The sequence below is a fragment of the Rosenbergiella gaditana genome, assembly GCF_018494065.1.
In the GTDB taxonomy this organism is placed as follows: Bacteria; Pseudomonadota; Gammaproteobacteria; order Enterobacterales; family Enterobacteriaceae; genus Rosenbergiella; species Rosenbergiella gaditana.
In genome coordinates, this window is sequence record NZ_JABBFR010000008.1 from 57,672 (window position 1) to 115,342 (window position 57,671).

At 46.2% G+C, this 57,671-nt stretch carries 51 protein-coding genes (2 of these 51 cut by a window edge); 28 read left to right on the forward strand and 23 right to left on the reverse strand.

Annotated elements, in window-relative coordinates; genetic code table 11:
* Both secA and mutT read left to right on the forward strand, forming a co-directional pair.
* Positions 1-2,111, forward strand: partial view of a preprotein translocase subunit SecA gene (gene secA / locus HH682_RS07585; RefSeq protein WP_214236981.1) — the 3' portion only. The gene continues 595 nt to the left of window position 1, outside the view; only the last 2,111 of its 2,706 coding nucleotides appear in the window; the start codon falls outside the window, past its left edge; the stop codon is at positions 2,109-2,111.
* A gap of 78 nt (positions 2,112-2,189) precedes the next feature.
* Complete coding sequence (mutT, locus tag HH682_RS07590) at positions 2,190-2,585, forward strand: 8-oxo-dGTP diphosphatase MutT (protein ID WP_214236982.1); 396 nt, start codon at positions 2,190-2,192, stop codon at positions 2,583-2,585.
* A 17-nt stretch (positions 2,586-2,602) separates the two neighbouring features.
* Here the strand turns inward: mutT and yacG are convergent, their stop codons facing one another.
* From yacG to ppdD, 6 genes are all read right to left on the reverse strand, one after another.
* Positions 2,603-2,803: a DNA gyrase inhibitor YacG gene (gene yacG, locus HH682_RS07595; RefSeq protein WP_214236983.1), complete on the reverse strand. Its 201-nt coding sequence runs from the start codon at positions 2,801-2,803 to the stop codon at positions 2,603-2,605.
* Between the two features lie 8 nt (positions 2,804-2,811).
* Positions 2,812-3,555 (reverse strand): cell division protein ZapD, encoded by a 744-nt coding sequence (gene zapD, locus HH682_RS07600; RefSeq protein WP_214236984.1) that lies wholly within the window; start codon positions 3,553-3,555, stop codon positions 2,812-2,814.
* Positions 3,552-4,169, reverse strand: a complete 618-nt coding sequence (coaE, locus tag HH682_RS07605; protein WP_214236985.1) for a dephospho-CoA kinase — start codon at positions 4,167-4,169, stop codon at positions 3,552-3,554. Before coaE ends, zapD begins: the two co-directional genes overlap by 4 nt.
* A gap of 112 nt (positions 4,170-4,281) precedes the next feature.
* Positions 4,282-5,481: a type II secretion system F family protein gene (locus tag HH682_RS07610; protein WP_214236986.1), complete on the reverse strand. Its 1,200-nt coding sequence runs from the start codon at positions 5,479-5,481 to the stop codon at positions 4,282-4,284.
* Positions 5,468-6,865: an ATPase, T2SS/T4P/T4SS family gene (locus HH682_RS07615; RefSeq protein WP_214236987.1), complete on the reverse strand. Its 1,398-nt coding sequence runs from the start codon at positions 6,863-6,865 to the stop codon at positions 5,468-5,470. The genes HH682_RS07610 and HH682_RS07615 overlap by 14 nt, the downstream gene beginning before the upstream one ends.
* Positions 6,862-7,302, reverse strand: coding sequence for a prepilin peptidase-dependent pilin (gene ppdD / locus HH682_RS07620; protein WP_214236988.1), 441 nt, complete (start codon positions 7,300-7,302; stop codon positions 6,862-6,864). Before ppdD ends, HH682_RS07615 begins: the two co-directional genes overlap by 4 nt.
* Positions 7,303-7,539: 237 nt before the next feature.
* On the opposite strand from ppdD, the gene ampD reads away from it, so the two are divergent.
* Positions 7,540-8,088: a 1,6-anhydro-N-acetylmuramyl-L-alanine amidase AmpD gene (gene ampD / locus HH682_RS07625; protein ID WP_420826193.1), complete on the forward strand. Its 549-nt coding sequence runs from the start codon at positions 7,540-7,542 to the stop codon at positions 8,086-8,088.
* A 24-nt stretch (positions 8,089-8,112) separates the two neighbouring features.
* Positions 8,113-8,964 (forward strand): beta-lactamase regulator AmpE, encoded by an 852-nt coding sequence (ampE, locus tag HH682_RS07630; RefSeq protein WP_214236989.1) that lies wholly within the window; start codon positions 8,113-8,115, stop codon positions 8,962-8,964.
* 28 nt (positions 8,965-8,992) lie between these two features.
* On the opposite strand, the gene HH682_RS07635 is transcribed toward ampE, so the two are convergent.
* The gene (locus HH682_RS07635) at positions 8,993-10,345 is read right to left on the reverse strand and encodes an amino acid permease (protein WP_214236990.1); all 1,353 of its coding nucleotides are present in this window, start codon (positions 10,343-10,345) and stop codon (positions 8,993-8,995) included.
* A 472-nt stretch (positions 10,346-10,817) separates the two neighbouring features.
* On the opposite strand from HH682_RS07635, the gene pdhR reads away from it, so the two are divergent.
* The 6 genes from pdhR (at position 10,818) to HH682_RS07665 (ending at position 21,433) form a co-directional block, all read left to right on the forward strand.
* On the forward strand, positions 10,818-11,582 hold the full coding sequence (pdhR, locus tag HH682_RS07640; RefSeq protein WP_214237050.1) for a pyruvate dehydrogenase complex transcriptional repressor PdhR: 765 nt from the start codon (positions 10,818-10,820) through the stop codon (positions 11,580-11,582).
* A gap of 103 nt (positions 11,583-11,685) precedes the next feature.
* The gene (gene aceE, locus HH682_RS07645) at positions 11,686-14,349 is read left to right on the forward strand and encodes a pyruvate dehydrogenase (acetyl-transferring), homodimeric type (protein WP_214236991.1); all 2,664 of its coding nucleotides are present in this window, start codon (positions 11,686-11,688) and stop codon (positions 14,347-14,349) included.
* A 13-nt stretch (positions 14,350-14,362) separates the two neighbouring features.
* On the forward strand, positions 14,363-16,243 hold the full coding sequence (gene aceF, locus HH682_RS07650; RefSeq protein WP_214236992.1) for a pyruvate dehydrogenase complex dihydrolipoyllysine-residue acetyltransferase: 1,881 nt from the start codon (positions 14,363-14,365) through the stop codon (positions 16,241-16,243).
* 219 nt (positions 16,244-16,462) lie between these two features.
* On the forward strand, positions 16,463-17,887 hold the full coding sequence (gene lpdA, locus HH682_RS07655; RefSeq protein WP_214236993.1) for a dihydrolipoyl dehydrogenase: 1,425 nt from the start codon (positions 16,463-16,465) through the stop codon (positions 17,885-17,887).
* Positions 17,888-18,361: 474 nt separating this feature from the next.
* The gene (gene acnB / locus HH682_RS07660; RefSeq protein WP_214236994.1) at positions 18,362-20,959 is read left to right on the forward strand and encodes a bifunctional aconitate hydratase 2/2-methylisocitrate dehydratase; all 2,598 of its coding nucleotides are present in this window, start codon (positions 18,362-18,364) and stop codon (positions 20,957-20,959) included.
* Positions 20,960-21,073: 114 nt separating this feature from the next.
* Positions 21,074-21,433, forward strand: a complete 360-nt coding sequence (locus HH682_RS07665; RefSeq protein ID WP_214236995.1) for a YacL family protein — start codon at positions 21,074-21,076, stop codon at positions 21,431-21,433.
* Here the strand turns inward: HH682_RS07665 and HH682_RS07670 are convergent.
* The gene (locus HH682_RS07670; RefSeq protein WP_214236996.1) at positions 21,427-21,786 is read right to left on the reverse strand and encodes a YacC family pilotin-like protein; all 360 of its coding nucleotides are present in this window, start codon (positions 21,784-21,786) and stop codon (positions 21,427-21,429) included. The two genes, HH682_RS07665 and HH682_RS07670, sit on opposite strands and share 7 nt — an antisense overlap.
* Positions 21,787-21,926: 140 nt before the next feature.
* On the opposite strand from HH682_RS07670, the gene cueO reads away from it, so the two are divergent.
* The 4 genes from cueO (at position 21,927) to HH682_RS07690 (ending at position 26,426) form a co-directional block, all read left to right on the forward strand.
* Positions 21,927-23,531: a multicopper oxidase CueO gene (gene cueO, locus HH682_RS07675; RefSeq protein ID WP_214236997.1), complete on the forward strand. Its 1,605-nt coding sequence runs from the start codon at positions 21,927-21,929 to the stop codon at positions 23,529-23,531.
* A gap of 157 nt (positions 23,532-23,688) precedes the next feature.
* Positions 23,689-24,219, forward strand: coding sequence for a hypoxanthine phosphoribosyltransferase (gene hpt, locus HH682_RS07680; RefSeq protein WP_214236998.1), 531 nt, complete (start codon positions 23,689-23,691; stop codon positions 24,217-24,219).
* Positions 24,220-24,732: 513 nt separating this feature from the next.
* Complete coding sequence (locus tag HH682_RS07685; RefSeq protein WP_214236999.1) at positions 24,733-25,656, forward strand: ABC transporter ATP-binding protein; 924 nt, start codon at positions 24,733-24,735, stop codon at positions 25,654-25,656.
* Positions 25,656-26,426 (forward strand): ABC transporter permease, encoded by a 771-nt coding sequence (locus HH682_RS07690; RefSeq protein ID WP_214237000.1) that lies wholly within the window; start codon positions 25,656-25,658, stop codon positions 26,424-26,426. The genes HH682_RS07685 and HH682_RS07690 overlap by 1 nt, the downstream gene beginning before the upstream one ends.
* Positions 26,427-26,473: 47 nt before the next feature.
* Here HH682_RS07690 and panC read toward each other — a convergent pair whose 3' ends face one another.
* From panC to thpR, 8 genes are all read right to left on the reverse strand, one after another.
* Entirely contained in the window at positions 26,474-27,322 is an 849-nt protein-coding gene (gene panC, locus HH682_RS07695; protein ID WP_214237001.1) for a pantoate--beta-alanine ligase, read from the reverse strand.
* A gap of 10 nt (positions 27,323-27,332) precedes the next feature.
* Positions 27,333-28,130 carry a 3-methyl-2-oxobutanoate hydroxymethyltransferase gene (gene panB / locus HH682_RS07700; protein ID WP_214237002.1) on the reverse strand — a complete coding sequence of 266 codons (798 nt, stop codon included), beginning with the start codon at positions 28,128-28,130 and terminating at the stop codon, positions 27,333-27,335.
* An 84-nt stretch (positions 28,131-28,214) separates the two neighbouring features.
* The gene (gene folK / locus HH682_RS07705) at positions 28,215-28,694 is read right to left on the reverse strand and encodes a 2-amino-4-hydroxy-6-hydroxymethyldihydropteridine diphosphokinase (protein ID WP_214237003.1); all 480 of its coding nucleotides are present in this window, start codon (positions 28,692-28,694) and stop codon (positions 28,215-28,217) included.
* Positions 28,695-28,696: 2 nt separating this feature from the next.
* Positions 28,697-30,109: a polynucleotide adenylyltransferase PcnB gene (gene pcnB, locus HH682_RS07710; protein ID WP_214237051.1), complete on the reverse strand. Its 1,413-nt coding sequence runs from the start codon at positions 30,107-30,109 to the stop codon at positions 28,697-28,699.
* A gap of 70 nt (positions 30,110-30,179) precedes the next feature.
* The gene (gene gluQRS / locus HH682_RS07715) at positions 30,180-31,079 is read right to left on the reverse strand and encodes a tRNA glutamyl-Q(34) synthetase GluQRS (RefSeq protein ID WP_214237004.1); all 900 of its coding nucleotides are present in this window, start codon (positions 31,077-31,079) and stop codon (positions 30,180-30,182) included.
* A gap of 78 nt (positions 31,080-31,157) precedes the next feature.
* The gene (dksA, locus tag HH682_RS07720; protein ID WP_214237005.1) at positions 31,158-31,613 is read right to left on the reverse strand and encodes an RNA polymerase-binding protein DksA; all 456 of its coding nucleotides are present in this window, start codon (positions 31,611-31,613) and stop codon (positions 31,158-31,160) included.
* Positions 31,614-31,794: 181 nt separating this feature from the next.
* Entirely contained in the window at positions 31,795-32,499 is a 705-nt protein-coding gene (gene sfsA / locus HH682_RS07725) for a DNA/RNA nuclease SfsA (protein ID WP_214237006.1), read from the reverse strand.
* Between the two features lie 8 nt (positions 32,500-32,507).
* Positions 32,508-33,056 (reverse strand): RNA 2',3'-cyclic phosphodiesterase, encoded by a 549-nt coding sequence (thpR, locus tag HH682_RS07730; RefSeq protein ID WP_338049321.1) that lies wholly within the window; start codon positions 33,054-33,056, stop codon positions 32,508-32,510.
* 95 nt (positions 33,057-33,151) lie between these two features.
* Here thpR and hrpB point away from each other — a divergent pair, with 95 nt between their 5' ends.
* On the forward strand, positions 33,152-35,590 hold the full coding sequence (hrpB, locus tag HH682_RS07735) for an ATP-dependent helicase HrpB (RefSeq protein WP_214237008.1): 2,439 nt from the start codon (positions 33,152-33,154) through the stop codon (positions 35,588-35,590).
* A gap of 97 nt (positions 35,591-35,687) precedes the next feature.
* Positions 35,688-38,192, forward strand: coding sequence for a bifunctional glycosyl transferase/transpeptidase (mrcB, locus tag HH682_RS07740; protein ID WP_214237009.1), 2,505 nt, complete (start codon positions 35,688-35,690; stop codon positions 38,190-38,192).
* Between the two features lie 60 nt (positions 38,193-38,252).
* Here mrcB and hemL read toward each other — a convergent pair whose 3' ends face one another.
* Positions 38,253-39,536 carry a glutamate-1-semialdehyde 2,1-aminomutase gene (gene hemL, locus HH682_RS07745; RefSeq protein ID WP_214237010.1) on the reverse strand — a complete coding sequence of 428 codons (1,284 nt, stop codon included), beginning with the start codon at positions 39,534-39,536 and terminating at the stop codon, positions 38,253-38,255.
* A gap of 193 nt (positions 39,537-39,729) precedes the next feature.
* Here hemL and erpA point away from each other — a divergent pair, with 193 nt between their 5' ends.
* Positions 39,730-40,077 carry an iron-sulfur cluster insertion protein ErpA gene (gene erpA / locus HH682_RS07750; RefSeq protein WP_048911552.1) on the forward strand — a complete coding sequence of 116 codons (348 nt, stop codon included), beginning with the start codon at positions 39,730-39,732 and terminating at the stop codon, positions 40,075-40,077.
* A 12-nt stretch (positions 40,078-40,089) separates the two neighbouring features.
* Here erpA and HH682_RS07755 read toward each other — a convergent pair whose 3' ends face one another.
* The gene (locus tag HH682_RS07755) at positions 40,090-40,995 is read right to left on the reverse strand and encodes a LysR family transcriptional regulator (RefSeq protein WP_214237011.1); all 906 of its coding nucleotides are present in this window, start codon (positions 40,993-40,995) and stop codon (positions 40,090-40,092) included.
* 98 nt (positions 40,996-41,093) lie between these two features.
* Between HH682_RS07755 and HH682_RS07760 the strand changes: the two genes are divergently transcribed.
* Complete coding sequence (locus HH682_RS07760; RefSeq protein ID WP_214237012.1) at positions 41,094-42,185, forward strand: SDR family oxidoreductase; 1,092 nt, start codon at positions 41,094-41,096, stop codon at positions 42,183-42,185.
* A gap of 83 nt (positions 42,186-42,268) precedes the next feature.
* Here HH682_RS07760 and mtnN read toward each other — a convergent pair whose 3' ends face one another.
* Positions 42,269-42,961, reverse strand: a complete 693-nt coding sequence (mtnN, locus tag HH682_RS07765; protein WP_214237013.1) for a 5'-methylthioadenosine/S-adenosylhomocysteine nucleosidase — start codon at positions 42,959-42,961, stop codon at positions 42,269-42,271.
* Between the two features lie 95 nt (positions 42,962-43,056).
* Between mtnN and dgt the strand changes: the two genes are divergently transcribed.
* From dgt to cspE, 3 genes are all read left to right on the forward strand, one after another.
* The gene (gene dgt, locus HH682_RS07770) at positions 43,057-44,529 is read left to right on the forward strand and encodes a dGTPase (RefSeq protein WP_214237014.1); all 1,473 of its coding nucleotides are present in this window, start codon (positions 43,057-43,059) and stop codon (positions 44,527-44,529) included.
* A 131-nt stretch (positions 44,530-44,660) separates the two neighbouring features.
* The gene (degP, locus tag HH682_RS07775) at positions 44,661-46,088 is read left to right on the forward strand and encodes a serine endoprotease DegP (RefSeq protein ID WP_214237015.1); all 1,428 of its coding nucleotides are present in this window, start codon (positions 44,661-44,663) and stop codon (positions 46,086-46,088) included.
* Positions 46,089-46,409: 321 nt separating this feature from the next.
* Positions 46,410-46,622: a transcription antiterminator/RNA stability regulator CspE gene (cspE, locus tag HH682_RS07780; RefSeq protein WP_214237016.1), complete on the forward strand. Its 213-nt coding sequence runs from the start codon at positions 46,410-46,412 to the stop codon at positions 46,620-46,622.
* Between the two features lie 109 nt (positions 46,623-46,731).
* Here cspE and HH682_RS07785 read toward each other — a convergent pair whose 3' ends face one another.
* The 4 genes from HH682_RS07785 to map form a co-directional block, all read right to left on the reverse strand.
* A complete protein-coding gene (locus tag HH682_RS07785; RefSeq protein ID WP_214237017.1) occupies positions 46,732-47,109 on the reverse strand; it encodes a DUF3461 family protein in 378 nt (125 codons plus the stop codon).
* A 70-nt stretch (positions 47,110-47,179) separates the two neighbouring features.
* Positions 47,180-48,007, reverse strand: a complete 828-nt coding sequence (gene dapD / locus HH682_RS07790) for a 2,3,4,5-tetrahydropyridine-2,6-dicarboxylate N-succinyltransferase (RefSeq protein WP_214237052.1) — start codon at positions 48,005-48,007, stop codon at positions 47,180-47,182.
* Between the two features lie 106 nt (positions 48,008-48,113).
* A complete protein-coding gene (gene glnD / locus HH682_RS07795; RefSeq protein ID WP_214237018.1) occupies positions 48,114-50,765 on the reverse strand; it encodes a bifunctional uridylyltransferase/uridylyl-removing protein GlnD in 2,652 nt (883 codons plus the stop codon).
* Between the two features lie 73 nt (positions 50,766-50,838).
* Positions 50,839-51,627: a type I methionyl aminopeptidase gene (gene map / locus HH682_RS07800; protein ID WP_048911556.1), complete on the reverse strand. Its 789-nt coding sequence runs from the start codon at positions 51,625-51,627 to the stop codon at positions 50,839-50,841.
* Between the two features lie 370 nt (positions 51,628-51,997).
* Between map and rpsB the strand changes: the two genes are divergently transcribed.
* The 7 genes from rpsB to cdsA all read left to right on the forward strand — a co-directional run.
* On the forward strand, positions 51,998-52,723 hold the full coding sequence (gene rpsB / locus HH682_RS07805; protein WP_214237019.1) for a 30S ribosomal protein S2: 726 nt from the start codon (positions 51,998-52,000) through the stop codon (positions 52,721-52,723).
* Between the two features lie 185 nt (positions 52,724-52,908).
* A complete protein-coding gene (gene tsf / locus HH682_RS07810; protein ID WP_214237020.1) occupies positions 52,909-53,760 on the forward strand; it encodes a translation elongation factor Ts in 852 nt (283 codons plus the stop codon).
* A 151-nt stretch (positions 53,761-53,911) separates the two neighbouring features.
* Complete coding sequence (gene pyrH, locus HH682_RS07815; protein WP_214237021.1) at positions 53,912-54,637, forward strand: UMP kinase; 726 nt, start codon at positions 53,912-53,914, stop codon at positions 54,635-54,637.
* 130 nt (positions 54,638-54,767) lie between these two features.
* Positions 54,768-55,325, forward strand: a complete 558-nt coding sequence (frr, locus tag HH682_RS07820; protein WP_062811997.1) for a ribosome recycling factor — start codon at positions 54,768-54,770, stop codon at positions 55,323-55,325.
* Between the two features lie 120 nt (positions 55,326-55,445).
* Entirely contained in the window at positions 55,446-56,639 is a 1,194-nt protein-coding gene (gene ispC / locus HH682_RS07825; protein ID WP_214237022.1) for a 1-deoxy-D-xylulose-5-phosphate reductoisomerase, read from the forward strand.
* Positions 56,640-56,801: 162 nt separating this feature from the next.
* Entirely contained in the window at positions 56,802-57,554 is a 753-nt protein-coding gene (gene ispU, locus HH682_RS07830) for a (2E,6E)-farnesyl-diphosphate-specific ditrans,polycis-undecaprenyl-diphosphate synthase (protein WP_214237023.1), read from the forward strand.
* A gap of 15 nt (positions 57,555-57,569) precedes the next feature.
* Positions 57,570-57,671, forward strand: partial view of a phosphatidate cytidylyltransferase gene (cdsA, locus tag HH682_RS07835; protein ID WP_214237024.1) — the 5' end (the start) only. 756 nt of this gene lie beyond the right edge of the window; only the first 102 of its 858 coding nucleotides appear in the window; its start codon is at positions 57,570-57,572; its stop codon lies off the right edge, out of view.

The following is a 57,671-nucleotide window of genomic DNA, read 5'->3' on the forward strand; positions in this document are numbered from 1 at the left end:
TGCAGCGTAAACTCCACTATGCTTTAGTCGATGAAGTCGACTCCATCTTGATTGACGAAGCGCGTACACCATTAATCATTTCGGGGCCAGCGGAAGACAGTTCTGAACTGTATATTCAAGTCAATAAAATCATCCCGCATTTAGTTCGCCAAGATAAAGAAGACTCCGATACCTTCCAAGGTGAAGGTGACTTCTCTGTGGATGAAAAAGCGCGTCAGGTACATTTAACCGAACGCGGCTTAGTAAAAATTGAGCAGTTACTTGTGGCACAGAACATCATGGAAGAAGGTGAGTCACTTTACTCACCGACTAATATTATGCTGATGCACCATGTGACGGCAGCGCTTCGTGCGCATGCGCTCTTTACTCGCGATGTCGATTACATCGTGAAAGACGGCGAAGTGATCATCGTTGATGAGCATACCGGTCGTACCATGCAAGGCCGTCGCTGGTCTGAGGGGCTACACCAGGCCGTTGAAGCGAAAGAAGGCGTTGAAATCCAGAATGAGAACCAAACACTGGCTTCCATCACTTTCCAAAACTACTTCCGTATTTACGAAAAACTCGCAGGGATGACCGGTACTGCAGATACCGAAGCGTTTGAATTCAGCAGTATTTATAAGCTGGATACTATTGTCGTCCCCACTAACCGCCCAATGGTGCGTAAAGACAACGCTGACTTGGTCTATATGACTGAGAAAGAAAAAATTGATGCAATTATTGAAGATATCAAAGACTGTACTTCTCGCGGACAGCCAGTATTGGTCGGTACCATCTCGATTGAGAAATCAGAAGTTGTTGCGGATGCTTTAGCGCGGGCGGGAATCAAGCATAGCGTATTGAATGCTAAATTCCACTCAAGTGAAGCCGATATCATTGCACAAGCAGGACAGCCTGGCGCGGTAACTATCGCGACCAACATGGCGGGTCGGGGTACTGATATTATGTTAGGCGGAAGTTGGCACGTAGAAGTTGAAGCCTTAACGGATCCAACCGAAGCGGATATTGCGGCGATTAAAGAAGCATGGCAAGTGCGTCACGATGCGGTGCTTGAAGCAGGTGGTCTACATATTATTGGTACTGAGCGTCATGAATCTCGCCGTATTGATAACCAGCTTCGCGGTCGTGCAGGACGTCAGGGTGATAAAGGGTCTTCGCGTTTTTATCTTTCAATGGAAGATGCGCTGATGCGTATTTTTGCCTCTGACCGTGTTTCAGGCATGATGCGTAAGTTGGGGATGAAGCCAGGTGAAGCCATCGAGCACCCATGGGTCACTAAGGCAATTGCTAATGCTCAACGTAAAGTAGAAAGCCGTAACTTCGATATCCGTAAGCAATTACTGGAATACGATGATGTGGCGAATGATCAACGTAAAGCTATCTACTCGCAGCGAAATGAACTGCTGGACGTTTCTGATGTGAGTGAAACGATCAACAGTATTCGTGAAGATGTATTGAGCTCAACGATTAGTCAGTTTATTCCACCACAATCGCTCGAAGAGATGTGGGATGTGCCTGGCTTAGAAGAGCGCCTTCGTACTGATTTCGAGCTCCATCTCCCACTTACCGAATGGTTAGATAAAGAGCCAGAGTTACACGAAGAAGTTTTACGTGAGCGTATTCTACAGAACTCTCTGCAACAGTATGCCGATAAAGAAGCTGCAGTAGGTGTGGACACCATGCGTAGCTTTGAAAAGGGGATAATGTTACAGACGCTGGATACACTGTGGAAAGAGCACCTTGCAGCGATGGACTACCTACGTCAAGGTATCCATTTACGCGGTTACGCACAGAAAGATCCTAAGCAAGAGTATAAGCGTGAATCCTTCGCAATGTTCGCAAGTATGCTTGAAGGGCTGAAATATGAAGTTGTCAGCACCTTAAGTAAAGTCCAAGTTCGTATGCCTGAAGAGGTTGAGGCCATGGAGCAGCAGTTCCGTGACGAAGCTGAGCGTTTAGCAGAACAGCAACAGCTTAGCCACGTCGACGACGAAACTGCGGCAGCCAATGAAATGGCTAACCAAGCAGCGGAGCGTAAAGTTGGTCGTAACGATTTATGCCCATGTGGTTCGGGTAAAAAATATAAACAATGTCATGGACGTTTAGCTTAATTCGTTCTGGTAAGTAGCTGATATCAGAAAAGGTCCATGGAAACATGGGCCTTTTTACTGTCTAGTGGGGCGTAAATAATGAAAAATCTACAGGTTGCAGTCGGGATCATTCGTAACACTAAGAAAGAAATTTTTCTTACTCAACGAGCCTCGACCTCACACATGGCCAACAAGTGGGAGTTTCCAGGCGGTAAGATCGAAGCGGGTGAAACGGCGTTAGAAGGGTTAATCCGCGAACTGATGGAAGAAACGGGGATCACTGTTACCGAGGCTCAGCCTATTGGTACAGCAAGCCATACTTATCAGGAGGTTAGCGTTACACTCTATTTTTACCTAGTTGAGCAGTGGGCGGGAGAGCCTTGGGGTAAAGAAGGTCAGCCTCAACGCTGGATAGCCCAAACAGACTTAAAAGCTGATGAGTTTCCGCCAGCGAATATTGAGATGGTCAAACGACTAGTGAAAGGCGAGCTGTAGTCGCCAGTCTTTAGGTTTTACTCTGGGTCTTTCTCACTCCATGACTCATGGTCGAAATGCGTAGGCTGACCTGGAATAGATTTCTCTTCCGCCGCCCATTCACCAAGATCAATCATTTGGCAGCGCTTAGAGCAGAATGGGCGCCAAGTACTTAACTCATCCCAGATCACCTCTTTTTGGCACTGAGGACAATTAACGGTGGTGGGTTCGGATTGCATAAGGCCTCTTAGCAGCAAGCGAGTTGGAATAACAAAATTTCAGGGACTCTATCATCGTTTTCTAAAGGAAAAAAGCGAATTGAAAAACGAGCTTTATGTCCGGAAACTTGCGGGTAAATCTCATCATCGCTATTCAACGTGATACGGATGAGATCTTTATCTTCCGCCGAGTGTTGGTAAAAACCTTGATGGGCCTGCACTTCATTAAATCGCCCACTCTGTCTAATCAAATGCAGGATAGCCTGTAAGCTAAGATGAAGTGCCTCTAGACCCGAATACCATTGATTGAGTTGTGCTTGGCGCTTTTCTAACGGTAGATGTAGCCAGAGGTGTAGTGTCGGCGTATCGAAATTACAATAGCCGCCGGGAATCGAGAGTCGCTGACGTAATTGACCAATAAAACGATCTTCTTTGAAAGTCGTACCAAATTTGGGGGCAACATTTACTTTGTGGCTATGTGTGCTTAACTCGCTAATTAATTGGTTGACGGCTTGAACGTCGATATCCGGTACTGTCAGCCACTGGTGTAGTTTTCCCTGCTGTTTTTCTAACTCCTTAAGGAGGTCCGCACGTAATTCGCTACGCTCAAAAATATCGAGTAACTCTGTCAAGGTGCGCAAAAAGAGTAAGCAAGCTTCTGGCGAGCTGCCATTGTTCGAGGCAGCAAGTTGTTGCAGTAGGTGTTCGACGCGTAACCAACTACGCATTTTCTCATTGAGCGGATACTCGAAGGTGATCGGTGACTGCGTCATAGTTTGCGACCCTTATATTCTGATGCGAATTGATTGTAGGTCAAAATAAGCTGAGAGACTCTCTCGGCTAAAGCGCTTTTAGATAAATTATTATCAATAATATCATCAGCGATGGCTAATCTTTGTTGCCGTGTCGCCTGAGATTGAATGATAGCCAAGGCTTGCGAACGTGAGATCCTATCGCGCTCACAGACTCGCTCAATTTGCCGTTCTTCTTCGCTATCTACCACAATAACGCGTTGGGCAAGGTGTTGAAGCTGATTTTCCACTAAAAGTGGTACCACCCAGAGGCACCATTCAGCGGAGCATTGCGCAAATTTTTGTTGAGTTCTTTGCTGGATAAGTGGATGCAATAGGTTGTTTAACCATTGTTTATGTCTTGGATCGGAGAAAATAATGTTACGCAGTTGCTTACGATCAAGCTGACCGTTTTCTAGCAGGATCTTATGACCAAAATAGTCAGCCATCGTGACTAATGCGGGTTGGCCAGGCTCAACGACTTCACGAGCGATGAGATCTGCATCGATTATATCGATCTGCCTTGCCGCAAACAGATCGGCGACAGTTGATTTACCACTCGCAATGCCACCTGTAAGCGCCACAATATATGTCATGTTTATTGTCCCAACGTCAATCTTTAGTGCGGCCATCGAGCACTTTTCTCAGTTATTGGGATAAGTATGAAGGGGATAGGCGAGGGTGTAAACCTTGTGAGTTGAGGAAGAATTACCCTAAGGCTTCTCCTAAGTAGAATATAGGTAAATACATCGCTATTACGACAGTTCCAACGACTCCTCCACTGATAGCGAGCATGATAGGTTCAATGCGTTGTGTGAGACGTCGGCTAAGTGCGGATGCTTGATGTGAATACCAAGTGGCTAATTGGGAAAATGCTTTGTCGAGTTGCCCTGTCTCTTCAGCTGAACGAATAAGGAGTAGTGATAATGAGGGATATTCATCGTAATGTGCCATGGCTTGAGAAAGTTTCTCCCCCGTATGAAGACGTTGGTAAACCTCCTCGATACATTTTTTCCATAATGGGGAGGTAAATATCCCCGCAACGAGATGTAACCCATTAAGGAGAGTGAGCCCCGATTGTTGTGTGCTGGATAGGGTGGAAAAGAGCAATGAGAGGTACCTGCTCTGCCACACTTCACCTAGCAGCGGTATATTGAGTAAAAGTCGATGACGAGCCAGTTTCCAGTTTGGATATCGGCGATCACAGTAGTGGAAAATTGGCAGAATAAGGGCGGCGATTATTAAGCATAGAGGTAGTGAGGCATTTAAATAATGAGAGGCTTGTATCAATAGTTGTGTAAGGGTTGGCAGGGGTGTATTCAGTGATTGGTACATCAGTGCAAATTCTGGAAGAACAAAAACAAGGAGTCCACTGGTCGTGAGGACCAGAAATAAAAGAGTGATAGAAGGGTAGCGTAGTGCAGCAATAAGTTCCTCTCTCATGGCCTGTCGCTGCTGCAATAGATTAACGACCTGTAAGCAACTATTAGGAAGGTGACCCGTAAACTCTCCGGCACTAATCAGAGCCGATATTGTAGGCGGAAAAATTTGAGGCCACTGACTGAGTGCTGTCGATAGCTTTTCTCCAGCCGTAATTTTTTTTATTAATAGTTCGATAACGACTCGCCAAGGCAGTGAAGACTGGTTACTCATTAATAATTCCAGGCTCACTGTTAACGTTAACCCTGCATTAAGCATAGATTCCAGTTGTTGAAAAAAAATGATAAGCGTTTTCAGCTGCCAAGTTTTCATCAAGCGATGGTGTTTCACTTTGAAATGGTAAGGGACGATACCTTCCGCCATCAATTGCTGTTCACCCTCCTGTCGGTGAGTGCAGAGTTGATAACCCGTACAACTTTCCCCGTTGAGAGATATTCCCTGCCAAAAATAGAGATTAAGCTGCTTCATTTTCTCCCCCTACCACTCGGAGCAGTTCTTGGTAGGTGGTGACACCTTGCGTTACAGCATTAAGTCCTGCCTCAAATAAATTTTGTATTTCCCTTTCACGTAATAGTGCACGGATTTTTTGTGGGCAAGTACGTTGAATAATCGCATGCCGTATAGCCGCATCGACAGGGAGTAACTCGAAAAGGGCATGGCGACCCAGATAGCCGGAGACACAAAATCGGCAACCTATAGCGAGCCAATGTTCAAATGATTGTAAAGCTAAGTATGAGGGTAAGGGATCGGGCGATTGTATTCGACACCGTACGCATAACCGCCTCACGAGCCGTTGAGCAATAATAAGTCTTAAAGCGCTAGCCGCTAAGTATTCGATAACTCCCATTTGTGTTAATCGGCTTAAGGTCTCGATTGTTGAGTTGGTATGTAAAGTGCTGAGTACCAAATGGCCGGTTTGAGCCGCTTTAATGGCAATATCCGCCGTTTGATTATCTCTGATTTCACCAATCATCAAGATATCGGGATCTTGCCGCAACAATGCGCGTAAAATCGTTGGAAAATCCAGTCCCGCCTTAAGATTAATTTGTGTTTGATTGATACCAGGGATAACCAGCTCAATGGGATCTTCCACGCTACAGAGATTGCGCTCCGCGCTATTGAGATGGTTAAGAGCACTATAGAGTGTTGCAGTTTTACCACTTCCCGTTGGCCCGGTGACAATAATCAACCCTTGAGGGGAAGCTAGTGCAGCCCTTAGCAAACTTAATTGCGGGGAGGATATTCCTAGATTTTCTAGCGCTAAGTCCCCTCTGAATGTTTCTAATAATCGTAAAACGATTTTTTCGCCAAACCTTGTGGGTAAGGTGGCTAAACGGAATGAGTATTCTATATCTTGATAAGTCAGGCTAAGTTGGCCATCTTGAGGGCGGCGATTTTCCGCAATATCCGCCCCGGCGAGTAATTTAAAACGGCTGCTAATAGCATTGGTTTCGAGGGGAGATAATTCACCATAAATATATAATACACCGTCGACCCTTAAGCGTATTCTTGCCCCCTGTGCATAGGGCTCAATATGAATATCGGAGGCCTTTTTTTGCACGGCATGACACAAAATAGCTTGGCAATATTCGATAGTTGTGGGGCTGTCTTCCCCCTTATATTCCTCATGCAAGGAGAGCGATGGCGTAGCAGGTTGCTGAGAGGTGCAGTACTCTTCTTTAGACACCGTTTTAATAGCAATTTTTTTCTGACAGGTAAACGCGAGTTGATTGATATCCTCGGCCGATGGCGGTGACATGACTATCAAGCACAACGATTCCCTATCTTCATGAGTGACAAGAGCAGGATGATTTTCGCAGAATGCTTTTAGGTGTGTAGTTTTAGCACTCATGGCTTATTCTCCACATCGTCATAGCGTAATTGTCTTTCGCAGTTTTCTTTTAAGGTTTGATTGGCGGCAGTGCAACGGCGTTGCCAACTCAGCGCACCTTGCTCCGGTTGAAGCGTGGGGATAAGTTCAGCGCTCAGTCCAGTTAATGTATTAGTTCCTTGGGCACGTATTATTCCGTTATTAACGGTCAATTCTGTGATATATCGCGTGGTACGCGGAAGGGGAATACCTTCCTGACCGCTATGGCAAGAATTAAGCTGCCCCTTTTCTAGCGCGCACAGTTCTACCGCCGTTTTATAGGGCTGTAATATCTGGAGCAGATCGGTTAGCGCGGCCTTTTGCAGGTAGCCTTGGTAAGCCGGGATGCCCAACGAACTCAAAATAGCAATGATCGCGATAACGATCATCAATTCGATTAACGTAAATCCTTGTTCCATAATGCTCTCCTTAAGCGAATAAAAACATATTACTAAAGAGGTTGAGAGCGTTTAGGAAGAGGCGATAATAGATCTAGGATTCATCTTCACAGCGTGAACGTTTTTTCTAATGGTGTTGCACAAAGCTTGTGAGTTATCGTGAAATACCTATGGTAATCTTGAAGAAAGTCTGGCTTGTTGTTGGACACACTCGTTTAATCAAAAGGGCCGCTTAGATAAGTGGTAAACGACACTGACATGTTGATGATAAAAGATCATTGGTTGACCCTTGCGCGTAGAGTCCCTTCAACTCATTACAATGAACGTCCGGAAGGGGTAACACCGCGTTTATTGGTCATCCATAATATTAGCCTTCCCCCTGGTGAATTTGGTGGTCCTTACATTGATCAACTCTTTACAGGAGCATTATGTGCGGAAGAGCACCCCTATTTTGCGCAAATTGCTGCGTTACGTGTCGCTGCGCATTGTCTAATCCGTCGGGACGGTGAGATAGTGCAATATGTGTCTTTTGATAAGCGAGCTTGGCATGCTGGCCAGTCGAGTTATAACGGTATCGAAAACTGTAATGATTTCTCTATAGGTATCGAGCTTGAAGGAACTGATGAATTACCTTACACCGCGGAGCAATACCGGGCTTTGACGGCAATAACTCAGTCTCTTATTGAGACTTACGCTTTGGAGGAAGAAAATATCACTGGGCATTGCGATATCGCTCCTGGCCGTAAAACAGACCCCGGGCCATCTTTCGATTGGGACTATTTTCATTCACTCATTGCATCACACTGATCATTTAGGGAGTAGAGTTAAGTCATGACGTTATTTACGCTATTGCTTGTTCTTATTTGCGAGCGGCTATTCAAGTGGGGGGAGCATTGGCAACTTGAACATCGGCTTGTTCCTCTGTTTGGTAAACAACAACACTTTTCGTTAATCCGCACTGTCGGATTAGTGGTGCTTGTGATGCTAATTTTCACTTTATTGCTTCATGCGATTGAAGGGCTATTATTCGGTGTATTATCGCTGGTAGTGTGGATTTTAGTGGGGGTTCTATGTATTGGTGCTGGGCAAAGTCGCCAACATTACCGTGCCTACTTGCATTCCGCTAATCTGCAGGATGTTACTGGGCATCAAGCGATGGCGGAAGAGCTCAGTGTGATACACCCAATGTCGAGCCACATCACCGATAAACTCTATTTACGCGAACTGCAAAATGCGTTGCTGTGGATTAATTATCGTTTTTATTTAGCGCCTTTGTTCTGGTTTGTCGTAGGAGCAAGTTATGGTCCGGTTTTATTACTCGGGTACGCATTTTTGCGGGCATGGCAGGGATGGTTAGCTAAGCAAAGTCGACAGCATCGTGAACAGTCGGGTGTCGATGTACTGTTATTTTGGATTGATTGGATCCCGGTCAGGATTGTAGGGTTAGCTTATGCGTTCTTAGGCCATGGAGAGAAAGCATTACCAGCATGGTGGCGCTTTATGACAGATTTTCGACATAAGCCTTATCATGTGCTGTCGGTATTAGCGCAGTTCTCATTGGAACGTGATCCTTGTAAAGACAAGGTAGAAATGCCCCGGATTGCAGTGGCACTCGCAAAACGCATTACTTTAGTCATTGTGCTGATAACGGCAGTACTGACAGTGGCAGGTGTTATTCTATAAAAAATGGGGGAAATTTTCCCCCTTATCTTTAGCGAGTTATTTTATTCTTGAACAGATAACCAATGCCTAAAATGGCCACCCAAACAGGTATTAACCACACTGAAATAGCCATTCCCGGAATGGTGAGCATAATGCCCAAAATTGCTATCATAAACAGTAGGCAAACCCAGTTGCCGAGTGGATAAAATAGCGCAGGAAAACGGGGGGTTACACCTTGTTTGATTTTCGCTTTACGAAAACGCATATGCGCTAGACTGATCATTGCCCAGTTGATCACCAGTGCAGACACTACTAAGGCCATCAATAAGCCGAAAGCCTCTCCTGGCATGAGATAGTTGAGCAGAACGACCAGTGCCGTAGCCAGCGCTGAAAAGCCTAATGCTACGTAAGGAACACCGCGTTTATCGACATTAAGCAAAGCTTTAGGGCCATTACCTTGCTTTGCTAAGCCATATAACATGCGGCTGTTAGAGTACACGCAGCTGTTATAAACAGATAAAGCGGCCGTCAAGATCACGACATTCAGCAGGTTAGCTACTAATTTGTCGCCGATTTCATGGAAAATAAGAACAAATGGGCTGGTACCCTCGATAATGTTTGTCCACGGATAGAGCGACAGTAGGATTGCCAGAGACCCCATATAAAAAATCAAGATACGATAGATGACTTGATTGGTCGCTTTAGGAATGCTTTGCTGAGGATCTGCGGCTTCTGCAGCGGTAATTCCGACCAGTTCGAGCCCCCCAAACGAAAACATAATAATAACCATTGCCGTAATTAATCCTGTCACCCCATGAGGGAAGAACCCGCCCTGTGCCCAGATATTGGTGACAGAGGCTTGCGGGCCACCGTGACCACTCACTAGCAGCCATGTGCCAAAGGCAATCATTCCTATTACGGCAGCGACTTTAATAATTGAGAACCAGAACTCTAATTCACCATAAATTTTAACGTTAGCGAGATTGATGGCGTTAATCAGGACGAAGAATACGGCTGCAGAGACCCAGGTGGGGATCTCGGGCCACCAGTACTGAATGTACAGGCCGACCGCAGAAAGCTCTGCCATCGCCACTAATACATAGAGCACCCAATAGTTCCAACCTGAAGCGAAGCCGGCGAAGCTGCCCCAATATTTGTAGGCAAAGTGGCTAAAAGAACCTGCTACAGGCTCTTCAACAATCATTTCCCCTAACTGGCGCATAATCATAAAGGCGATAAAACCGCCTATGGCATATCCTAGCAGGACGGAAGGACCCGCCATTTTGATGGTTTGCGCTAACCCTAAAAATAGTCCAGTCCCAACGGCTCCTCCTAAGGCTATTAACTGAATATGTCTATTTTTCAGCCCCCGTTTCAACGAACCTGTTTGTTGCTCGCTCATAAATTCCTCTCGCGTAGTGTTCTCGTACCTTATTTTAGGCTGTAAGGAGAATGTGACAGACTGTGTCATTTATTTTACGGGGTTATGGCAGTAAATTACTACGTCGAATGTATGCAATGATCAGATATTTACGGGGTAGACTCAAAAAATCAGAGCGAAACAGGGTTATAATATCCTTCTTTTTAATGACTTAATGTTGATAATATCAGGTTAAACACTCTATTTGTGGTGGGTTATTTTACTTATTTTCACCCATGAACTATTTAATAGTGAAGTGATTATCGCTAACAAAAGTGTTTTTTATTGGGAAACTGACGTGTTGACTGAAGGCAAAACGGTAACTCATTTTTTTGATCTAAAGCGTACTTTGGTGAACGCAATATAGACAGTAGGTAAATGTTTTGTTAGCTTAGCCCATCTTGTGGGAAATTGGTATGACCAATTTATAAGAGCAGCAATGACTACGAGTATGATGGCTTACAGTAAAATCAGGCAGCCCAAGCTATCTGATGTCATAGAGCAGCAGCTGGAGTCCTTAATTATGGAAGGGACACTTCGGCCTGGTGAGAAGCTACCGCCAGAACGTGAGCTTGCTCGACAATTTGATGTCTCTCGTCCTTCGGTACGGGAGGCTATTTTGCGTTTGGAAGCAAAAGGATTATTGTATCGCCGCCATGGTGGAGGCACCTACGTGCAAGACAGCCTATGGCAAAGCGTCAGTGACCCTTTAATTGGGTTATTGGCACAACATGGCGAGTCTCAATTTGATTTACTCGAAATGCGTCATGCACTTGAAGGCATTGCAGCGTATTATGCTGCACTTCGCGGGACGGAAAATGACCTATTAAGAATCAACCACTATCACTTGGCGATTCAGAAGGCGCAAAATAGTGGTGATTTAGACGCAGAGGCGGATGCGGTTATTGATTATCAAATTACCGTTACTGAAGCTGCACACAATGTGGTACTGCTGCATTTGGTCCGAGCAATGGGGCCAATACTCAAGCAAAATGTGCGTTCAAATTTTGAATTACTTTACTCTCGCCGCGATATGCTGGCCAAAGTGAGTGAGCATCGTGCAAGGATCTACGAAGCAATCATTGCCCGACAGCCCGAAAAAGCCCGTGAAGAATCCAACTCGCACTTGGCTTTTCTTGAAGAAATTTTATTGGAGAGAAACCGGGAGCAATCCCGCCGTGAGCGATCATTGCGTCGCTTACAGCAACGAAAAGATTGAGTCACCTAAGTATAAAGAGCGGGGATAGGCATCATGATACGTCATGGTCTTTACTCAGCAACGTTATCAATTTCAATGTACAGACACAGATAAGGAATACCCCATGTCAGAACGTCTACATAATGACGTGGATCCGATTGAAACTCGCGACTGGCTACAGGCGATTGAATCGGTCATCCGTGAAGAAGGTGTCGAACGCGCGCAATATTTGATCGATCAAGTATTGAATGCGGCTCGCAATGGTGGTGTAAAGGTAGCAACTGGATCGGCGATCAAAGACTATATTAACACTATCCCAACGGAAGAAGAGCCTACATATCCAGGTAATACGAGTTTAGAACGTCGTATCCGCTCAGCGATCCGCTGGAATGCGATCATGACCGTACTCCGCGCGTCTAAAAAAGATTTGGAGCTGGGTGGACATATGGCCTCTTTCCAATCTTCCGCCACCATTTATGAAGTCTGCTTCAACCACTTCTTCCGTGCGCGTACCGAAAAAGATGGCGGTGACTTAGTTTACTTCCAAGGCCACATCTCCCCTGGTGTTTATGCTCGTGCCTTCCTCGAAGGTCGTCTGACTGAAGAGCAAATGAATAACTTCCGTCAAGAAGTTGACGGTAAAGGTCTTTCCTCTTATCCACACCCTAAATTAATGCCTGATTTCTGGCAGTTCCCTACCGTATCAATGGGTCTGGGACCGTTAGGCGCTATCTATCAAGCTAAATTCCTAAAATATCTTGAGCACCGTGGCTTAAAAGAGACTTCAGCGCAGACCGTTTATGCCTTCTTAGGTGATGGTGAAATGGATGAGCCTGAATCTAAAGGTGCAATCACCATCGCGACCCGCGAAAAATTAGACAATTTAGTCTTCGTGATTAACTGTAACTTACAACGTCTTGATGGGCCGGTTACAGGTAACGGTAAGATCATTAATGAATTAGAAGGGATCTTTGGCGGTGCTGGCTGGGAAGTGATCAAAGTGATCTGGGGTGGTCGTTGGGATGAGTTACTGCGTAAAGATACCAGCGGTAAGTTGATCCAACTGATGAACGAAACCGTTGATGGCGATTACCAAACCTTCAAATCTCGCGATGGTGCTTATGTGCGCGAGCACTTCTTTGGTCGCTATCCAGAAACTGCTGCATTAGTTGAAGATATGTCGGATGAAGAGATCTGGTCCCTGAACCGTGGTGGTCATGATCCGAAGAAAATCTATGCGGCATTCAAAAAAGCGCAAGAGACCAAAGATAAACCTGTCGTTATCCTTGCTCACACCGTAAAAGGTTATGGCATGGGTGAAACGGCTGAAGGCAAAAACATTGCTCACCAAGTGAAGAAAATGAACATGGAAGGCGTCCGCTATATTCGTGACCGCTTCAATGTTCCTGTCACTGATGAGAACCTTGAAAAACTTCCTTACGTAACGTTCTCTGAAGACTCTGAAGAGTACAAATATCTGCATAAACAGCGTGAAAATTTGGGCGGTTATCTGCCAACGCGTCAAGCAGAGTTTACTGAAGAGCTTGAGATGCCAGCCTTAAGCGAATTCCAATCATTATTGGAAGAGCAGAATAAAGAGATTTCAACCACTATCGCCTTCGTTCGTGCGTTGAATGTGATGTTGAAAAATAAATCGATTAAAGAACGCCTTGTCCCGATCTTAGCAGACGAAGCGCGGACATTTGGTATGGAAGGTCTCTTCCGTCAGATCGGTATTTATAGCCCGAATGGTCAGCAATATACTCCGCAAGACCGTGAACAAGTGGCTTACTACAAAGAAGACGAGAAAGGTCAGATTTTACAAGAAGGTATCAATGAGTTAGGTGCAGGCGCATCGTGGTTAGCGGCCGCGACTTCGTATAGCACCAACAACTTACCAATGATCCCTTTCTATATTTACTACTCGATGTTCGGGTTCCAACGTATCGGCGATCTTTGCTGGGCCGCGGGTGACCAACAAGCACGTGGTTTCTTGATTGGTGGGACATCTGGTCGTACAACCTTGAATGGTGAAGGCTTACAGCATGAAGATGGTCATAGCCATATTCAATCCCTGACTATCCCTAACTGTATCTCTTATGACCCGGCTTATGCTTATGAAGTCGCTGTGATTATGCAAGACGGCTTAGAGCGTATGTATGGTAAAGCACAAGAAAACGTTTACTACTACATCACGACCCTAAACGAAAACTACCACATGCCAGCCATGCCAGAAGGTGTTGAAGACGGTATCCGTAAAGGGATCTATAAGCTTGATACGCTGGAAGGTACTCAAGGCAAAGTTCAGTTACTGGGATCAGGTGCTATCCTTCGCCATGTTCGTGAAGCGGCGAAAATCCTGTCTGAAGAGTACGGTGTAGGTTCTGACGTTTACAGCGTAACCTCTTTCACTGAGTTGGCTCGTGACGGTCAAGATTGTGAACGTTGGAACATGTTACACCCAACTGAAGAGCCTCGGGTGCCGTACATCTCTCAAGTATTGAGCGATGCCCCTGCTGTAGCGTCCACCGACTACATGAAATTGTTTGCTGAACAAGTTCGTACTTATGTTCCTGCAAGTGATTATCGCGTGTTAGGTACCGATGGCTTTGGTCGTTCCGATAGCCGTGAAAACTTGCGTCATCACTTTGAAGTTGATGCCTCCTATGTGGTTGTCGCTGCATTGGGTGAATTAGCTAAACGTGGTGAAGTTGACAAACAAGTGGTTGTTGACGCGATTAAGAAATTCAATATTGACGCAGACAAAGTCAATCCACGTCTGGCGTAAGAGGTAAGAGTAGATGTCAATTGAGATCAAAGTTCCGGATATCGGTTCAGACGAAGTTGAAGTCACCGAGATCTTGGTTAAGGTCGGAGACAAGGTTGAAGTCGAACAGTCCTTACTGACTGTTGAAGGCGATAAGGCCTCAATGGAAGTGCCTTCACCTCAAGCAGGCGTAATTAAAGAGATAAAAATCACGACCGGCGATAAAGTCGAAACTGGCTCGTTAATCATGATCTTTGAAAGCGAAGAGCACTCTGCAGCAGCCCCTGAGGCTGCTCAACCGGTAGCTGAAAATGCACCGGCTGCAGCGACTGCTACGGCGAAAGATGTGATGGTTCCTGATATTGGCGGTGATGAGGTTGAAGTCACCGAAATTCTGGTCAAGATCGGTGATACCGTTGAGGTTGAACAGTCACTATTAACGGTCGAAGGCGATAAAGCCTCAATGGAAGTGCCTGCGCCTTTTGCTGGAAAAGTGAAAGAGATTAAAGTGAGCACCGGCGATAAGGTTAATACCGGATCGTTAATCATGACGTTTGAGGTGGTTGGTGAAGCTTCGGTACCGGCCAGCGCACCTTCAACGGAAAATTCCGCGCCAGCGGCGGCCACCACGGCAACAGCAAATCAAGTGGTTAACGTCCCCGATATCGGTGGCGATGAAGTCGAAGTGACTGAAATCCTGGTTAAAGTCGGCGATAAGGTTTCACACGAACAATCACTGATCACCGTCGAAGGCGATAAAGCGTCGATGGAAGTCCCAGCACCTTTCGCCGGTACGGTCACTGAAATTCAGGTGGCAGTAGGTGATAAAGTGAGTACCGGTTCTGCCATTATGGTCTTTAGTAGTGATGCCCCAGCCGCTAAAAAAGCTCCGGCTGCAGCGCCTGAAAAACAGGCCGCTCCGGCCCCCGCCAAGGCGGCACCGACTGCGGCACCATCCGCTGCGCCTACGGCGAAGGATGAGTTCGCGGAAAACAGCGCTTATGTTCATGCGACTCCGGTTATTCGTCGTCTAGCGCGTGAATTTGGCGTTAATTTAGCGAAAGTCAAAGCAACCGGTCGTAAAGGGCGTATCGTTAAAGAAGACGTTCAGGCATATATCAAAGAGGCATTAAAACGCGCTGATGCAGCACCTGCAGCGGCAAGTGGCCTTCCAGGAATGCTGCCTTGGCCGAAAGTTGATTTCAGTAAGTTTGGTGAAATTGAAGAAGTTGAATTGGGGCGTATCCAGAAAATTTCGGGTGCTAACCTCAGCCGTAACTGGATGGTGATCCCACATGTTACACACTTTGATGAATCGGATATTACAGAGCTTGAAGCTTTCCGTAAGCAACAGAATGTTGAAGCCGACAAACAAAAGCTGGACGTAAAAATCACGCCAGTCGTGTTTATCATGAAAGCGGTAGCTAAGGCGCTCGAAGCCTATCCACGCTTTAATAGCTCTCTGTCCGAAGATGCACAACGCTTAACGTTGAAAAAATATATCAACATTGGTGTTGCAGTCGATACGCCAAACGGTCTGGTTGTGCCTGTATTCCGTGATGTTAACAAGAAAGGTATTATTGAGCTTTCTCGTGAACTGATGGAAATCTCCAAGAAAGCACGTGCGGGTAAATTAACCGCATCAGATATGCAAGGCGGCTGTTTCACTATTTCGAGCTTAGGCGGTTTGGGGACGACCTCTTTCACGCCAATCGTTAATGCTCCTGAGGTAGCGATATTGGGTGTTTCCAAGTCGTCGATGAAACCTGTTTGGAATGGAAAAGAGTTCGCTCCACGTTTAATGCTGCCGCTTTCGCTCTCGTTCGATCACCGAGTGATAGATGGTGCAGAAGGTGCACGCTTTATCTCCTATCTTGGTCAGGTACTTGGCGATATTCGTCGTCTAGTTATGTAATATCTTGAGGTCGGCGATTGCCGGCCTCAATCTTATTAGGGAATAGGGCTGTGTTTTATTGAGAAATAATGCGCTAATCCTCAAAACAACTAACCTTTACGCAATCTCGTTTGCACAATTTTAACAATTATGTAAACTCTTGCATTACATAGGTTCCGGGAAAATAGGTGCATAAAAGTCCTTGCACTATTACCCCGGAGAATCGAATAAGAGGTCATGATGAGTACAGAGATTAAAGCCCAAGTTGTGGTACTTGGAGCCGGTCCTGCAGGTTATTCTGCAGCATTTCGCTGCGCCGATTTAGGCTTAGAAACCGTACTGGTTGAGCGTTACAGCACTCTTGGTGGAGTCTGTTTGAATGTCGGATGTATTCCATCTAAAGCACTGTTACATGTTGCAAAAGTGATTGAAGAAGCGAAAGCGTTGGAAGCTCACGGCATCGTCTTCGGTAAACCTGAAACCGATATTGATAAAGTTCGCGCTTGGAAAGATAAAGTTATTGGTCAATTAACCGGCGGTCTGGCTGGCATGGCGAAAGGCCGTAAAGTGACTGTAGTGAATGGACTTGGTAAATTTACTGGTGCAAATACTCTATCTGTCGAAGGTGAAAATGGTACTACCACCATTAACTTTGATAACGCCATCATCGCGGCAGGTTCGCGTCCAATTACCTTACCGTTTATTCCACATGACGATCCACGTGTATGGGATTCCACTGACGCGTTGGCGCTAACCACCGTGCCTGAGCGTCTATTAGTGATGGGCGGCGGGATCATTGGTCTAGAGATGGGCACGGTTTATCATGCTTTAGGCTCTTCTATCGATGTGGTAGAGATGTTTGACCAAGTTATTCCGGCCGCAGACAAAGACGTGGTGAAGGTCTTTACTAAGCGCATTAGTAAGCAATTTAATTTAATGCTTGAGACCAAAGTGACCGCAGTCGAGGCGAAGGAAGACGGAATCTACGTGACGATGGAAGGTAAAAAAGCCCCATCTGAACCACAGCGTTACGATGCAGTGTTGGTTGCTATTGGTCGTGTTCCGAATGGCAAAAACCTCGATGCTGAAAAAGCCGGGGTAAATGTCGATGAGCGTGGCTTTATCCGTGTCGATAAGCAACTGCGCACCAACGTGCCGCATATCTACGCAATTGGCGATATCGTTGGTCAACCAATGTTGGCTCACAAAGGCGTTCATGAAGGTCATGTCGCGGCAGAAGTCATTGCCGGTAAAAAACATTACTTCGATCCGAAAGTGATCCCATCCATCGCTTATACTGAGCCAGAAGTTGCTTGGGTCGGTCTGACAGAAAAAGAAGCTAAAGAACAAGGTATCAGCTACGAAACGGCGACTTTCCCTTGGGCAGCGTCAGGTCGTGCCATTGCTTCAGATTGTGCCGACGGTATGACTAAGCTGATCTTTGATAAAGAGACGCATCGTGTGATCGGTGGTGCCATCGTTGGGACTAACGGTGGCGAGTTACTGGGCGAAATAGGTCTGGCGATTGAGATGGGCTGCGATGCTGAAGATATCGCGCTGACCATTCATGCTCACCCAACGTTACATGAATCTATTGGTTTAGCGGCGGAAGTGTTTGAAGGGAGCATTACCGATTTGCCTAACCCTAAAGCAAAGAAAAAGTAATTTTTTCATGATGCATAATTATAAACCGCGATAATTTTATCGCGGTTTTTTTATGCCTGCCGTACAGCTAATGACTGAAGAGGTCATCAATTAAAAAGCTCGACAGCGATCGAAAATAAGCGTCTAGTAAGATGATGATTCCGGTTAACAAATGTTAGAAACGTTATTGCTGCCATGGATGATCACTTACTTTACTTTGAGTTAATAAGTGCTAAAACAGAACGTTGTTTGAGGGGTAACTGCGTAAACCCTACAGCATTATTCTCTAACACCTTGGCATGTAGGGTTATTTTTATCGTGGTACTGCTTTTTATTTAGTAGTAATTATGTTGTGTTTTTGTAAACAGATTAACAAAGAATAAAAATACTGCTATTCTCAGTGGGCTAAACCGACCATCAAAAACCTATAAAAAGATGATAATTTATCGGTAGTGAGGGTTGAAAAGCTATAACAATGTGAGCGAGGAGAACGTCGTGCTAGAAGAATACCGTGAGCACGTTGCTGAACGTGCTGCCCAAGGGATCGTACCTAAGCCTTTAGATGCGACCCAAATGGCTGGCCTAGTAGAATTACTCAAAAAACCACCACAAGGTGAAGAAGAGTTTCTGGTCGACTTATTAGTTAATCGAGTTCCGCCGGGTGTTGACGAAGCGGCCTATGTCAAAGCTGGTTTTTTAGCGGCCGTTGCTAAGGGCGAAACCACATCTCCATTAGTGTCTCGCGAGAAAGCCACTGAATTATTAGGAACGATGCAAGGCGGATATAACATCCATCCTTTAATCGAACTTTTAGATGATGACTCTCTAGCGCCCCTTGCGGTGAAAGCCCTATCCCATACACTGCTAATGTTTGATAATTTCTATGATGTTGAGGAAAAAGCGAAAGCAGGTAATCCTTATGCTGAGCAGATCCTTAAGTCTTGGGCTGAAGCTGAATGGTTTAAAGCGCGTCCTGAATTATCAGAAAAAATTACCGTAACCGTCTTTAAAGTGACCGGTGAAACGAATACGGATGATTTATCTCCTGCTCCCGATGCTTGGTCTCGCCCAGATATCCCCTTACACGCTTTAGCCATGTTGAAAAACGAACGTGAAGGGATAGTGCCGGATGAACCGGGTAATATTGGTCCAATTAAGCAAATTGAGCAACTCGCTACCCAAGGTTACCCATTGGCATATGTTGGGGACGTAGTGGGAACCGGTTCTTCACGGAAATCGGCCACTAACTCCGTTTTATGGTTTATGGGTGATGATATCCCGCATGTGCCTAATAAAAAGGGCGGTGGAGTGGTTTTAGGTAGTAAAATCGCACCAATTTTCTTTAATACCATGGAAGATGCAGGGGCATTACCGATTGAGGTTGATGTCAGCGACCTGAATATGGGCGACGTTATTGATATCTATCCTTATAAAGGGGAAATCTGTCGCCATAACACCGATGAAGTTCTCGTTCGTTTTGAACTCAAGACAGAGGTTTTATTGGATGAGGTGCGGGCGGGCGGACGTATTCCACTGATCATTGGACGTGGTCTTACCACTAAAGCGCGTGAATCCCTAGCGCTGCCTGTTAGCGATGTGTTCCGTAGTCCAAAACCGGTTGAGACCAGTACTCGTGGTTACTCTTTAGCGCAAAAAATGGTTGGCCGGGCGTGTGGCGTCGACGGGATCCGTCCAGGAGAATATTGCGAGCCTAAAATGACCTCGGTGGGGTCTCAAGATACCACAGGGCCAATGACTCGTGATGAACTTAAAGATCTGGCTTGCTTAGGCTTCTCTGCTGATTTAGTTATGCAGTCATTCTGTCATACCGCGGCCTATCCAAAACCTGTTGATGTACAAACTCACCACACATTGCCTGATTTCATAATGAATCGTGGTGGCGTTTCACTGCGTCCGGGCGATGGCATTATTCACAGTTGGCTAAATCGTATGTTGTTACCGGATACCGTTGGTACCGGCGGTGATTCACATACTCGTTTCCCTATTGGTATCTCTTTCCCAGCAGGGTCAGGTTTAGTCGCCTTTGCGGCGGCAACCGGTGTAATGCCATTAGATATGCCTGAGTCGGTGCTAGTACGCTTTAAAGGTGAACGTCAACCGGGTATCACGCTGCGTGATCTGGTACATGCCATTCCTCTCTATGCCATTAAACAAGGCTTATTAACCGTTGAGAAGAAAGGGAAAAAGAACGTTTTTTCCGGACGTATTCTCGAAATCGAAGGTTTACCGGACTTAAAAGTCGAGCAAGCCTTTGAGCTTTCCGATGCCTCTGCAGAGCGCTCTGCTGCAGGCTGTACGATCAAATTAGATCAGGCTCCGATAATTGAATACCTTAACTCGAATATCGTGCTACTAAAGTGGATGATCGCGGAAGGCTATGGCGATCGTCGTACGATTGAGCGTCGTATTCAAAATATGGAAAAATGGCTGGCTGAGCCACAACTGCTCGAAGGCGATGCGGATGCCGAGTATGCGGCAATCATTGAGATTGATCTTTCTGAAATCAAAGAACCGATTCTCTGCGCACCTAACGACCCTGACGATGCACGCACGCTCTCTGATGTTCAGGGAGAGAAGATCGATGAAGTCTTTATCGGCTCTTGCATGACTAATATTGGCCATTTCCGTGCGGCAGGTAAACTTCTTGATAAATTCAAGGGGCAACTCCCAACGCGTCTGTGGGTGGCACCACCGACTAAGATGGATGCAGCGCAACTGACGGAAGAGGGCTATTACAGCATCTTTGGTAAGAGTGGGGCACGTATTGAGATCCCAGGCTGTTCACTCTGTATGGGGAATCAGGCTCGCGTAGCGGAGGGTGCAACAGTCGTATCGACCTCGACCCGTAACTTCCCTAACCGTCTTGGTCAAGGGGCTAATGTGTTCTTGGCATCAGCTGAACTCGCTGCTGTTTCTGCATTATTAGGTAAATTACCGACGGCGGACGAGTATCAGGCTTATATGAATGAAGTGGATAAGAGTGCCGATGACACTTATCGTTATCTCAACTTTGACCGCCTTAACCAATATACCTCTAAAGCGGATGAAGTTATTTTCCAAAGCGCGGTGTAATCAGCATCAGCCTATGAAATAATAATCCAACCGAAAGGGGGAGCCAATGGCTCCCCCTTTTTATCGTTGTAGAGGTGGCAGAAATCCCCAGTCCAGACGAAAAGAGGAATCATCATGGATTATCAGTTTGTTAAAGATATTGAGGGCGGCGTCCGTGTACAGATGTCGATGGATCATGAAGTGATCGGGCAATGGTTTAATGAAGAAGTCAATGCTAACCCAGCGTTACTCGACGAGGTCGTCAATGCGGCAACAAGGGTCAAAGGGACAGAACAACAATGGCAACATATCGGACGTGAATACACTATTGCATTAAGTGATGATGAAGTCATGATTCAAGCGAACTTATTGGCGATAAGTGTCGATGAACTGGATGAAGGAATGAGTTACTACGACCAAGAATCCCTCGCGTTTTGTGGTTTTGAGGATTTCTTCGCGTTAGTCGATGCATACCGTCAATTTAGTGGTCAATGAGATTGTCGATTTACAAAGGCCAATAGCCCTAATGATTTCTCCGCTAATAGATGACACTTTTGCTTATTATCGACATGGATACCGCGCAGATCCTCGTAGCTGCTTTCACCACGCTGTTGCATATTGAAGCTATTATAGTTACTCAAGTTCCAGCCATTGTTGCGCGCAAAATAGATTAGCGCATTACGAATTTGTGGATCGGGCAGATCCTGATAACCACAATCATTTTTAAGATAGATAAAGACGGCGGTTAAATCAGCCATATCGTCAGCTTGTGAATCGTCTAATGCGTAGCAATAGCTCGACGACAGAAAAAATAGTGGGAAAAAGAGTATTTTAGCTAAGGTTTTCATGAAAATTCTCATCACTACAAGTATCACCAAACGTTAGCACATAATGGGCAAGAATGACGACAGGTTTACGCACAGAACGCTTGACCTTCCCATAAGGGTATAGCGTAACGTCAAAGACTGAAAAATTAGGGGGGATACGTATGCAACGTCGAGATTTTATAAAGCTTAGCTCATTACTGATTAGTGCGGGGGCTTTGCCTGCATGGAGCCGAGAGGTCATGTCAGGTCAGCGTCCACTTCTTACCACGCCTAGCTTACTTGAACCCGATCTGCATCAACGTATAGAGTTGACTGCAATGGCGGGGAACAGTGTATGGAATAATAAATCGGTCTCGACTTGGGGGTATAATGGTGGCTATTTGGGCCCGACTATTAAACTTCGTCGCAATCAGCCTGTTTCGCTCCGCGTCCATAATCGACTCTCTGTCGATACCACTGTCCATTGGCATGGTCTAGTGGTTGGCGGCGAGGTCGATGGTGGTCCGCAGGTGGTGATTCGTGCGGGTTCGCAGCGAGAAGTAACCTTTACGCCTGATCAGCCTGCCGCTACTTGCTGGTACCATCCTCACCCGCATATGACCTCTGGTTTTCAAGTGGCCAAAGGCCTCGCGGGAATGCTCGTCATTGAAGACGAGCACATCAAAACGCTACGCATCCCCTCGCAATGGGGCGTTGATGATATTCCGCTAGTGTTCCAAGACAAAAAATTGACGGATGCGGGGTCAGATATCGACTATCAACTCGATATTATGCATGCAGCAGTGGGATGGTTTGGTGACATGATGTTAACCAATGGTAACCAATATCCCCAAGTGGCGTTACCAAGTGGCTGGGTACGTTTACGTTTATTGAACGGTTGTAATGCACGCTCGATGAATCTGGCGTTAAGCCATTGTCGTCACATGTATGTCATTGCCAGTGATGGAGGGCTATTAGCTGAACCTGTTAAAGTTGAACAGTTGGCTATGTTACCCGGCGAGCGTTTCGAGGTGATGATTGAGTTAACGGATACCATGCCATTCGACCTTGTCACACTGCCGGTGACTCAAATGGGGATGACGCTTCCGCCTTTTGATCAACCCTTACCGTTATTAAAAGTCTTACCGCTGCGTATTGGTGGCGGAGCAGAATTACCGGACCATTTAGCAACATTGCCTTCGCTTCCCAGTACAGAGGGGCTCACGCGCCGCCGTATAGGGCTATCTATGGATAAGCAGCTTGATACAATCGGTATGCAGCAATTAATGCAACGTTATGGCCATCAAGCGATGGCAGGCATGCCGATGCACCACTCAGCACCGATGGCAGAGAGTTCTGATAAAACGCGTCAGAGCCAAGGGCATGGGATGTCGGCGATGCCTACTATGCAGAACGCTTCGCAAGGTTATGATTTTCACCAAGGTAATAAGATTAACGGTAAGGCTTACCAAATTGGTGATATTGCTTGGCAAAGCCCACAGGGCCAACATGAGATTTGGGAGATCAGTGGTGAGGGTGACATGATGTTACACCCGTTCCATATCCATGGTACGCAGTACCGGATTCTGAGTGAAAATGATCAGCCTGTCGCGGCACATCGGCAAGGCTTAAAAGATACGGTTCGCGTTGAAGGTGGTGTGAGCCAAGTGCTAGTCTCTTTCCCGCACACTGCCGACCATCAGGCACCCTATATGGCCCACTGCCATTTATTAGAACATGAAGATACTGGCATGATGATGAGTTTCACCGTCGGTAAGCAGGATTGATTAAGCGCAACACAGGGTTTTTATCTCAATTAGAATCCCTGTTATACTGCACCCCCTGAATTTTAGCTGTAAATTTCTGGGGTATGCATCCTACCTTTCAAGACTTTTACGCTTGGCCGCACAATGAAAACTGAGTACTCTCAGTGAGATAGAGATTATGAAACATACCGTTGAAGTGATGATTTCCGAACAGGAAATAAAGAATCGTGTTACAGAATTAGGGCAACAGATCACCGCCGCGTATCAAGATCGCGGGAGAGACATGGTGTTAGTGGGACTACTGCGCGGTTCATTTATGTTTATGGCGGATCTTTGTCGGGCGATTGATGTCTCCCACGAAGTTGACTTTATTACTGCCTCAAGTTACGGAAATGGCATGTCTTCAACGCGAGATGTGAAAATTCTTAAAGATTTAGATGAAGACATCCGCGGTAAAGATGTCCTCATTGTCGAAGATATTATCGATTCTGGTAATACGCTGAGTAAAGTGCGTGAAATCTTACAATTACGCGAGCCAGCTTCGGTAGCGATCTGTACCTTGTTGGATAAACCTGAGCGTCGCGAAGTTGAGGTAACCGTAGAGTATGTAGGATTCCCTATTCCTGATGAGTTTGTTGTCGGATACGGGATTGATTATGCACAGCGCTATCGCCATCTCCCCTATGTTGGGCGTGTGGTACCAGAGTAGATAGTAAATAGCACAAAGTTTCAGGCCAGCCTTGCTGGCCTGTTCTATAATGGAGCACTTATGAGTAGTGTCTGACAGCGTTACTGCTTTAGGCGGTCAGGCGTTGTGAGTCGCGTTAATCGCTTTGAAAACGGTGGCATGTCAGTTGTCACTTCATCTTGTGACGACACGAGATCCATAATAAATATGTTTTAGTCGCCGTATTCCCCTTTGCGTGTCGTTCCGCTTCTCTGCTATCTCTAAAAGGGAAAGCCGGCGCTTTAGTCTCAACGTTACGTAGGCAATTTTTACACTGAGTCGCGATAAGATTTACGAATCTCTTATTACAAAGAGCACGCTGGATCGGCCATTCGGCTAGACTGTGTTCGATGAAGTACGATCAAATTCCCTAATGCCGCCACAGCATCACGAGAATTTGTCACTCAGGTTCATTCATTACCTCATCCCACCGCTAGGTTGAATGGGGACTTTTTTTAAACGCTAATCTGTCACCTAAACAGGCGTGGAGTTGATATGAATTATGCACTGGAAATTTCCGGGCTAACGAAAACTTATGGTAATCAGGTTCAAGCGTTAAAAGGGATCGATTTAACGGTTGAGGCGGGCGATTTTTACGCATTACTTGGCCCGAATGGTGCTGGGAAATCGACGACAATCGGTATTATAAGCTCATTGGTTAATAAATCATCGGGAAGTGTGCGCGTTTTTGGTCATGACTTAGATACCGATAAAGTGCGAGCCAAGCTGCAGCTTGGCTTAGTTCCGCAAGAGTTTAACTTTAATCCCTTCGAAAGTGTCCTACAGGTAGTGACTAACCAAGCAGGATACTACGGTGTTGAAAAAAAACTGGCCTTAGTTAGAGCCGAAAAATATCTTCGCCAACTCGATTTATGGGAAAAACGTCACCAAAAATCCCGTATGCTGTCCGGCGGTATGAAACGACGCCTGATGATTGCTCGCGCCTTAATGCATGAGCCTAAACTATTGATTCTCGATGAACCGACTGCAGGGGTGGACATCGAATTAAGACGTTCTATGTGGGGTTTTCTTAAGCAGCTTAATGAGGCTGGCACTACGATCATTTTGACGACACACTATCTAGAAGAAGCGGAAATGTTATGCCGCAATATCGGAATTATTCAGCGAGGAGAACTGGTCGAAAATACCAGTATGAAGGCATTACTCGCGAAAGTGGTCTCGGAAACCTTTATCTTTGATTTAGCTCCCCATGAGACACCAGCCGTGTTAGAAGGTTTTCATTATGAAAGTATCGATGCGACAACCTTAGAGGTTGAGGTGCTACGTGAGCAGGGGATTAACCAAGTCTTTAGCCAACTTTCTGCACAACATATTCAGGTACTGAGTATGCGAAATAAGGCGAATCGCTTGGAAGAGTTATTTGTGGATTTAGTCAGTAATACGGTGAAAGGTAATTAATGGCACACTTATATTGGGTAGCGCTTAAACGACTGTGGGCGAAAGAGATCCATCGTTTTGGACGTATTTGGATCCAAACATTAGTTCCTCCGGTTATTACCATGACGCTCTATTTTATTATTTTCGGTAATCTGATCGGCTCGCGTATTGGTGACATGCATGGCTTTACCTACATGCAATTCATTGTACCGGGGCTGATCATGATGTCGGTGATCACTAACTCCTATGCCAATGTCGCATCATCATTTTTTAGTGCTAAGTTTCAGCACAATATTGAAGAACTGCTTGTAGCGCCTGTACCTACGCACGTTATTATTGCGGGATATGTGGGGGGCGGTGTAGCGCGAGGCATTTGTGTAGGCGCATTGGTTACTGCCATTTCACTGCTGTTTGTACCCTTCCATGTCTTTTATTGGCCAATGGTGGCTTTGACCATCCTACTGACAGCTATCGTCTTTTCGTTAGCGGGGTTATTAAATGCTGTTTTCGCACGTAGTTTTGATGATATTAGCTTAATCCCGACCTTCGTCTTGACCCCTCTGACTTATTTGGGCGGCGTTTTTTATTCCTTATCGCTACTTCCGCCTTTTTGGCAAGGGGTGTCTAAGCTTAATCCGATTGTTTATATGATCAGTGGTTTTCGCTACGGATTTCTGGGCATTCAAGACGTACCCGTCCCCTTGACGCTAACCATCCTCGTCGTATTCGTTGCGATATTTTACGCGATAGTATGGTCCTTAATCGAACGTGGCAAAGGGCTACGCAGTTAACCTCCTCAACGCTAAAGACCCATAGTGTGAGGAGGTAACGCTTCACACTATGGGAGTGTGACCTGCTGGTTATCAATTAACCGGGCTTTTCCTAACCAAGCGGCCATCAGAATGACTGCTTTACGGCTGTTCGCGGTCAGAGGCATTAGGTTCTCCGCATCACAAATGGCAATACCATCCGGCTGCCAGCCTTTATCCGCTAGGCTCGTTACAGCGCTATCAACGATTGCAGTGTAATCTTTCTCACCCTGACGTAAACGCTCTGCCATCGCCTGCATGGTTTGACTAAGTTGAACCGCTTGCTGGCGTTCGGCTTCCGTTAAATAGCCATTACGAGAACTGAGGGCTAGGCCATCTTCAGCTCGTACAGTCGGGACTCCGACAATCGTGATTGGATAATTGAGGTCGAGAACCATTTTGCGAATGATGGCTAATTGCTGAAAATCTTTCTCCCCAAAACACGCCACATCAGGCTGTACGATATTGAATAATTTACTGACAACCGTACTCACGCCACGAAAATGTCCAGGGCGACTGGCGCCTTCTAATAGTTCAGAGAGTCCCGGGACATGGACGAAGGATTGTTCATTTAGCCCTGTTGGATAGAGGGTGTTTGCAGCGGGGGCAAACAGTATATCGGCCTTATCAGTCAATAATTGCTGGTCATTCTCAAGGGTACGCGGGTAACGTGCTAAGTCATCTGGCCGATCAAATTGCATTGGATTGACGAAAATAGAGACGATAACACTATCGGCTAATTGCTTCGCTCGCTCCACTAGGGTGATATGACCTTGATGAAGGTTTCCCATCGTTGGCACAAAAGCAAGGGTTTTACCTTGGCGGCGCAAGTCGCTCAATCGCTGTTGCAGGGCGGCTATATCGTGAAAAGTCTGCATGGAAAGAAGTCTATCCTTTAAAACTGTGGGTTAACTCAGGGAAAGTGCCGTCTAGCACTTGTTGTTGATATTCCGCAACGGCGAGTGAAATCGATCCGGTTTCAGCTAAGAAGTTTTTAGCAAATTTGGGCACATAGCCAGAGGTAATACCGATGACATCTTGCATCACTAAGATCTGACCATCGGTTTGAGCTCCCGCACCAATACCGATAACCGGGATAGTCAGCGCATCGGTAATCCGTTTCGCCAAGGAAATAGGGACGCATTCCAACACCAGTAGCTGCATTCCTGCGGCTTCAAGGGTCAGTGCATCATTGAGGAGTTGGTCGGCTTGTTCTTCTGTTTTACCTTGAACCTGATAGCCACCGAAGATATTCACGGATTGTGGCGTTAATCCAAGGTGACCGCACACAGGGACTGCGCGCTCTGTCAGGTGGCGAACAGTATCGGCCAACCATGCACCCCCTTCGATTTTCACCATATTAGCGCCTGCTCGCATTACACGTGCCGCATTATGACCGGCTTGCTCTAGGGTAGGGTAACTCATAAAGGGTAGGTCGGTGAGCAGTAAGACGTTTGGCGCACCTTGACGCACATGACGAGTATGGTAAACCATATCATCGACGGTGACGGGAACGGTAGAGTCATGGCCTTGAATCGTCATTCCTAGGGAGTCACCGACGAGTAATACCGGAATATCTTGCTCAGCAAAAAGCCTTGCAAAGCTGTAATCATACGCCGTGAGTGAGGCGAATTTTTTACCTTCAAGTTTCCACTGACGTAAATTTTTCAGGGTGATAGGTGTCATTATAAACTCTTGTCAAGGATAATTGTGACGCGGAGTTTACAGCAACTCGTACTACACGGGAATCCCCATACCGACTTTCGTCTATTACCACAAAGTGATCGTTGAGGTATCCAATAAAGCGAGACAACTTGATACGCTGCCCTTGTCGCCGATGGTCAGATCACCTGCAACTTCTGCCAGCGGTATTAACATAAAGGCGCGGTTATGCATGTCGTAATGAGGCAGTGTCAGCTGTTCACTGTCAACTTGCTGTTCGCCAAAAACGAGCAGATCGAGATCGAGCGTGCGGGGACCCCAACGCTGGTCTTTACGTTCTCGCCCTTGTTCTAACTCAATGCGCTGGGTATGGTTCAGCAGTGCTAAAGGCGACAATTCAGTGTCCAACACCACCACGGCATTCAAAAAGTCAGGTTGATCTTGCGGACCATAAGGTGGCGTTCGGTAAAAAGATGAAATATCGACTAGCGTTGATGCCGGCAGGGCCGAGAGGGCAGTAATCGCCCTCTGGCACTGATCAAGTGGGTCACGTAGATTGCTACCCAGTGCAATATAGACGCGAACCATGATTAACTCTCATTTCGGCGCGAAATATTACCTTTAGGCGCACGCTTACGTGGCCTATTATAGCGGCGGCGCTGAGCCGGATCGCTTCCTAAATCTTGTAACATCGCGGCTTGGTCGGTGGCATTTTTAGTCTGGAATTCGGTCCACCAATCGCTTAAACGCTGGAGCTCTACTGAGGATTCGACACCTGCACGAAGGACTAACAGGTCATAGGCGGCGCGGAATTTAGGGTGTTCCATTAATTTCCAAGCGCGCTTGCCATGACGCCGAGAAATCCGTAGTTGTAGCGTCCAGATATCACGGGTCATGGTTGTAAAGCGTTTAGGAATTGCAATAGCTCGACAGGCTTCATCTAAGGTGTCGTTCATGGCCAACGAAAAGGCTTCAAAGAAAGGTAGGCCACTTTCTTGAGCAATTTGCTGCGCTTTCTCCTGTAGCGGATACCAATACATTACCGCAAAGAGAAACGCCGGGTTAACTCGGCTATCGTTTTGTATACGATGATCCGTATTTTTTAGCACTTGTACTAAAATACGCTCCATCGGACTATCGCCACTCTCAGTGAAATACTGATGAATTAACGGGAAGAGTGGTTCAAAAAGATGATATTCACGCAACAATGGATAGGTGTGCTCACCGTAACCGGATTGCAGTAACTTAAGTGTTTCTTCAAAGAGACGTGCTGGCGGAATATTCTTTAAGAGTTCCGCGAGATCGCTAATTGGCGCTGCCGTTTCTGGCGCGATTTTCATCCCTAACTTTGCACTAAAACGAATGACTCGTAACATCCGAACAGGATCTTCGCGATATCGGGTCTCAGGATGGCCTATAAGGCGGATAATGCCTTGCTCTAAATCGCTTAAGCCATTGACATAATCGCGTACCGTGAAGTCTGCCGCGCTATAGTAGAGGCTGTTGATGGTTAAATCGCGGCGTTGCGCATCATCTTCAATGCTCCCAAAAATATTATCGCGCAACAGCATGCCGTTTTGTTCTTGTTGCGACGTATTTCGGTCAATAGCTTCTTCTTGTTCGTGATGTCCGCGAAAGGTCGCTACTTCAATCACCTCAGGGCCAAACATCACGTGTGCCAAGCGAAAACGTCGCCCGACTAACCGGCAGTTACGGAATAATTTGCGCATCTGCTCTGGGGTGGCATTGGTGGTGATGTCGAAATCTTTCGGTTTTTTACCCAGAAGAAGGTCACGGACACCACCACCGACTAAGTAAGCTTCGAAACCGGACTTATTAAGACGATGCAGGACCTTCAATGCATTATCACTAATATCTCGACGAGAGATATTGTGTTGATCGCGTGGAATGATCGTTATCGGCGGTGGGACGTTTTCTGCAGAGATGCTCTCCTCGTCACGCGTAAGGATTTTTCGGCAAAAATTAGCGACTCGGGTAAAAATAGTACACCTCAACAATAAAAAGTAAATACGGTTCTAAATGGGAGCTCATCATAGCCTGTTGTGAATCATTTTAGAATGTTGATAACACATCTGTAGTAATGAAAGTGCTATTAATTGGGATTTTTACTCTCTGCCACTGCTTTATCGCCTGATGAATCAGCTGTTCTACACTTAAATCGCGCCACTCATCGTTAACATTTTGCCCTAATGCAGCGAGGGCTAAGATCAGCATTCTCTGTGGTTCTTCGCTGGGAAGTGGCGGAGCGTGGTTTTGCTTCGAGAGCTTGCTCCCCTCCTGATTCAATGCTAGCGGAAGGTGGAGATAATCGGGTGCTGTCCATCCGAGTTGCTGATAAAGCGCGATTTGTCGCACCGTGGGTTCAATCAAATCCGCACCCCGTACCACTTGCGTCACGCCTTGATCGTGGTCATCGACCGTGACGGCAAGGTTATAGGCAAAGAGTCCATCTCGACGATGAATAATAAAATCTTCTTGCGCTAACGGTGGGTGGCAGTTAACGGTACCGCGCAAAAGGTCATTAAAATGGGTGACAGGTGATTGTTGATACAAACGTAGCGCAGCACCTTCGGCGCTTCGATGGGCATTGCGGCAGGTACCAAGATAATATCCCCCCGATTGCTGAATCGATTTTCGGGTACAGGTACAGTAGTAACTACGTCGATGCGTAATCAACCACTCTAAAACCTCGCGATAACGGGAATGATGCTGTGATTGCCAAACGACTTGGCCATCCCACTCTAATCCATAGCGTTCAAGTTGTTGGAGGATGCGGTGGGAGGCACCCGCGATCTCTCTGGGGGGATCTATATCTTCAATGCGAACTCGCCACAGGCCGTGTTGAGAACGCGCATCAAGATAGCTTCCCAGCGCTGCCATTAACGAACCAAAGTGGAGGTCACCTGAGGGGGAGGGCGCAAAGCGTCCAATGATAGGCGTAGAGTCAGTCATAATCAGAGTAATCGCACAGCCACTAACGATTAGGCGTTGCGGCCGTGCAATTAGGTATATCCTCGATCAGCGGTAGGATTAGCCTGCCATCTGTTTTTCGCGAATTTCTGCTAACGTCTTACAGTCGATACACATATCGGCAGTAGGGCGTGCTTCAAGACGGCGAATGCCGATTTCTACACCACAAGCTTCACAAAAACCGAAGTCGTCATCTTCAACTTTTTTCAGCGTTTTTTCTATTTTCTTAATTAACTTACGTTCACGATCTCGGTTACGCAGTTCCAGACTGAACTCTTCTTCTTGTGTTGCGCGATCGGCCGGGTCAGGAAAGTTAGACGCTTCGTCTTGCATATGGCTGACGGTACGGTCTACTTCATCCCTGAGTTGATTACGCCAAGCAACAAGAATTTTCTTGAAGTGTTCCAGCTGGGCTTCGTTCATATACTCTTCGCCCGGTTTCTCCTGATACGGCGCCACCCCAGCGATGGCGAGGATACTCAGAGACGATGTTTTACGTTTTTGCCCTTCTTGCATGTTGCTTCTCCTGGATAACACGCACTATCGATTCCTGATTCCCACTAAGGGAAAAAAACAGGGCGCTATAAATATCAGAATCCTCAAGGGTTGGCAATTACTGATAACGATGAGTTTCGTGTTATTGATAATATGTTTCTAATTAAAGAGGAAAAACTCCTAAAAGAAAACAATTACCCCTCTATTCGACGAATGGTATCGGGTCCACGAGTAACAGTTGGTAGCGGGTGATTTGTGAACGATAGACGATAACTTCGACACCTATTGCTATCGCTTCGCTCAAAAGTTGCGCGTAGACCGGGTCAAGGTGCCTAGCTACACTGACTTGGTCAATACCCGTGTGTAATACCGCAAAAAAAAGTACAGCTCGATGGCCCTGCTTAACAATCGAGGTCAATTCTCGAAGATGTTTTTGCCCGCGAACGGTTACCGTATCAGGGAAATAGCCCTTTCCGTTTTCTAATAACGTGACGGATTTAACCTCAAGATAACATTTTTCTTCATTTTTATTGGAAAGGACGAAGTCGATACGACTCTTTTCATCGCCAAACGCCACTTCGCGCTGCAAGTGAGTAAAATTACGAAGGGAAGGGACTCCCTGTTGGTCGAGGAGTTCTTCAACCACATGATTCGCTCGCAAGGTATTTATACCGATCCAATGATTATCCGCGGTTTGTGTGAGCTCCCAGCTAAAGGGATATTTACGCGTTGATGAGGAGGAAGTTGAGTACCATACCGTATCACCCGGCGTCGCACAGCCCGTCATTGCGCCGGTGTTCGCACAGTGGATTGTCGTGATCTCACCGTTGGGTAGACGGACATCGGCGAGAAAGCGTTTGTAGCGTTTAATTAAGGTGGCTGGCTGGAGTGGTGAGATAAATTCCATCAATCTTCCTATCTATCGAACAGTGGGTAACAGTGTTCTGTGTTAAGGGTTAATCTGCCACGCTGGTAACGGCTACTCATTAACGAAAAATTTTGGCAGGTGATGGGCCATGAAAAGTCGCGTCCTGGTAAGCGAATTGACGCCGGGACCTGTCTTAATAGCGTGATATGTGGATGAAAAGGAAAAGCAGGTTGAGGGCAACCCACTCGGGCTACCCTTGAGCGTAGCAGATCTGCCAACTGTAAAAGTTCTCGTGGTGCAGGACGGCACCCGACCCAAAGCTGCCCCGACCTTGGCCAATAGCCAGCATCATTGAGCGTGAGAGTAAACGAGGGGGACTGCAGCGACGCAATAAGTGGTTGCAGTCGAACCAGTTGTGAAGCACTTGGCGCATTCATCCAGGCAAGGACCATGTAAAGCTGTTCTCTGGCGACGGGTATTCCCGCATCAGCAGGGAGAGCGGTGGCGCGCCAATTAATCAATTGCTCAGTGGCGCTACTGGGTAACGTTAGTGCTAAGAAGTAATTATCTGCCACGGTTTTTGTTGGGGAAACCACAAAGTTCCTTATGACGATCGTAGAGGGGAACAAGTATGAAGCACGAATTAATGGTATAGTGCCCATAGTATCATAATCCCTAAACGGAGCGAAGATTGAGCCCCCTCCCGATTCATGACGTGCTTGATGAGCTAGTGCTCGCCCTCTCTACTTCACCTCAAGTTATTCTTCAGGCACCGCCTGGTGCAGGGAAATCTACTTGGCTCCCCATACAGTTACTGCAACGCCTCCCGCTGACCGGCAAAATTATTATGTTAGAGCCAAGACGGTTAGCTGCCAAAAATGTGGCCTATCGTCTCGCTCACTATCTGGGTGAAGCGCCCGGTGCTACGGTCGGCTATCGCATGCGTGCGGAGCATTGTATTGGGAAGACGACTCGTCTGGAAGTCGTGACCGAAGGGGTTTTAACACGCCGATTGCAACAGGATCCCATGCTGGAAGATGTTTCACTGGTGATCATTGATGAATTTCACGAGCGTAGTTTACAGGCTGACCTCGCTTTAGCTTTTATGTTGGATATCCAAGAAGGCTTACGTGACGATCTTAAACTACTGATTATGTCGGCAACTCTCGATAATCGTCGATTAGGGGACGTTTTAGCACAGGCACCGATCATTACCTCGGCAGGCAGGCATTTTCCGGTTGAGCGCTTCTATCACGGGATACCTTCACAAGGACTATTTTCAGTAAACCTCGCGAATAAAATCGTTGAAGTACTCCGGCAAGAACAGGGTGATATGCTGGTTTTCTTACCCGGTGAGCGTGAGATCCATCAAGTTATCAATGAGGTTGCGGCACGTTGCCCGGCCGGAGTGGTGTTAAGCCCTCTATATGGCGCTTTATCTATCGAACAGCAACAACAGGCAATCACGGTTTCAGCAACCGGACAGCGAAAAGTCGTCTTTGCCACGAACATTGCCGAAACCAGTCTGACCATTGAAGGGATCAGCTTAATCATCGACTCGGTGTTGGAGCGAGTGTCGCACTTTGACTTACGGGCGGGTACTCACCGGCTTAAAACCCACTATGTGAGCCAGTCGTCAATGACTCAACGCGCGGGGCGTGCCGGCCGCCTGATGCCGGGGAAGTGTTGGCATTTGATTACTTACGAGCAAGCTGAGCGCTTGGCAGAACAAGCCATACCCGAGATTTTACGGAGTGATTTAACCGGGCTACTACTGAATGTACTTGCTTGGGGGTGCCAAGAGGTGACGCGGTTAAATTGGTTAGATTTGCCTTCTCAGCCCGCACTGGCTCATGCTCGTGAGCAATTACGCCAGTTGGCGGCCGTTGACGTTGAAGGGGCTCTGACGTCTAAGGGAATAAAAATGGCTAACCTTGGTATTGCGCCACGGTTAGCAGCGATGTTGATCGCGAGCGAGTCACTTAGCGCTAGTCTGTCTACCGCCGCATTACTGACGGCGATCATTGAGCAACCCGAACGACGAGGTGATGGCGACTTACGCGATAGTCTCGCCGCACCGAGCGGTGTATGGAATACTCGCGCTCGGCAGGTTTGCCGCATACTAGGGGGAACATTTACCACCAGCCATCCCGATAAAGTGCTTCCCCTGTTATTGTCGGCGTTTGCTGACCGAATCGCCTATCGACGCGGGGCCAGTCATCGCTACCAATTAGCCGATGGCCGCGGAGCAATACTTACACTTGACCATCCCTTGACCCGCTATACTTGGCTGATAGTGCTACACTTACAGCTATCGGCAGATCGGCATGAAGCAAATATTCAGCTAGCCTTTCCTCTGTCACTTGACGATATCCGACGTGAAGCGCCGCAGTTAATTACGCATCGGCATGCGCTAGAGTGGGAGGAGAATCAGGCGCAGTATAAAGTATGGCAACATGAAGTTATTGGCGAGATTATTGTGAGTTCGCGTCCTGGGGCTAAGCCTAACCCGGAGCAGTTAATCGCCGCCTATTTAGCTTGGATAAGGGAAAAAGGACTGACAGGGTTGCCTTGGGATAAGCCAGCACTCGAACTGCGAGAGAGGCTGCGTTATGCTCAACAGTGGTTACCAGAAGTCGCGTGGCCATCAATGACAGATACACACTTAATGGACAGTTTGGCGGTTTGGTTAGGCCCTGAACTTGTACGTTTACCCTCTTCGGGGAATTTTTCACGTATCAATCTTTATGAGGCGCTGAAAGCTCAGTTGAGTTGGGAACAATGGAAATGTTTAGAGACTGATATCCCCACGCATATCAGTGTGCCAACCGGTAGAAAAGTGGCTATTGATTATCTCTCACCTCGAGCGCCTTTGTTATCGATCAGGGTACAAGAAATGTATGGTCAACAACGCCCTTTAAGTGTGGCGCGCGGGCGAATTAATTTGGTGATTGAGCTATTATCCCCCGCGCAACGTCCGATTCAAATAACGCAGGACTTAGCTGGTTTTTGGCAAGGAAGTTGGCGTGAAGTACAAAAAGAGATGAAAGGACGCTATCCTAAACATCTATGGCCTGATGATCCGGCCAATACTTTACCTACAACCAAAATAAGAAAGTCGTCCACCTGAAATTTAGTCACGAATCTTTCGGAAGGTTCTGTGTTTTTGGACCTAAAATAAAGATAAAGTATGTCGCCGATTGAGGCAAAGCCTGGAGAGAGAATCCATGTCTGGGAATGATCGCGAACCCATAGGGCGTAAAGGAAAATCAAGGCCGAAGGGTAAAAGCCATCCGGCTTCACAACGCAATACGAAATACCAAGAAGATCAGGATAGCTATGATGATGAGGAGAATACGTCATTGCCTGTAACTAAAAAACGTGGAAAAGCCCCGCGAAAAAGCCATAAAAGAAGTTGGCTAGGTCTACTACTAAAAATTATCCTAGTCGTTGCTGTGATTATTGCAGCATGGGGTGTCTATCTCGATTCTGAAATTCGTCACCGGATTGATGGGCGCGTTTGGGATCTTCCTGCGACCGTTTATGGACGTATGGTGAGTCTTGAGCCAGGAATGCCTTTTGATCGCAAAGATATGATCGCCTTGCTTGAAGGGACACAGTACCGCCAGGTGACGAAAATTACTCGTCCGGGTGAGTTTTCTGTTAAAGGGAATAGCATCGAATTATTGCGTCGACCTTTCGACTTCCCAGAGGGTAAAGAAGGCCAAATTCATACTCAATTGAATTTTGAAGACGGTGAGCTTAGTGAGATTAAAAACCTCGATACTGGCCGTGATTTTGGTTATTTCCGTCTCGATCCTCGTTTGATTACTATGATGCAGTCACCGAATGGCGAACAGCGTCTGTTTGTTCCACGTGCTGGGTTCCCTGATCTGTTGGTCGATACCTTGGTCGCGACTGAAGACCGCCATTTCTATGAGCATGATGGTATCAGCCTCTACTCGATTGGCCGTGCTTTTGTGGCGAATCTTACGGCTGGGCGTGCCGTACAAGGGGGCAGTACGCTTACCCAGCAATTGGTTAAAAACTTATTCTTAACCAATCAACGTTCACTGTGGCGTAAAGTGCGTGAAGCCTATATGGCGGTAATTGTTGATGCGCGTTATAGCAAAGATCGCATTCTGGAGCTCTACCTCAATGAGGTCTATTTAGGTCAGGCGGGTAATGATCAAATCCGTGGATTCCCCTTAGCGAGCTTATATTACTTTGGCCGTCCTGTTGATGAGCTGAGCCTCGATCAGCAGGCGCTGCTAGTCGGTATGGTAAAAGGGGCTTCTCTCTACAACCCTTGGCGTAACCCGAAATTAGCATTAGAGCGCCGTAACTTGGTGCTGCGTTTACTGCAACAGCAGAACGTGATTAACCAAGAACTTTACGACATGCTCTCCGCACGACCATTAGGAGTCCAGCCAAAAGGCGGTGTGATTACGCCTCAGCCTGCCTTTATGCAAATGGTTCGTAACGAGTTGCAGCAAAAACTGGGAGATAAGGTACAAGATCTTTCAGGAGTGAAAATTTTCACCACTCTCGATCCTATTTCACAAGATGCCGCAGAAAAAGCCGTCGAAGAAGGGATACCTACTCTACGTAAACAACGTCGTCTTGCCGATTTAGAAACAGCGATGGTGGTGGTGGACCGTTTCAGTGGTGAAGTCCGTGCAATGGTCGGGGGATCAAATCCTCAGTTTGCTGGATACAACCGTGCGCTGCAGGCACGGCGCTCTATCGGCTCCCTAGCGAAGCCAGCGACTTATTTGACTGCGCTAAGTCAGCCGCAGCAATATCGCCTGAACAGTTGGATTGCTGACCAACCTTTAGCCTTAAAACAGCCTAATGGTCAGATTTGGCGTCCAGAGAATGATGATCATCAGTTCAGCGGTAAAGTGATGTTGGTGGATGCTTTAACGCACTCGATGAACGTGCCTACAGTTAACCTAGGAATGTCATTGGGCCTAAAAAATGTTGTGGAGACTTGGACAAAGCTTGGCGTAAGCCAAGACCAGTTAGCGCCGGTACCGGCTATGTTGCTGGGCGCGCTTAACTTGACACCGGTCGAGGTCGCTCAGGCTTTCCAGACTATTGCCAGTGGTGGTAACCGTGCGACGTTATCTGCAGTCAGATCAGTGATCTCCGAAGATAATAAAGTTCTGTATCAAAGTTACCCTCAAGCGCAGCAGGTTGAGCCACCGGAAGCCGCTTATCTAACGCTCTACTCCATGCAGCAGGTCGTGGACCATGGGACCGCTCATGCTTTAGGCAGCCAATACACTTCGATGCATTTAGCAGGTAAAACGGGTACCACGAATAACTTAGTCGATAGCTGGTTTGCGGGGATAGATGGTAAAGAAGTCGCAATCACCTGGATTGGTCGTGATAATAACCAATCGACACGCCTCTACGGATCAAGTGGTGCAATGCAAATTTATCGTCGCTATCTTGCGAGTCAACCGCCAACGCCTCTACAGCTGACGCCCCCTGATGACGTCTCAATGATGCCTGTCGATTCAGCGGGGAATTTTGTCTGTAATACGGGAAGCAGTACATGGCGGAGTCTACCTGTCTGGACCGCTGATCCAAATGCACTGTGTCAGCAACAACAGCAACAGGTTGAGCAACAGCAGCAGCAGTTACAGCAGCAGCAACAGCAAGAACAACAAGGCAGCCAAAGTAATGGTGTGGCCGGTTGGATAAAAGATATGTTTGGCCACTAAGTGGGCTGAACACAATGAAAGCGCTGCTGAGGCAGCGCTTTTTTTTACCCGAAAGAAGGGTTAGGCTAGTTTGGCAAAACTACGGCGAGCGGCGTCGATCGTCCGATCGATATCCTCTTCACTGTGCGCCAGTGACATAAAGCCTGCTTCAAACGCTGAAGGGGCGAAGTAGATACCTTCTTCCAACATGAGATGGAAGAACTGTTTAAAGCGCTCGGTATCGCAGCGGGTAACATCCGCATAACAGGTGACTTCTTTATCTTCGGTAAAGAACAGGCCAAACATCGCGCCAACTTGATTCGTGACTAACGAAATATTGTTTTGCTCTGCCACACGCTCAAGCCCGGCACAGAGACGTTGCGTAAGTGAGGTGAGGGTACGGTGAACACCGAGCTGTGACAGCTGCTGTAAACATGCATAGCCTGCTGCCATAGCAATGGGGTTCCCAGAGAGTGTCCCGGCTTGATAAACTGGCCCTAAGGGAGCGAGAGCTTCCATCACCTCTTTGCGGCCACCAAATGCGCCGACTGGCATACCACCGCCGATTATTTTACCTAAGCAAGTAAGATCTGGCGTAACATTGTAGTATGCTTGGGCACCGCCTAGTGCAACGCGAAAGCCGGTCATCACTTCATCAATAATGAATAGCGCCCCAAATTCATCACATAACTCACGCAAGCCCTGTAGAAAGCCTGGTTGTGGAGGAATACAGTTCATATTACCGGCAACGGGTTCTACAATCACACAAGCAATATCATCAGGGTACTGTTCAAAGGCTTGGCGAACGGAATCGAGGTCATTGTAGGTACAGGTCAAGGTGTGGCGTACCACATCGGCCGGTACACCTGGAGAGTTAGGTTGTCCGAGGGTCAGGGCGCCGGATCCTGCTTTCACGAGCAAGTGGTCGGCATGTCCATGATAGCAGCCTTCAAATTTGATCAGCTTATCGCGCTGGGTATAGCCTCGAGCAAGGCGGATAGCACTCATTGTCGCTTCTGTCCCTGAGTTCACCATACGCACCATATCCATCGAGGGGACTAGCTCACAGACCAGCTCCGCCATGTTGACTTCCATTTCGGTTGGTGCGCCAAAACTTAAACCACGTTCAGCTGCTTGGATCACTGCATTACGGATTTCAGCGTTATTATGGCCAAGCACCATCGGTCCCCACGACCCGATATAGTCTATGTAGGCTTTGCCGTCTGCATCATAGATGTAGGCTCCCTCTGCCCGCTCAATAAAAAGAGGTGTGCCGCCAACGCCTGAAAAGGCTCGGACCGGTGAGTTTACCCCACCAGGAATAACGGATTGGGCTTCTTGAAACAGTGTTTCAGACTTATTCATGGCAAATTCCTGCATAACGGAGAAAGAATACCCTACAGTGTAATGGAAAACCCCCCATGCTGTTAATGGCATGATTATCGGTTGGGCTCATCACGGCACGGTCGGTTTAGTTGTAGGCTTGATTGCGAAGCTATGCTGGCTGATAATAGAGGGATAAGGTTGTAATTTGACCCTCTCTTTTTGGAGCAGAATAATGAGCGATGACGTGGCAAATGTGCCGTTACAATTTACCGATGCGGCGGCGAATAAGGTCAAAACCTTAGTCGCAGATGAAGAGAACCCCGAGCTGAAATTACGGGTGTATATCACAGGTGGAGGCTGCAGTGGTTTCCAATACGGATTTACCTTTGACGATAAAGTGAATGATGGCGATATGACCATTGAGAAACAAGGCGTCGCGCTGGTGGTTGACCCAATGAGCCTACAATACCTTGTGGGTGGCTCTGTTGATTACACCGAAGGTCTTGAAGGGGCTCGTTTCATTGTGACCAACCCTAATGCAAAAACCACCTGCGGGTGCGGCTCCTCCTTCAGCGTTTAATCTTTTTCCCCGTCAATTTATCAGGCTTAATGTGTGCAATGCATTAAGCACTGCCTGAATTTTCGGGGACGATTGCTGCTTTGCTTTAAAGCGCAATGTTAATGGCAACCCGTCTAGTTTGATTTCCGGCATTATCAAAACCAGTTCTTCTCGTTCTAACTTTTCTTTGATTAACCAATAGGGTAACTGCGCAACGCCAATCCCTTGGCATACTGCCATCAATTGTGCTTCAGTATTATTAACGGTCAACCGGTAGTGTGAAGGATGCCAGGATTGCGGATGTTTATTTGTCGGAATAATCCACGGTTTCATCTTTCCATTTTGAGCCTGATAGCCGACGATGTGCTGGGCGCAAATTTCGCGCAGTGTGCTTGGTAGTCCATATTCGGCGATATAGTCAGGGCTTGCGCAAAACACCATCTTTTCATAGCCGAAAAGCTGAAACCCTTCGTTGGTATCGAAAGGGATTTCCCCCCCTATCCGCACTGCGATATCGATTTTCTCTTGTTCGAGCTCAAGTAATGTATCTGAGAAATGCAGCGATAGAAGCAACTCAGGAAAGCGCTGCGTGAGGGCGCATAGTAACGGCAGCACCACCACTTTACCGAAGGTTTCGGGAAGAGCGAGGGCAACTTTACCGGTAGGTAAGACTTGGCTCAGTTGTAATGTCGTCTCGGTCTCGGTTAATTGTCGGAGGATCTGTAAGCAGGTTTCATAATAAGTACTGCCCGCATCGGTGAGTTGCAATCTTCGAGTCGATCGTTCGAAGAGTCGGCAATCTAACCGTTGCTCTAAGGCTTGAATGGCTTTACTGATTGCTGAGGGAGAGAGATATAGACGTTTTCCTGCCTCAGTGAAGCTTCCAGTTTGAACACAGGCGATAAATTGGTGAATATTTTTAAAACGTTGATCATGCATATTTGTGAATTTAATTCAAAAGTAGTGTGAAATTTGACCTAAGATGAGCATTTAATTCTGGGCTATGCTAGAGGAATAGGCAAACTTTTGGAGATTGTATGCAAAAAAAAGCACTTATTATCGGTTGTAGCGGTATAACTGGAAGCGCTCTTGCTTTAGAGCTGTTGCAACAAGGATGGGAGGTAACGGGACTTTCTCGCGGCCATTCCCCCTTGCCAGAAGATGTAAAAGGGCTGATAGCCGATCTCACTTCAGCGGAGCAGGTTTCTGCGGCGCTCAGCGAGCAGCGCCCAGATGCGGTATTTTTTACTGTCTGGTCACGCCAAAATAATGAGAAAGAGAATATCCGTGTCAACGGTGCGATTGTTCGGCATGTTATTGATGCATTAGGTGATCGTTTGTCGGCAAGTCACGTCGCTCTCGTCACCGGTCTAAAACACTATCTCGGTCCTTTTGAAGCTTATGGTGCTGCAGAAACAGTGGTCACGCCTTTTAGGGAAGAGCAACCCCGTCAACCTGTCGATAATTTTTATTATGCGCAAGAAGATGAGATTTTTGCGGGAGCGAAACGATATGGATATCGTTGGAGCGTGCATCGCCCGCATACGGTTATTGGAGCTGCTCAAGGTAATGCCATGAACATGGGACAGACTCTAGCGGTTTATGCTGCCCTCTGTCGTGAACAAGGTTGGCCTTTTGTTTTTCCGGGTTCCCTTGAGCAGTGGCAGGGCGTTTCTGATGTCACTGATGCAGGGATCTTGGCCCGTCAACTTATCTGGGCCACTGACGCCGAGAAGGCCCAAAATGAGGTCTTTAATATTGTTAATGGTGAGCATTTTCGCTGGAAATGGTTATGGCCAAGATTAGCCAATTACTTTGGTGTTGAGCCTGGTGAATTCTCCGGTAGTGCGACACCGCTTGATACTCAAATGCAGCAGGCGAATGCTCAACAATTATGGGCAGCGTTAGCGGAGGGATATCAGCTTGAGATTACAGACGTCGATAAACTCGCCTCATGGTGGCATACCGACGCTGATTTGGGGCGATCTTTTGAAGCGTTTACTGATATGACCAAGAGCCGCTTGGCTGGCTTTACGGATTATCAATCGACCGAGCAGAGTTTCTATAAGCTATTCGACCACTTAATCGATAAAAAAATCATTCCTGATTTTAAAAATACGTCGGTCTAATGTGAGTTTTTGCCGCTATTTTGTGAATTAACGTAAAGTTTTATTCTTTATAAATCCCGCACTTGGCGGGATTTTTTTTGAGTTTAGCCTAGCTTTTGAACAATGGCTTCAACCAGCAAAGATGATTGCTGAGCGGCAATTGTTAGGAACTCATCAAAACTCAGATGTGAGGCTTGATCGGCCACATCGGAAATAGAGCGGACGACTACGAAGGGTGTGGTGAATTGATGGCAGACATGGCCAATCGCTGTTGCTTCCATCTCTACCGCAATCGCTTGAGGGAAGGTAGTACGTATACGTGTCAATGTCTCTGCACCATTAATGAATGCATCGCCACTCACGACTAAGCCAGTTACCGTATGCAATGCTAAGTCAGCCGCGCAGGTTTTTACTGTAGAGATGAGATTCTCATCGGCTTGAAAAGCGGCTGGACAGCCCGCCATTTGACCTGGCTCGTAACCAAATGCGGTGACATCAGCATCGTGATAGCGAACTTCACTGGATACCACGATATCACCAATCTTAAGGCTACTCTCTAAGCCGCCCGCTGAGCCAGTATTAATAACCACATCTGGCTTACAGAGTTGAAGCAATAGCGTTGTGCCCAGCGCAGCAGAGGTTTTACCAATGCCCGATTTCAGTAGCGCAATGTCGACGCCCTGCAGTGTGCCTGTATAAATCTCACATCCTGCCAGACTAATAGTTTGGCGTTGTTCGATTTTATCGCGGAGTAGCGTAACTTCTTGCTCCATAGCTCCGATAATGCCTATTTTCATTCTGTTTCCTACTAAAACGGTGGATTCAATTATGCTAGTTAGCATAGTCTATCATGGTGTAAGAAGGAATTGATGTTGTCTGAGGGGAGGAGAGAGTGAGGATTAATTTTAAAGATAAAATTAGCGTTAAAAGACCTTTTAATAATGGCCGTGTTCCTGAGACTGAAGAACAAATTAGTCGCGTTTTTGAGAGTGACCGAGGCCGCATTATACACTCTGCCGCATTACGCCGTTTACAGCAAAAAACCCAAGTCTTTCCCCTAGAACGCAACGCCTCCGTTCGTTCGCGACTCACGCACTCTCTTGAAGTCCAGCAGGCAGGGCGCTATATCGCCCGTGAAATTTTATTGAAATTACAGCGGCATTCTGGACTTGAACACTATGGTCTAGAAAATTTTGCGCGTAGTTTCGAGAGTTTAGTGGAGATGGCGTGCTTACTACATGATGTGGGTAACCCGCCTTTTGGACACTTTGGAGAAGCAGCCTTAAAAGATTGGTTCCAGGAGCACTTAGCCGTCGGTATCCCGGGTTTCGATAATGATGAACCCCATCTTGCCTCACTGATTGCAAAGATTCGTACCGACTTGAGTCATTTTGAGGGGAATGCTCAGGGTATTCGTTTAGTGCACACCATCTTACAGCTCAATCTCAGCTATGCCCAAGTTGCCTGTATTATGAAGTATACGGCTCCCGCTTGGTGGCAGGGAGAGAAGCCTGAGGCTTATTCAACGTTAATGAAGAAACCGGGCTTTTATCTGTCTGAACAGCCTTACATCGAGAAACTGAGACAAGAAACGCAACTTCCTGAGTTTCATCGCTTTCCTTTGACTTACATTATGGAAGCGGCAGACGATATTTCTTATTGTATCGCAGATTTAGACGATGCCGTGGAGAAAGCGATTTTCAATGTGGATGCGCTGTATGGATATTTAGCCACGGAGTGGGGGGCGGTACAACATAATGACCTGTTTTCGCGTACCGTCGAAGAGGCATGGACTGAGGCGAAAACGAAGAAACGGCGGAGTAAAGGCGACCAATTTTTTATGTCCCTGCGGGTGCATGTGCAGCGAGAGCTTGTCAAACATGCAGTGCAGCGTTTTATTGATCATTTACCCGCGATCTTTACAGGAAGCTTCAATCATGCGTTGCTTGAAGATGAGGGGGATGCCGGGCGATTATTAGCAATGTTTAAAAAAGTGGCGCGTAAATACGTTTTTCGCCATTCGGAAGTCGAACAGTTAGAGCTTCAAGGTTACCGTGTAATCCGTGGGCTGTTGGATATTTACCAACCGATGATGCTACTACCCTACGAGGCTTTTACTCGGCTTATTAGGGAAGATGAATTATCAGGTTATCCGATTGAAACGCGGCTTTTTCACCGTTTATCGGATAAACATTGCAAAGCCTACTGCCACCATTTACAGCAGTGTCAAGATTTATCCCATTCAACGTTGATGCTATGGGAGCGTTATTACCGATATCGTTTGATTCAGGATTATGTCAGCGGGATGACTGACCTGTACGCTTGGGAAGAATATCGCCGTTTAATGGCCGTCGATTTCGTCTAGAAAGTGTCAAGAGTTCAAATATATTTTTACGTTTTTACAGGGAGTTGATAAGGAACTAATTGGTATACATTCATTCTTAAGTGAGTTATCACAGAAATGATTCAGGAAAGTAAAAATAAGAGAATCCGACTATGAAAAAGAACATATTATCACTCAGTATGGTTGCCCTCAGTTTAAGTTTAGCATTTAGCTCAATAAGCGTTAGTGCGGCACAAACCACGTCGGCTGATAGCCTACAAATGCCAAGCTTAGCGCCAATGTTGCAAAAAATCATGCCCTCCGTTGTGAGTATCAGTGTAGAGGGCTCTACTACGGTTAAAAATCAAGCGAATCAGCAATTCCAGCAATTTTTTGGTGATATGACACCATTTTGCCAGCAAGGCTCTCCCTTCATGAACTCACCTCTCTGCCAAACGCCGAACCAAGGCCAAGGTCAAGGCAGTCAGCAAGAGAAGTTTCGTGCGTTAGGGTCTGGGGTCGTGATTAATGCACAAAAAGGCTACGTGGTGACCAATAATCACGTTGTCGAAAATGCCTCGAAAATCACTGTTCAATTAAGTGATGGGCGTCGTTTTGATGCGAAAGTATTAGGTAAAGATCCTCGCTCCGATATCGCCCTGATTCAGCTTAACGATGCGACGAATCTTACCGCAATTAAAATGGCTGACTCTGATAATCTACAAGTTGGCGATTACACCGTGGCGATTGGCAACCCCTATGGACTGGGGGAGACCGTCACTTCTGGCATTGTCTCGGCACTCGGCCGCAGTGGATTGAATGTTGATAATTACGAGAACTTTATTCAAACCGATGCCGCGATTAACCGAGGTAATTCGGGAGGAGCTCTCGTGAATCTTAATGGTGAGCTGATCGGAATTAATACTGCGATCCTCGCGCCAGACGGCGGCAACATAGGTATTGGCTTTGCTATCCCAAGCAATATGGTGAGAAACCTCACGGCACAGATGATCGAATATGGTCAGGTCAAGCGGGGGGAATTAGGCATCATGGGCACAGAACTTAACTCTGAATTGGCCAAAGCCATTCATGTTAATGCTCAACGTGGCGGTTTTATCAGCCAAGTTTTACCTAATTCTTCAGCTGAAAAAGCAGGAATTAAACCGGGGGATGTGATCGTCTCGATGAACGGTAAACCGTTAAATAGTTTCGCAGCCCTACGGGCGGAAGTGGGTTCATTACCGGTAGGGACTAAGCTAGTACTCGGGATAATACGTGACGGTAAACCGATTAATGTGACCATCGAACTTCAACAGAGTCGCCAAGATAATGTCTCTTCAGCAACGATCTATGCAGGAATTGAAGGGGCAGAATTAAGTAACTCGGTAAGTAATGGACAGAAAGGCGTTCATGTGGATGCGGTGAAAGTCGGGTCTAGCGCTTCGCGCATTGGTTTACGAAAGGGCGATATTATCTTAGGTGTTAATCAGCAATCTATCGCCAACCTTGGTGAACTACGCAAGGTATTAGAGACAAAGCCTGCAGTGTTAGCTTTAAATATTAAGCGCGGTAACGCGGTTTTATATTTACTTGCTCAATAAAATTCGACCTGTCACAGGTTTTATTATCAGCCCACACTCACTTAGTGGGCTGCATCAATCAACGAATATCGTGATTAAGCCGACTAGACACTAATATTTTTTCCAAAAAGAGTTGTGTAATCGTTAAGAGTGTGGTTATTATAGAGTCATCGGTTTGTAGTACAGACCTTATGTAAGCAATTTTAGTAAAGCAGTCTTCAGTTCAAGCGTTATCCATCGATATCCTTCCTCGTGAGTCTTCTTCTAAGTGACCATAAGCTATTTACTGTATAGCAGATCAGATTCGCCATTCTGAGCGGATCGATAAGTAAGGATTTAACGATGTCTAACAAAATGACTGGTTTAGTAAAGTGGTTTGATGCGGGTAAAGGTTTTGGTTTTATTTCGCCTGCAGATGGTAGTAAAGATGTGTTCGTTCACTTCTCTGCTATTCAAAGCAATGATTTTAAAACGTTAGACGAAGGTCAAAACGTCGAGTTCTCAATTGAGAACGGCGCAAAAGGTCCTTCTGCTGTGAACGTTGTTGCAATCTAATCTGTTTTAGATGCTGTGATATTTACGATAGCGATGAAGGTAGTGACCGGAGCAGTTAAATATCATAAAAAAATCCCGCAACTAAGCGGGATTTTTTTTTAATCAGACATTATTTATAACGAGTGAGTCGATCAAGATCGGCTTCAATTTCTGCGATCTTATTCGAAACTACTGCTTCTAAATGACGCAGATCTTCAAGAATTTTATTTTTCAAATCTACTTCTAACGGATTTTGCTGACATAACTGATCCAGCTCTTCAATCACATAAGAGAGGTTAGGATTAATCTCTTGAATGTCGTTTTCAGGTAAATGATCAATTGATTTACTCTGGCGGGGATATTTAAATTTAACGCTCTTCGCGAAAAACTCACCCTTATCCTTTCTAAAGTAAATCTTTAAAATATCGTGATGCGCTTCTTGACGAAGATTATAGCGATCAATTTCTTCAGGATGGGTGATCCCTAAGCTTTTTAAATTATCAAACATGGTTGTTAACCTCTTGAGTTCACCTTTGTCCAGAATCAATCACATTGTAGACAAGAAGCGAGTGGAGCAATTAATCATCAATGCTACGAAGTAATTCGTTAACACCGACTTTCGCGCGGGTTTTCGCATCAACTTTCTTCACAATGACTGCACAGTATAGGCTGTGGCTACCATCTTTAGCTGGCATGCTACCGGAAACGACTACAGAGCCCGCCGGGACACGGCCATAGAACACTTCACCGGTTTCACGATCATAGATACGTGTACTTTGGCTAATATAAACGCCCATGGAGATAACCGAACCTTCCTCGACGATGACACCTTCTACAATTTCAGAACGTGCGCCGATAAAGCAGTTATCTTCGATAATAGTTGGGTTAGCTTGTAATGGCTCTAACACGCCGCCAATTCCTACGCCGCCAGAAAGGTGAACATTTTTACCTATCTGCGCACAGGAGCCAACGGTCACCCAGGTATCAACCATTGTCCCTTCATCGACATAAGCACCGATATTCACATAGGAAGGCATCAGCACTGTATTACGAGCAATGTAGGCACCTTGACGCACGGCTGCTGGGGGAACAACGCGTAAACCTTCTTGGCGAAAACGCGCTTCATCATAGTCCGCAAATTTTAATGGGACTTTATCGTAATAACGGGTTTCTGCGCCATCCATGACTTGGTTGTCATTGATGCGAAATGAAAGAAGTACTGCTTTTTTTAGCCACTGATGCGTCACCCATTCACCATCGATTTTCTCGGCTACACGGACTTCACCTTTATCGATAAGTTGGATAATTTGATTTACAGCATCGCGCGTTTCAGCATCGACGTTATTAGGCGTGATTTCGGCACGGCGTTCAAAAGCCGCTTCAATAATTTTTTCTAACTGTTGCATCATAATTTCCCAAAAATTTCTAATTGTCTAAGTAAGCAGTAAATTACACTTAACTACCGGTGTAGAGCAAAGATTCAACTCTTTACCTATTACGATCTTCCTTGAACTACATCTTATCGGTTGGATTGAGGGTCTCTGTCAACCTTTGACGTAATTGCTCCCGCATTTTTTTACTTAATCCACGACGTTCGTTGTCTGCAAGAATAAATAAATCTTCAACTCGCTCACCAATTGTACTGATACGAGCGCCATGAAGCGAAATATCAAGTTCAGCGAATATCGCTCCAATTTGTGCCAGCAACCCAGGCTGATCTAATGCGACAAGCTCCAGATACGTCCTACGGTCGGTGTGACCAGGCAAATAGTGAACCCGAGTTTCAACGGTGAAGTGGCGCAAGCGTGATGATGTTCGTCTAGTTTTTGGTACAGTCCATTTTTCCTGCTGTAAGGACTGGGTAATGCCTTGAATAATCGAGGCATGACGATCCGGGGCTAAGGGATTACCTTCTGGCTCGAGAACAATGAAGGTATCCATAGCCATTCCATCACGGTTGGTAAAAATTTGTGCGTCGTGCACACTCAAATTTCGTCTATCTAATTCACCGGCAACGGTAGCAAATAGATAGGCGCGGTCAGGACTCCAAATAAATATCTCTGTCCCGCCCCGAGCAGATTGCTGGCTGATTAAGACTAAAGGCTCGGTTAATTGATGCTTGAGCAGATGCTGTGCATGCCAAGCCAGTTGTGTCGGAGTATGGCGTAAAAAATAATCCGCACGGCAGCGGTTCCATAAATGAAATAGGCGGTTTTCGTCCACATCGTTCATACGTAGTAATGCTAAGGCTTGTTGACGATTGTGACGTACACGTGAACGTAGGTCGGGTCGTTTATCTTTCCCGCGACGGAGTTGTTTTTCTGTTGCGAAGAAGAGCTCACGTAATAGGCTCTGCTTCCAGCTGTTCCATAGGCTTTCATTGGTGGCACAAATATCAGCGACTGTCAGACAGGTTAAGAACTTAAGCTGGCGCTCATTAACCATTGTTTCCGAAAATTGACGAATCACCTCAGGGTCTTGAATATCTCGACGCTGAGCGGTGACTGACATTAAAAGATGATGTTCGACGAGCCAAGCTATTAGCTCAATATCGCGTGAATTGAGCTGATGAAGTTTCCCAAAAGCGTAAACATCCTCCGCACCTAATAAGCTATGATCACCCCCTCGACCCTTAGCAATATCATGGAAGATGGCGGCAATAATTAAAATTAGGTGGTTGGCTGAACGCTGCCAAATTTCGACACATAAAGGGTGCTGAGGTCGGACCTCTTCTCGGCCAAAACTTTCGAGCTTTTGCAGTACCCGCATAGTGTGTTCATCAACGGTGTAGGCATGGAAAAGATCGAACTGCATTTGACCGACAATCGATTCCCATTGAGGGAGGTACGCAGCGAGTACACCGTGATGATGCATCGGTATCAAAGCTCGGCTTACCACGCCATTACTGCCCAAAATTTCGAGAAATAATGGTCTGGCTGCCGCAATATCGCATAGAGGGCTATCCAGCTGCTGGAGGGCTAGCCGAAGTTGACGCAGAGTTGCTGAATAGATCCCAGTGATTTCCGGATGGCGAACCATAACCAGAAACATTTTTAAAATCGTTTCGGGTGATTGATTAAAGCTCTGGCTATCTCTTAACTCGATAAGATCACCCCTTAATCGAAAAAGATCGTCAATAGGTCTAGGGCGTTCAGTAGTCGGTAGGGTAAGAATGGCTTCATCAAAGAGCTGCAGTAACATCGTATTGAGCTCACGGATAAGGCGCGTTACACGGTAGTAGTCCTTCATCATCTTTTCGACGGGCGTATTACCTGCACCAAGATAATTAAGACGGGTTGCGACAGAAAGTTGGCGATCAAATAACAACCGATTGTCATAACGAGTTAAGGTCTGGTGTAAGGCAAAACGTAACCGCCACAGAAACGATTGGCACTCTTTGAGTTCATCGCATTCCTCGACCGTAAGAAACCCAAACTGAACCATGTTATCGAGGGAGGTTGCGCCAAAATGGCGGTGTGCGACCCATTGCAGCATATGGATATCGCGTAGTCCACCTGGGCTGCTTTTAATATCTGGCTCTAAATTATAACTGGTACCGTGATACCGAAGATGGCGTTCGGTTTGCTCTTTGATTTTTGCTGAGAAAAAGTGGACTGAGGGCCAGAATTCTTCACTAAAGATATTTTTTTGAAGTTCAAGAAATAACGATACATCGCCAATTAACATTCTTGATTCAATTAAATTAGTCGCAATTGTTAAGTCTGCCAGCCCCTCTGTTAGACACTCATCAAGTGTGCGAACGCTTTGTCCTACTTCAAGCTTAACATCCCAGAGTAGAGTGATAAGTGCGCTGACGTGCTGAGCTTGATGCTCATCAAGGGGGAGGCGGCTAATCACTAATAAGTCAATATCAGAGAGGGGAAGCAACTCTTCGCGCCCATAGCCCCCCACGGCAACTAACGCTAACTCCGGCGATTCGCTTAATTGGTAGAACTTCCAGAGGCGTTGTAAAAGATGGTCGATAAAATGGCTGCGAATAGCAATCAGCTCTTCAACTGGCACACCTTGGTCAAAGGCTTCAGCGGAGAGTTGCTGAAAACGGTCTAGGGAGGCTTTGATGATATCACGTTGTAATTGATCGTCTTGCCAACTGTCTATAACGTGGATTAATGCTGTCAAGGCTTGAGGAACAGGCTCGCTCATTTGCTTATTCTCATCATAAAAAAAGCCGGCTTGTTAAAGTGCCGGCTTTATGATTAATTCAGTAAGATCTTACTTAGTTGACTAATACCGCAGGTAGGGTTTCATCTTTACGAAGCGTTAAAATCTCACAGCCAGTGTCTGTGACCACAATAGTATGCTCGTATTGCGCAGACAAGCTTCGATCTTTAGTTTTTACTGTCCAACCGTCTTTCATACTTCGAATACGGTAATCACCGGCATTGACCATAGGTTCAATTGTAAAAGTCATACCTGCTTGTAAGACCACACCTTGATCATCTGCATCATAGTGTAGAACTTGCGGCTCTTCATGAAAGCCTTTACCGATACCGTGACCGCAGTATTCACGTACTACAGAGAAATTTTGCGCTTCAACAAATTTCTGGATTTCTTTACCCAAAGTGCGTAAACGGATACCAGGCTTCACAAGGCGTAATGCGAGATAAAGGCTCTCTTGGGTAATTTTACAAAGACGTTCGCCCAAAATGGTTGGTTTGCCAACAATAAACATCATAGAGGTATCGCCGTGATACTCATCTTTGATGACGGTAACATCGATATTAACGATATCACCTTCTTTTAATAGACGTTCATCGCTAGGAATGCCGTGGCAGACCACTTCATTGATTGAGATACAGACAGATTTTGGGAAGCCGTGGTAACCCAAACACGCAGAGACGGCTTGCTGTTGTTCGGTAATATAAGTCGCGCAGATTCGGTCTAATTCACCAGTAGAAATACCCGGTTTGACGTGTGCACCAATCATTTCAAGCACTTCTGCGGCAAGACGTCCCGCTACACGCATTTTTTCGATTTCTTCAGGTGTTTTAATTGAGATAGCCATAAATTTCGTTTCCATAGTAGCCAGAATGCACAACGCTGGCGATTACGTAATAATTGCGACATAGATTAACACAGGCTGCCCCTGCGCTGCCAATATACCCGTAGGAAAGCTGTATTGAGCCCTGCAAAAATCGAACAAAATATAGCACCAAGGTTGATTTTATGGTATAAAGCGCGCCGATGATTCTTTATCTCTCTTCACGAAAGGTAGGGCATCACTTACACTCATTATGTGAAAGGTGATTTTCGTAGTTTACTGTGAAGGTCAAACCAAAACACACATGTACCGACACATACTCCGGGGTGCCTGCAAAGGTCGGTGGTATGGGGTACATGGAGGCTCAACCCCAATTAAAATTTTAGAGGTTATAATGGCAACTGTTTCAATGCGCGATATGCTGAAGGCTGGTGTTCACTTCGGTCACCAAACTCGTTACTGGAATCCAAAAATGAAACCTTTCATTTTCGGTGCACGTAATAAAGTTCACATCATCAACCTTGAGCAAACTGTACCAATGTTCAACGACGCTCTGGCTGAGTTGCACAAGATTTCTTCTCGTAAAGGGAAAATCTTAATGGTTGGTACCAAGCGCGCAGCAAGCCTAGCTGTTAAAGAAGCAGCACTAAGCTGTGACCAGTACTTCGTTAACCATCGTTGGTTAGGTGGTATGCTGACTAACTGGAAAACTGTTCGTCAGTCAATCAAACGCCTTAAAGATCTTGAAGCACAATCACAAGACGGTACTTTCGAGAAGTTAACTAAGAAAGAAGCGTTAATGCGTGGTCGTGAACTGGCTAAACTGGAAAACAGCTTAGGCGGTATCAAAGATATGGGCGGCCTGCCTGATGCACTATTCGTTATCGATGCTGATCACGAGCACATCGCAATCAAAGAAGCAAACAACTTAGGTATTCCAGTATTTGCTATCGTTGATACCAACTCTGATCCAGATGGTGTTGATTACATCATCCCTGGTAACGACGATGCGATCCGTGCAGTCACCCTGTACCTGACCGCTGTTGCGACTACTGTTCGCGAAGCGCGTTCACAAGATCTGGCTGTACAAGCAGAAGCTGCATCTTTAGAAAACGCCTGATAATCTTTACTCGAAAGAGTACTGGCATCAGATGTAATCTGTCAGGGGCCAGCAATGGCCCCTTCGTATATTCAATGTATTGAACGTTCTATTAAACGTTTGGTGCATAATCACTCCTACGAAAATGATACTGTTTAGAATCCATAATGGAGATGAACAGGTCACAGTTAACCGAGGAAAATAGAATGGCTGAAATTACCGCTGCTCTGGTAAAAGAACTGCGTGAGCGTACTGGCGCAGGCATGATGGATTGTAAAAAAGCGCTGACTGAAGCGAGTGGCGACATCGAGCTTGCAATCGAAAATATGCGTAAATCTGGTGCGATCAAAGCGGCTAAAAAAGCGGGTAACGTCGCAGCAGATGGCGTAATCAAAACTAAGGTTACTGCCGATTTCGCTGTGATTTTAGAAGTCAACTGCCAAACTGACTTCGTTGCTAAAGATACTGGTTTCCAAGCGTTTGCTGATAAAGTATTAGATGCAGCAGCAGCTGATAAAGTGACTGATGTTGAAGTGTTAAAAGCGCAATTCGAAGAAGAGCGTGTTGCACTGGTCGCTAAAATTGGTGAAAACATCAACATCCGTCGCGTTGCAGTATTAGAAGGCGACGTTTTAGGTAGCTACCTGCACGGTGCTCGTATCGGTGTTGTCGTGGCTGCAACGGGTGCGGACGAAGAGCTGGTTAAGCAAACCGCTATGCACATCGCTGCAAGCAAGCCAGAATTCGTTAAGCCTGAAGATGTTTCTGCTGACGTCGTTGAGAAAGAGTACCAAGTACAGCTCGATATCGCGATGCAATCTGGTAAGCCTAAAGAAATCGCAGAAAAAATGGTTAAAGGTCGTATGGAGAAGTTCACCGGTGAAGTGTCACTGACTGGACAAAGCTTCGTTATGGACCCAAGCAAAACAGTTGGTCAACTGCTGAAAGAAAAAGGCGCTGACGTAACTGGTTTTATCCGCTTTGAAGTGGGTGAAGGCATTGAAAAAGTTGAGACTGATTTCGCTGCTGAAGTTGCAGCAATGTCTAAGCAGTCTTAATGCTAAAAAGAACCGCCAGTTAGGCGGTTCTTTTTTGTCAAAGGTAACACTATCCGATTTTTTCTCATTCTGTTTTTTTCAAAGAAAAATATGGGATGATTAACCCGAAAAATACTCCTATTATTCAGCCAATTTCCGGGAATAAACTATTATGGCGACGAACGCAAAACCTGTATATCAACGTATTCTTCTAAAACTGAGTGGCGAAGCGCTTCAGGGAACTGATGGTTTTGGAATTGATGCGAGTATCTTAGACCGCATGGCTCAGGAAGTTAAAGAGTTAGTCGAACTTGGTATCCAGGTCGGTGTCGTTATTGGTGGCGGCAATTTATTCCGTGGAGCCGGGCTAGCGAAAGCAGGTATGAACCGTGTTGTCGGCGATCATATGGGAATGCTCGCAACCGTGATGAATGGCTTAGCGATGCGTGATGCGCTTCATCGTGCATATGTCAATGCACGCTTGATGTCAGCCATTCCTTTAAACGGTGTTTGTGATAACTATAGCTGGGCTGAAGCGATTAGCTTACTGCGCCAAAATAAAGTGGTTATCTTCTCGGCAGGTACGGGAAACCCTTTCTTCACCACCGACTCAGCAGCTTGTTTACGCGGTATTGAAATTGAAGCGGATGTCGTCTTGAAAGCAACGAAAGTTGACGGTGTCTATTCCGCAGATCCGGTTCAATTCCCCGATGCGGTACTTCACGATAAAATCAGCTACCAAGATGTATTAGAACGAGAGCTGAAAGTCATGGATCTCGCTGCATTTACGCTGGCACGTGACCATAATTTACCGATTCGTGTTTTTAACATGAATAAGCCAGGTGCGCTGCGTCGAGTTGTGATGGGCGAAAATGAAGGTACATTAATCTCACAATAATTCCTGTGTCTTAGAAAATAAGGTATATTCTGGTGGAGATGAGTTCGTTCGGGGCTGTCGGCCAGAGTGACAGGCAAAGTGAATTACTCCGAATGTTATCGGAGCGCATTAACAATCCAAGGGTTTTAACGTGATTAACGATATTAAAAAAGATGCTGAAGTCCGCATGGACAAATGTGTTGAAGCATTTAAAACAGCAATTAGCAAAATTCGTACCGGACGTGCGTCCCCGTCACTGCTTGATGGTATTGTCGTAGAATACTACGGTACGCCTACGCCACTGCGCCAATTAGCCAGTGTCACGGTTGAAGATTCACGTACTTTGAAGATCAACGTATTCGACCGTTCAATGGGGCCGGCTGTAGAAAAAGCGATTATGGCTTCAGATTTAGGATTAAATCCAAGTTCTGCCGGTGCTGATATTCGTGTGCCACTTCCAGCGTTGACTGAAGAGCGTCGTAAAGACTTAATCAAAATTGTTCGTGCAGAAGCCGAGCAAGGTCGAGTGTCTGTTCGTAACGTACGTCGTGACGCGAATGATAAAGTGAAAGCATTATTAAAAGATAAAGAAATCAGTGAAGACGACGATCGTCGTTCACAAGATGATGTTCAAAAGCTTACCGATGTTAGCATCAAAAAAGTTGATGCTGCACTCGCTGATAAAGAGAAAGAACTTCTCGATTTCTAAGCGTTAATTCTGCTTTACAACGCCGTAATGGAGGCTCAGCTATTGAGCTTTCTTACGGCGTTTTGTTTATGTTATTTGGTCATTATGTGTTCTCCCCCTCACTAAGAGAATGGAAAATCGATGCAACGACTAACGATACTGGGTTCTACGGGCTCAATAGGCACTAACACCTTGGATGTGGTGAGAGAAAATCCTGAGCGTTATAAGGTTAGTGCGCTAGTAGGTGGAAAAAATTCCGCTTTAATGGCGGAGCAGTGTGTAGAATTCCGACCAGACTATGTCGCAATGGCCGATGAAAAATCGGCTAACGAACTCCGTGAACGATTGACGGCATTAAAATTAACACTCGATGTTTCTTGGGGGATACAGGCAGCGTCTGAATTAGCGGCTTTACCCGAAGTTGACCAAGTAATGTCATCGATTGTTGGCGCATCAGGTCTCTTGCCTACACTCTCGGCTATTAAAGCAAGTAAACGCGTCCTATTAGCCAACAAAGAGTCATTAGTGACCTGCGGTAAATTGTTTATGGACGCAGTCCAAAACTTTAATGCCCGTTTGTTACCGGTTGATAGTGAACATAATGCTATTTTTCAGAGTTTACCTGAGACTTTACAGCAACAACTTGGGTATGGTGACCTAAGTGAAAATGGCGTTGATTCAATAATTCTCACGGGGTCAGGCGGGCCTTTTAGACAGACTCCTATAGAAGAACTCGTTAATAAGACGCCAGATCAAGCGTGTGCTCACCCTAACTGGTCGATGGGAAGGAAGATCTCTGTAGATTCTGCCACGATGATGAACAAAGGACTGGAATATATTGAAGCGAGGTGGTTATTCAATGCACAACGCTCTCAGATGGAAGTCATTATTCATCCGCAGTCAGTGATCCACTCTATGGTGCGCTATCGCGATGGCAGTGTTATTGCTCAGTTAGGGACGCCGGATATGAAAACGCCGATTGCCCACTCAATCGCTTGGCCTCACCGCGTACGCACCGGTGGTAAGCCTTTAGATTTTACGCAATTGCAGTCTCTAACTTTCAATAAGCCGGATGATCAGCGGTATCCATGCTTAGCATTGGCGATCGACGCTTGTGAAAAAGGGCAGTCCTTTACTACAGCATTAAATGCAGTGAATGAAGTGGCGGTTGCCGCTTTTCTAGAAGGCCGAATTTTATTTACTGATATTGCGGCACTTAATTCAGATATTTTAGGTCGAATACACTTTAATGAGCCAAAGAGTATTGATGAGGTTCTACAAATTGATGAAGAGAGTCGCGCCTTAGCGCGTCAACAGATAGAAAAACACTTCTAAGCCACTACAGCAGGGCAACAGATTTGTCGCTCTATGCGGAAAATGGTATAGTCGCTCGCCGTCTTTTTCTGGTTTCACGCGTACTCTTGATTGATTGGAATAGGCTAACGGAAAAAAGTGGCGAATAAATCGATGCGTTTTTAATAGAGAGTAAAGCCCGATATGTTGTCACAAGGCCTAAATGAAGCAGAATGGCTCCCCCAAGTTTTACCACAACACGTTGCCATTATCATGGATGGCAACGGACGTTGGGCGAAAAATCGCGGTAAATTAAGGATGTCAGGCCATAAAGCTGGCGCCAAAGCGGTCAGAAAAACGGTGCGGTTTGCGGCTAAGCATGACCTTAAGGCGCTCACTCTTTATGCGTTTAGTAGCGAGAATTGGAGCCGTCCGGCTCAAGAAGTGACTGCGTTAATGGAGCTTTTTATTTGGGCTTTAGAGAGCGAAGTTAAATCATTACATAAAAATAATGTTCGATTACGCGTGATTGGCGATACTTCAGGCTTTAATAAAAAAATTCAAGACCGTATTACAAAAGCTGAAAATTTAACGGCGAATAATAGTGGGTTAACCTTAAACATAGCAGCGAATTACGGTGGACGTTGGGATGTTGTCCACGGCGTAAAGCAGCTAGCGGAACAAGTAAAAAAGGGAGTACTACAACCAGAAGATATTACGGAAGATAGGTTGAACTCGCAGCTTTGCCTCTCGGACTTACCCTCAGTGGATCTCGTGATTAGAACCGGTGGTGAGTATCGAATTAGTAACTTCTTGATATGGCAAGTGGCGTATGCAGAGTTTTATTTTAGCCCGGTGCTTTGGCCCGATTTTGATGAACAAGAATTTCAAGGTGCTTTGGATGCTTTTTCCCAACGGGAACGCCGTTTTGGCGGTGTAGCATCTAATGAATCCTAATACCCGGGGGTTTTTTTGTTAAAGTCTCGACTCTTAACCGCAATAATTCTGATACCACTTGTTATTGCTGCACTTTTTTTCCTACCCGCTGACGGATTTATTCTAGTCGTATTAGCT

Coding starts and splice junctions, on each gene's coding strand:
- pyrH (WP_214237021.1), top strand. CDS start 53,912: ATGGCGACGAACGCAAAACCTGTATATCAACGTATTCTTCTAAAACTG.
- HH682_RS07685 (WP_214236999.1), top strand. CDS start 24,733: ATGAATTATGCACTGGAAATTTCCGGGCTAACGAAAACTTATGGTAAT.
- cueO (WP_214236997.1), top strand. CDS start 21,927: ATGCAACGTCGAGATTTTATAAAGCTTAGCTCATTACTGATTAGTGCG.
- HH682_RS07760 (WP_214237012.1), top strand. CDS start 41,094: ATGCAAAAAAAAGCACTTATTATCGGTTGTAGCGGTATAACTGGAAGC.
- hemL (WP_214237010.1), bottom strand. CDS start 39,536: ATGAATAAGTCTGAAACACTGTTTCAAGAAGCCCAATCCGTTATTCCT.
- mutT (WP_214236982.1), top strand. CDS start 2,190: ATGAAAAATCTACAGGTTGCAGTCGGGATCATTCGTAACACTAAGAAA.
- panB (WP_214237002.1), bottom strand. CDS start 28,130: ATGACACCTATCACCCTGAAAAATTTACGTCAGTGGAAACTTGAAGGT.
- ispU (WP_214237023.1), top strand. CDS start 56,802: ATGTTGTCACAAGGCCTAAATGAAGCAGAATGGCTCCCCCAAGTTTTA.
- folK (WP_214237003.1), bottom strand. CDS start 28,694: ATGGTTCGCGTCTATATTGCACTGGGTAGCAATCTACGTGACCCACTT.
- panC (WP_214237001.1), bottom strand. CDS start 27,322: ATGCAGACTTTTCACGATATAGCCGCCCTGCAACAGCGATTGAGCGAC.
- zapD (WP_214236984.1), bottom strand. CDS start 3,555: ATGACGCAGTCACCGATCACCTTCGAGTATCCGCTCAATGAGAAAATG.
- erpA (WP_048911552.1), top strand. CDS start 39,730: ATGAGCGATGACGTGGCAAATGTGCCGTTACAATTTACCGATGCGGCG.
- yacG (WP_214236983.1), bottom strand. CDS start 2,803: ATGCAATCCGAACCCACCACCGTTAATTGTCCTCAGTGCCAAAAAGAG.
- rpsB (WP_214237019.1), top strand. CDS start 51,998: ATGGCAACTGTTTCAATGCGCGATATGCTGAAGGCTGGTGTTCACTTC.
- HH682_RS07665 (WP_214236995.1), top strand. CDS start 21,074: ATGGATTATCAGTTTGTTAAAGATATTGAGGGCGGCGTCCGTGTACAG.
- dksA (WP_214237005.1), bottom strand. CDS start 31,613: ATGCAAGAAGGGCAAAAACGTAAAACATCGTCTCTGAGTATCCTCGCC.
- degP (WP_214237015.1), top strand. CDS start 44,661: ATGAAAAAGAACATATTATCACTCAGTATGGTTGCCCTCAGTTTAAGT.
- pdhR (WP_214237050.1), top strand. CDS start 10,818: ATGGCTTACAGTAAAATCAGGCAGCCCAAGCTATCTGATGTCATAGAG.
- HH682_RS07610 (WP_214236986.1), bottom strand. CDS start 5,481: ATGAAGCAGCTTAATCTCTATTTTTGGCAGGGAATATCTCTCAACGGG.
- gluQRS (WP_214237004.1), bottom strand. CDS start 31,079: ATGACTGACTCTACGCCTATCATTGGACGCTTTGCGCCCTCCCCCTCA.
- mtnN (WP_214237013.1), bottom strand. CDS start 42,961: ATGAAAATAGGCATTATCGGAGCTATGGAGCAAGAAGTTACGCTACTC.
- ampE (WP_214236989.1), top strand. CDS start 8,113: ATGACGTTATTTACGCTATTGCTTGTTCTTATTTGCGAGCGGCTATTC.
- HH682_RS07690 (WP_214237000.1), top strand. CDS start 25,656: ATGGCACACTTATATTGGGTAGCGCTTAAACGACTGTGGGCGAAAGAG.
- HH682_RS07670 (WP_214236996.1), bottom strand. CDS start 21,786: ATGAAAACCTTAGCTAAAATACTCTTTTTCCCACTATTTTTTCTGTCG.
- HH682_RS07635 (WP_214236990.1), bottom strand. CDS start 10,345: ATGAGCGAGCAACAAACAGGTTCGTTGAAACGGGGGCTGAAAAATAGA.
- aceE (WP_214236991.1), top strand. CDS start 11,686: ATGTCAGAACGTCTACATAATGACGTGGATCCGATTGAAACTCGCGAC.
- hpt (WP_214236998.1), top strand. CDS start 23,689: ATGAAACATACCGTTGAAGTGATGATTTCCGAACAGGAAATAAAGAAT.
- map (WP_048911556.1), bottom strand. CDS start 51,627: ATGGCTATCTCAATTAAAACACCTGAAGAAATCGAAAAAATGCGTGTA.
- HH682_RS07615 (WP_214236987.1), bottom strand. CDS start 6,865: ATGAGTGCTAAAACTACACACCTAAAAGCATTCTGCGAAAATCATCCT.
- tsf (WP_214237020.1), top strand. CDS start 52,909: ATGGCTGAAATTACCGCTGCTCTGGTAAAAGAACTGCGTGAGCGTACT.
- ampD (WP_420826193.1), top strand. CDS start 7,540: ATGTTGATGATAAAAGATCATTGGTTGACCCTTGCGCGTAGAGTCCCT.
- ispC (WP_214237022.1), top strand. CDS start 55,446: ATGCAACGACTAACGATACTGGGTTCTACGGGCTCAATAGGCACTAAC.
- glnD (WP_214237018.1), bottom strand. CDS start 50,765: ATGAGCGAGCCTGTTCCTCAAGCCTTGACAGCATTAATCCACGTTATA.
- lpdA (WP_214236993.1), top strand. CDS start 16,463: ATGAGTACAGAGATTAAAGCCCAAGTTGTGGTACTTGGAGCCGGTCCT.
- cspE (WP_214237016.1), top strand. CDS start 46,410: ATGTCTAACAAAATGACTGGTTTAGTAAAGTGGTTTGATGCGGGTAAA.
- coaE (WP_214236985.1), bottom strand. CDS start 4,169: ATGACATATATTGTGGCGCTTACAGGTGGCATTGCGAGTGGTAAATCA.
- aceF (WP_214236992.1), top strand. CDS start 14,363: ATGTCAATTGAGATCAAAGTTCCGGATATCGGTTCAGACGAAGTTGAA.
- sfsA (WP_214237006.1), bottom strand. CDS start 32,499: ATGGAATTTATCTCACCACTCCAGCCAGCCACCTTAATTAAACGCTAC.
- HH682_RS07755 (WP_214237011.1), bottom strand. CDS start 40,995: ATGCATGATCAACGTTTTAAAAATATTCACCAATTTATCGCCTGTGTT.
- HH682_RS07785 (WP_214237017.1), bottom strand. CDS start 47,109: ATGTTTGATAATTTAAAAAGCTTAGGGATCACCCATCCTGAAGAAATT.
- dapD (WP_214237052.1), bottom strand. CDS start 48,007: ATGCAACAGTTAGAAAAAATTATTGAAGCGGCTTTTGAACGCCGTGCC.
- mrcB (WP_214237009.1), top strand. CDS start 35,688: ATGTCTGGGAATGATCGCGAACCCATAGGGCGTAAAGGAAAATCAAGG.
- ppdD (WP_214236988.1), bottom strand. CDS start 7,302: ATGGAACAAGGATTTACGTTAATCGAATTGATGATCGTTATCGCGATC.